This is a genomic window from Dasania marina DSM 21967 (assembly GCF_000373485.1).
Classification (GTDB): domain Bacteria; phylum Pseudomonadota; class Gammaproteobacteria; order Pseudomonadales; family Dasaniaceae; genus Dasania; species Dasania marina.
The window spans coordinates 967,687-1,008,263 of sequence record NZ_KB891575.1 but is presented as its reverse complement, the minus strand read 5'-3'; the positions used below and the strand labels follow the sequence as shown (position 1 = coordinate 1,008,263).

41 protein-coding genes and 1 other RNA gene (1 of these 42 running past the window's edge) are annotated in these 40,577 nt (G+C 48.6%); 16 read left to right on the top strand and 26 right to left on the bottom strand.

From position 1 onward, the window contains the following. Positions 1-466: 466 nt before the first annotated feature. The 9 genes from B067_RS0104685 to lgt all read right to left on the bottom strand — a co-directional run bounded on the left by B067_RS0104685 (position 467) and on the right by lgt (position 8,021). Positions 467-1,822: a tetratricopeptide repeat protein gene (locus B067_RS0104685; RefSeq protein WP_240472822.1), complete on the bottom strand. Its 1,356-nt coding sequence runs from the start codon at positions 1,820-1,822 to the stop codon at positions 467-469. A 14-nt stretch (positions 1,823-1,836) separates the two neighbouring features. Beyond that, the gene (locus B067_RS0104680) at positions 1,837-2,439 is read right to left on the bottom strand and encodes an energy transducer TonB (protein ID WP_019528902.1); all 603 of its coding nucleotides are present in this window, start codon (positions 2,437-2,439) and stop codon (positions 1,837-1,839) included. A 3-nt stretch (positions 2,440-2,442) separates the two neighbouring features. Next, complete coding sequence (locus tag B067_RS0104675; protein WP_019528901.1) at positions 2,443-2,850, bottom strand: ExbD/TolR family protein; 408 nt, start codon at positions 2,848-2,850, stop codon at positions 2,443-2,445. Positions 2,851-2,864: 14 nt separating this feature from the next. Beyond that, positions 2,865-3,392, bottom strand: a complete 528-nt coding sequence (locus B067_RS0104670) for a MotA/TolQ/ExbB proton channel family protein (protein WP_019528900.1) — start codon at positions 3,390-3,392, stop codon at positions 2,865-2,867. Beyond that, positions 3,393-4,778, bottom strand: coding sequence for a MotA/TolQ/ExbB proton channel family protein (locus B067_RS0104665; protein WP_019528899.1), 1,386 nt, complete (start codon positions 4,776-4,778; stop codon positions 3,393-3,395). Further along, complete coding sequence (locus B067_RS0104660; protein ID WP_026244411.1) at positions 4,778-5,563, bottom strand: DUF3450 domain-containing protein; 786 nt, start codon at positions 5,561-5,563, stop codon at positions 4,778-4,780. Before B067_RS0104660 ends, B067_RS0104665 begins: the two co-directional genes overlap by 1 nt. A gap of 245 nt (positions 5,564-5,808) precedes the next feature. Then, positions 5,809-6,351 carry a dihydrofolate reductase gene (locus B067_RS0104655; RefSeq protein WP_019528897.1) on the bottom strand — a complete coding sequence of 181 codons (543 nt, stop codon included), beginning with the start codon at positions 6,349-6,351 and terminating at the stop codon, positions 5,809-5,811. 3 nt (positions 6,352-6,354) lie between these two features. Further along, positions 6,355-7,188 (bottom strand): thymidylate synthase, encoded by an 834-nt coding sequence (gene thyA / locus B067_RS0104650; RefSeq protein WP_019528896.1) that lies wholly within the window; start codon positions 7,186-7,188, stop codon positions 6,355-6,357. A 14-nt stretch (positions 7,189-7,202) separates the two neighbouring features. After that, positions 7,203-8,021 carry a prolipoprotein diacylglyceryl transferase gene (gene lgt / locus B067_RS0104645; RefSeq protein WP_019528895.1) on the bottom strand — a complete coding sequence of 273 codons (819 nt, stop codon included), beginning with the start codon at positions 8,019-8,021 and terminating at the stop codon, positions 7,203-7,205. Between the two features lie 98 nt (positions 8,022-8,119). On the opposite strand from lgt, the gene B067_RS0104640 reads away from it, so the two are divergent. Continuing rightward, positions 8,120-8,926, top strand: a complete 807-nt coding sequence (locus B067_RS0104640; RefSeq protein WP_019528894.1) for an NRDE family protein — start codon at positions 8,120-8,122, stop codon at positions 8,924-8,926. On the opposite strand, the gene ptsP is transcribed toward B067_RS0104640, so the two are convergent. Continuing rightward, positions 8,913-11,210 carry a phosphoenolpyruvate--protein phosphotransferase gene (ptsP, locus tag B067_RS0104635; RefSeq protein ID WP_019528893.1) on the bottom strand — a complete coding sequence of 766 codons (2,298 nt, stop codon included), beginning with the start codon at positions 11,208-11,210 and terminating at the stop codon, positions 8,913-8,915. The genes B067_RS0104640 and ptsP overlap by 14 nt on opposite strands. Before the next feature lie 49 nt (positions 11,211-11,259). Beyond that, on the bottom strand, positions 11,260-11,745 hold the full coding sequence (locus tag B067_RS0104630; RefSeq protein WP_026244409.1) for an RNA pyrophosphohydrolase: 486 nt from the start codon (positions 11,743-11,745) through the stop codon (positions 11,260-11,262). A 176-nt stretch (positions 11,746-11,921) separates the two neighbouring features. Here B067_RS0104630 and B067_RS0104625 point away from each other — a divergent pair, with 176 nt between their 5' ends. Beyond that, positions 11,922-12,578, top strand: coding sequence for a histidinol-phosphatase (locus tag B067_RS0104625; RefSeq protein WP_019528891.1), 657 nt, complete (start codon positions 11,922-11,924; stop codon positions 12,576-12,578). 3 nt (positions 12,579-12,581) lie between these two features. Continuing rightward, the gene (locus B067_RS0104620; RefSeq protein WP_019528890.1) at positions 12,582-13,595 is read left to right on the top strand and encodes an imelysin family protein; all 1,014 of its coding nucleotides are present in this window, start codon (positions 12,582-12,584) and stop codon (positions 13,593-13,595) included. Here B067_RS0104620 and B067_RS0104615 read toward each other — a convergent pair. The 6 genes from B067_RS0104615 to B067_RS21155 all read right to left on the bottom strand — a co-directional run bounded on the left by B067_RS0104615 (position 13,570) and on the right by B067_RS21155 (position 20,059). After that, entirely contained in the window at positions 13,570-14,772 is a 1,203-nt protein-coding gene (locus B067_RS0104615; RefSeq protein WP_019528889.1) for a class I SAM-dependent rRNA methyltransferase, read from the bottom strand. The two genes, B067_RS0104620 and B067_RS0104615, sit on opposite strands and share 26 nt — an antisense overlap. Positions 14,773-14,956: 184 nt before the next feature. Then, a complete protein-coding gene (gcvH, locus tag B067_RS0104610) occupies positions 14,957-15,346 on the bottom strand; it encodes a glycine cleavage system protein GcvH (RefSeq protein WP_019528888.1) in 390 nt (129 codons plus the stop codon). Between the two features lie 117 nt (positions 15,347-15,463). Next, complete coding sequence (locus B067_RS0104605; protein ID WP_019528887.1) at positions 15,464-16,705, bottom strand: UbiH/UbiF/VisC/COQ6 family ubiquinone biosynthesis hydroxylase; 1,242 nt, start codon at positions 16,703-16,705, stop codon at positions 15,464-15,466. Then, entirely contained in the window at positions 16,698-17,993 is a 1,296-nt protein-coding gene (gene ubiH, locus B067_RS0104600) for a 2-octaprenyl-6-methoxyphenyl hydroxylase (protein WP_019528886.1), read from the bottom strand. Before ubiH ends, B067_RS0104605 begins: the two co-directional genes overlap by 8 nt. After that, positions 17,993-19,315 carry a Xaa-Pro aminopeptidase gene (gene pepP, locus B067_RS0104595; RefSeq protein ID WP_026244408.1) on the bottom strand — a complete coding sequence of 441 codons (1,323 nt, stop codon included), beginning with the start codon at positions 19,313-19,315 and terminating at the stop codon, positions 17,993-17,995. The genes ubiH and pepP overlap by 1 nt, the downstream gene beginning before the upstream one ends. 18 nt (positions 19,316-19,333) lie before the next feature. Then, positions 19,334-20,059: a UPF0149 family protein gene (locus tag B067_RS21155; protein ID WP_019528884.1), complete on the bottom strand. Its 726-nt coding sequence runs from the start codon at positions 20,057-20,059 to the stop codon at positions 19,334-19,336. 187 nt (positions 20,060-20,246) lie between these two features. On the opposite strand from B067_RS21155, the gene B067_RS0104580 reads away from it, so the two are divergent. The 4 genes from B067_RS0104580 (at position 20,247) to B067_RS0104570 (ending at position 21,678) form a co-directional block, all read left to right on the top strand. Next, a complete protein-coding gene (locus B067_RS0104580; protein WP_019528882.1) occupies positions 20,247-20,456 on the top strand; it encodes a TIGR02449 family protein in 210 nt (69 codons plus the stop codon). Between the two features lie 23 nt (positions 20,457-20,479). Continuing rightward, positions 20,480-20,794 carry a cell division protein ZapA gene (locus B067_RS0104575; protein ID WP_019528881.1) on the top strand — a complete coding sequence of 105 codons (315 nt, stop codon included), beginning with the start codon at positions 20,480-20,482 and terminating at the stop codon, positions 20,792-20,794. A 38-nt stretch (positions 20,795-20,832) separates the two neighbouring features. Further along, positions 20,833-21,012: non-coding RNA, 6S RNA (gene ssrS, locus B067_RS21600), on the top strand. 69 nt (positions 21,013-21,081) lie between these two features. Continuing rightward, positions 21,082-21,678 (top strand): 5-formyltetrahydrofolate cyclo-ligase, encoded by a 597-nt coding sequence (locus tag B067_RS0104570; RefSeq protein WP_019528880.1) that lies wholly within the window; start codon positions 21,082-21,084, stop codon positions 21,676-21,678. 512 nt (positions 21,679-22,190) lie between these two features. On the opposite strand, the gene ilvA is transcribed toward B067_RS0104570, so the two are convergent. Continuing rightward, positions 22,191-23,714, bottom strand: a complete 1,524-nt coding sequence (ilvA, locus tag B067_RS0104565) for a threonine ammonia-lyase, biosynthetic (protein WP_019528879.1) — start codon at positions 23,712-23,714, stop codon at positions 22,191-22,193. 210 nt (positions 23,715-23,924) lie between these two features. On the opposite strand from ilvA, the gene rpiA reads away from it, so the two are divergent. From rpiA to B067_RS0104530, 6 genes are all read left to right on the top strand, one after another. Continuing rightward, on the top strand, positions 23,925-24,602 hold the full coding sequence (gene rpiA, locus B067_RS0104560) for a ribose-5-phosphate isomerase RpiA (RefSeq protein ID WP_026244407.1): 678 nt from the start codon (positions 23,925-23,927) through the stop codon (positions 24,600-24,602). Between the two features lie 130 nt (positions 24,603-24,732). Further along, a complete protein-coding gene (locus B067_RS0104550) occupies positions 24,733-26,376 on the top strand; it encodes a methyl-accepting chemotaxis protein (RefSeq protein WP_083921356.1) in 1,644 nt (547 codons plus the stop codon). A gap of 175 nt (positions 26,377-26,551) precedes the next feature. Continuing rightward, a complete protein-coding gene (locus tag B067_RS0104545) occupies positions 26,552-27,016 on the top strand; it encodes a cupin domain-containing protein (protein WP_035801185.1) in 465 nt (154 codons plus the stop codon). 23 nt (positions 27,017-27,039) lie between these two features. Beyond that, a complete protein-coding gene (locus B067_RS0104540; RefSeq protein WP_019528874.1) occupies positions 27,040-28,932 on the top strand; it encodes an NAD(P)-binding protein in 1,893 nt (630 codons plus the stop codon). A 115-nt stretch (positions 28,933-29,047) separates the two neighbouring features. Next, positions 29,048-29,485 carry an OsmC family protein gene (locus B067_RS0104535; protein WP_019528873.1) on the top strand — a complete coding sequence of 146 codons (438 nt, stop codon included), beginning with the start codon at positions 29,048-29,050 and terminating at the stop codon, positions 29,483-29,485. A gap of 76 nt (positions 29,486-29,561) precedes the next feature. Then, entirely contained in the window at positions 29,562-30,347 is a 786-nt protein-coding gene (locus tag B067_RS0104530; protein ID WP_019528872.1) for an alpha/beta fold hydrolase, read from the top strand. 15 nt (positions 30,348-30,362) lie between these two features. Here B067_RS0104530 and dmeF read toward each other — a convergent pair whose 3' ends face one another. Together dmeF and B067_RS0104520 are read right to left on the bottom strand one after the other, a co-directional pair. Then, positions 30,363-31,274, bottom strand: a complete 912-nt coding sequence (dmeF, locus tag B067_RS0104525) for a CDF family Co(II)/Ni(II) efflux transporter DmeF (protein WP_019528871.1) — start codon at positions 31,272-31,274, stop codon at positions 30,363-30,365. A gap of 14 nt (positions 31,275-31,288) precedes the next feature. Beyond that, positions 31,289-32,500 carry a multidrug effflux MFS transporter gene (locus B067_RS0104520; RefSeq protein WP_205619934.1) on the bottom strand — a complete coding sequence of 404 codons (1,212 nt, stop codon included), beginning with the start codon at positions 32,498-32,500 and terminating at the stop codon, positions 31,289-31,291. Between the two features lie 214 nt (positions 32,501-32,714). On the opposite strand from B067_RS0104520, the gene B067_RS19650 reads away from it, so the two are divergent. Further along, positions 32,715-34,988 (top strand): EAL domain-containing protein, encoded by a 2,274-nt coding sequence (locus B067_RS19650; RefSeq protein ID WP_019528869.1) that lies wholly within the window; start codon positions 32,715-32,717, stop codon positions 34,986-34,988. A gap of 9 nt (positions 34,989-34,997) precedes the next feature. Here B067_RS19650 and B067_RS0104505 read toward each other — a convergent pair whose 3' ends face one another. Next, entirely contained in the window at positions 34,998-35,543 is a 546-nt protein-coding gene (locus B067_RS0104505; RefSeq protein WP_019528868.1) for an NADPH-dependent FMN reductase, read from the bottom strand. A 122-nt stretch (positions 35,544-35,665) separates the two neighbouring features. On the opposite strand from B067_RS0104505, the gene B067_RS0104500 reads away from it, so the two are divergent. Next, entirely contained in the window at positions 35,666-36,004 is a 339-nt protein-coding gene (locus B067_RS0104500; protein ID WP_019528867.1) for a hypothetical protein, read from the top strand. Positions 36,005-36,023: 19 nt separating this feature from the next. On the opposite strand, the gene B067_RS0104495 is transcribed toward B067_RS0104500, so the two are convergent. The 5 genes from B067_RS0104495 to B067_RS0104475 all read right to left on the bottom strand — a co-directional run bounded on the left by B067_RS0104495 (position 36,024) and on the right by B067_RS0104475 (position 40,345). Beyond that, positions 36,024-37,085, bottom strand: a complete 1,062-nt coding sequence (locus tag B067_RS0104495; protein ID WP_019528866.1) for a CNNM domain-containing protein — start codon at positions 37,083-37,085, stop codon at positions 36,024-36,026. Between the two features lie 83 nt (positions 37,086-37,168). Beyond that, entirely contained in the window at positions 37,169-37,522 is a 354-nt protein-coding gene (locus B067_RS0104490; protein ID WP_019528865.1) for a DOPA 4,5-dioxygenase family protein, read from the bottom strand. A gap of 63 nt (positions 37,523-37,585) precedes the next feature. Then, on the bottom strand, positions 37,586-37,966 hold the full coding sequence (locus B067_RS0104485) for a VOC family protein (protein ID WP_019528864.1): 381 nt from the start codon (positions 37,964-37,966) through the stop codon (positions 37,586-37,588). A gap of 36 nt (positions 37,967-38,002) precedes the next feature. Beyond that, complete coding sequence (locus B067_RS0104480; protein WP_019528863.1) at positions 38,003-39,388, bottom strand: FAD-binding oxidoreductase; 1,386 nt, start codon at positions 39,386-39,388, stop codon at positions 38,003-38,005. Beyond that, on the bottom strand, positions 39,389-40,345 hold the full coding sequence (locus B067_RS0104475; RefSeq protein ID WP_019528862.1) for an alpha/beta hydrolase: 957 nt from the start codon (positions 40,343-40,345) through the stop codon (positions 39,389-39,391). 149 nt (positions 40,346-40,494) lie between these two features. Between B067_RS0104475 and B067_RS0104470 the strand changes: the two genes are divergently transcribed. After that, positions 40,495-40,577, top strand: the 5' portion of a protein-coding gene (locus B067_RS0104470) for a GGDEF domain-containing protein (protein WP_019528861.1). 1,687 nt of this gene lie beyond the right edge of the window; the window shows 83 of its 1,770 coding nt (coding positions 1-83); its start codon is at positions 40,495-40,497; its stop codon lies off the right edge, out of view.

Here is a 40,577-nt window from a genome sequence, read left to right as displayed (position 1 = left end):
GAGAGTTTCTTCTCACTAATGAAGCAACAATGGATTTATCCGGCAGGATATGATGGTAATGAATCAAATGAAACGCTTGGTGCAGTCCTACATTAATGGTTTTTATAACACGTGGCGTGTACATGGCACCTTGAATCAGGTGCCAATGCTCTGTTATAAAGCTGCAGTCTAGGTGTCCGTTTTATGTGGGTCACATCAGTAAGCTGTAAGCTGTAAGCTGTAAGCTGTAAGCTGTAAGCTGTAAGCTGTAAGCTGTAAGCTGTAAGCTGTAACAGCCTAACGCCCTTAACAAAAAAACCAAGCTATATGCTTGGTTTTTTTGTCTTTAAACTTACCGCTTGCCGCTTATTTCTTGTAACTTGTAACTTGTAACTTGTAACTTGTAACTTGTAACTTGTAACTTGTAACTAAATTTTGGCGAAAAAAAAGGCAGCTTAATAGCTGCCTTTTCGTCTAAAAATATTTCTTAATCTTCTAACAAACTTTTCTGACGCTCGATTTCTTTATCCATGTAATCCAGCCATTGACCAGCAGTCTCTGTAGAGCGCTCATCTTTGCCAGCCTCACCGAAAGCCTTACGTGCAGAGTTGTAATCTTTCATGTTGAAGTAAGCCATACCTAAAGCTAGGTTAGCTTGGTCAGCACGCTTAACACTGCCCTTCTTCAACCCTGCTTTAATAGCATCAGCGGCACTTTGGAAGTCGTCATTATTTAAGTACAAGGTACCCAAACGAGTCCACAACTCACCTTTATCAGATTTTGCAGCAGCCTTAGCCATAACAGGTATTGCTTTATCTAGCTCCTGCGATGCCCGCCAAGCATTACCTAATAATTCTAAGTTTTTCGAGTTTGCTTCAATTTGCTTAGCTTTTATACCTTTATCCATGACCTTAGCGGCTTTGTAGGGTACTTCGCTAGCCAAGAAGATATAAGCCATACGCGTTAAGTCTTGCTCACTTTCAAACAAATTTTGCACATACGCAGTTTCGTAAGCAGCTAGCTGTTTACTTAACATTTCTTTCTCACCATACATGGCTGAAAGCTGTGCCCAATATTGCTTTTTAGGAAAATGAACTAGCATTTCTTTAAGAATACTTATGACTTTATCGTAGTCTTTTTTCTCTTGATACAAAAAGCGCTGCAAGCCATACCAGTTTTCCTTTGGTACCTTGCCTTTCTCTTTGTACATACGTATAGCTTTGTCGACGTTCTTAATAGAATCGTCAAACTCTTGCATCTGATACTGACCCTGTGCCAATAGCACATAGGCATTAGACCCTATAGTAGTAGGATCCGAAGCCTTAAACCAAGTCTTCAGCATCGCCACACCTTTGCTATATTCTTCTATAGCAAAGTACATTTGTGCAGCGCTGTATCTGGCCGCCAGCTTGGTACCTTCAGGGGCTTTTTCTAAGGTGACAATCTGCTTATAAGCCTTGATGGCATCAGTCAGTTTATCTTGGTTATAGAAAATAAAAGCTTCAAGATTCAACGTAGTTGATAGCTCAGCGTCATTTAGTGGCTTACTGCCACCTTTAACTTCAGCGATCAACTTGTGTGCACCAGCATAATCTTTAGCATCGATCAGCTCTTGCACTTCTTGTAACTTTTTATAAACCTTTTGGTTCATTGCTTGCGTACGCTTGGCTTTACGCTGGTCGCCACTCTTCTCTTCTTCGGCATAGGCAGAACCTATAGCCATATCATTAAAAAGAGGAGCAACAACGCTAGGCAGTACGGCTTGAATCGCGAGAACCGGCATGCTGATAGCAGCTGCACAGGTCCATCGCTTGATTGTTTTCATCGGTAAAACATTCATCATCAAATGACCCGTAATTATTGATCAAGCTCGTATATAAAGCGGTTTTGAACACCACCCACTTCAATGGGCTCGCCATCGAGTACACGTGGCTTGTACTTAAATTTCAACGCTGCTTTCACAGAGGTACGTTCAAAATAGCCTGATGGCTCACAATCGACAGCTTCTACGTCTCTTGTTGCGCCGGTAGAGGTCACGGTGTATTCAACAATACAGTAACCCGTTACACCACGGCTATTCGCTCTACGAGGATACATGGGTGCCACTTTAAAGATCGGTAAATATTCACCATCAGCGCCACCAAAACCTGAACCAATATCGATATCTAGTGAAGCTGCAGGTGTCATATTAACCGCATCAGGGCTAATATCCACATCGCTCACATCGGGCTGATCCATTTCTGGTGGTGGCTCTTCAGGGTCAGCCGGTTTTGGCGGCTTAACCTCGGCTAAATTCACGTCGATCTCTACATCTGGCATCGTAATGTCAGCAATGCGTTGGATTTTTGATTCATCCAACGTCTTATCTGCCATTTCGATTAACGTTGGCATAATGACAAATAGGATGCCTGTTACAACAAATCCTAATGCCGCGCCAATTAATAAACGTGCATAATTCATACTTTAGTCATCTTCTGTAGCTAGCGACACATCGAATACACCCGCAGCACGGGCGGCATCGATAACTGCGGTTACAGTTTCGGTTGTTGAAGCATTATCAGCTTGCACAACAACTGCCCCTTTCGGGTTCTCTGCATGCATACGTTCGATAATTGAACGGACCGAGCGCTTATCGACACGACGCTTGTCTATCCAAATTTCGTTAGTCGCACTTACCGCAACAAGAATATTTACATTCTCTTTCTTGGTCGACGTAGATGCTTCTGGACGATTTACTTCTATGCCAGCTTCTTTAATGAACGAAGCGGTCACGATGAAGAAAATCAGCATGATAAATACAACGTCCAGCATTGGCGTTAAATCAATTTCTGAAGCGTTATCTTCACCGCCTCTTCTATTATTTCTGCGCATGTTGAATCTCTTACTTAGTGATCAGTTGTCAGATGGTCTTCGAGTAACTCGCTTTCGCGCTCGGCAACACGGGTAACATAAGTATTGGCAAACACGCCTGATAGCGCGGCTACCATCCCAGCCATAGTTGGGATTGTCGCTTTTGATACACCACCTGCCATTGATTTAGCGTCGCCACCACCGGTAACAGCCATGATATTAAACACTTCTATCATACCTGTAACCGTACCTAGCAAACCTAACAATGGCGCCATGGCTACCAATGTAGAAATCATTGGTAAGCCTTGATTGATTCTTAATGCCACCTGTGAAATTAACTGGCGACGAATCTGGTGCGCATTCCAAGACTTGCGTTCGCTGCGTGCTTCCCATGTATTTACTACATGATCGACGTCGCGACGCATAGCCCCGTGGAAATACCAAAAACGTTCGAATACCAATGACCACATTACGAAGGTCAGTAGTGCGATGAGCCAAAGCACATCGCCTCCAGACTCCATGAACCGTCTGATTATATCCGGTGCGTCATAGAGGTAATTCATTTACGCTTTCCCCAGTTGAGCCTCAGTATGCTCAGCGATAAGACCTGTAGATTGCTCATCCAGTACATGGATGATCTTCTTGGCCTGACCATTGGTCACTGTGTGTAGTAGTACTGTTGGAATCGCAACTAATAGACCCAATACCGTTGTTACCAGCGCACCAGAGATACCACCAGCCATTGCTTTTGGATCACCAGCACCGAAGATAGTGATAGCCTGGAAGGTAATGATCATACCGGTTACGGTACCTAGTAGACCCATCAAAGGAGCAATCGCTGCAATGATTTTCAACAAGTTCAGACCAAACTCAATATTGGGTATTTCACGTAGAATTGCTTCAGAAAGCTTCAGCTCTAACGTCTCAGTATCCATAGTTGGGTTTTGCTCGTGAACCATAAGTACACGACCCAATGGGTTGTTGGTGTTAGCCTTATCAGATTTAAGCTGCGCATTAACGCGTGCATTAACACCCGTAAGGACGATTAGACGCCATACCGCTAATAAGATTGCGAACACACCAACAATACCGATAGCCATACCAATCTGCCCGCCTTGATCAAAACGCTCACCCAAGGTAGGAGTGTTGATCAATGCTGATAGGAAAGTACCGCCGGTAGGGCCTGTGGGGTCAACACCAAAAGGACTAAAACCATCAGTAGCAGCCGCTAAGTCAGCAGCCCAGCCCACTTTAGGACCAGAAGGCTGTCTGGCTAGTTCGTTTAAGCCGCCAGTCTCAGCAACATACTGCAAGTATTTGCCATCTTCAGTCACCATGTTGAAACTACCAACACGAAGAACCTTACGAACAGACTTGTCACCAGAAGGAGTAGACACTTCAGCATCAAAAGTAACAATGCGACCAGATTCAGTCATTTCACGCTGCAATTCAAACCACAAACGCTCGATTTCTTCAATGCTAGGTAGCTTTTCAGCACCACTCATCTTAGCAATCATTTCGTCTAGGAAAGCTTCACGGTTAGGAAACTGGGCACTCACTAATGAGCTACCGAAGTTACCGCGCAAGTCACCAGCAGTAGAGGTTAAGTGACCGAATAACTCAGTCAAGGTACCTAAACGCTCTTTCAATTGCCGCTGCTTATCAGCTACGCGCAATTCGTTTTTCTCAAACTCGCCTTCTAGCTGAGCGGAACGCTTCTCTTGAGCGGTACGCATAGCTTTAGCTTCGCTCAACAACTGGCCTTGCTTAGCTTTAGCGTTGCGGAAAGCCGCTTCGCGCTGCTTGTTTTCTTTAGCTTCATCGACCTGACCCTGCTTAACAAAGCCTAGCAACTGGTCTAGTGATTTAGCGTCTTGTGCTACAACAGTAGTAGCGGCTGCCATAGTCAACGCAGCAAATATTATTGACTTAAATAATTGAGTTTTCATTATTTAGCGGCCTCCGGAGCTGGAATCGGTAGTTTCAAGATATCGATAGAGGCTTCTTTACGTGCAACCTTTAAGCCTTTCAAGATAGCACTGCGATAGGCACTTTTCTCTAACTGTACAAATTGACCTGTTCTTTTATCCCAGGCACCTGAGATTTCAGTGTCAGTCGTTTGGTATAACAGGGCAACACGGCCTACACGGAAGAAGTTAACTTCGCGCTCTACACCATCAATTGATACGTTGCCTTTATAAGCATCGATCTTACGACCGTACTCATTTTCGATTTTGTAGGCTTCCAATACTTGGCGAAACTTCTCAGAAACAGCCAAATCAGAGCGATCTACATTCTTACGTAAGAATTTAATACGCTGAGCACGTTCTTCTTGGTGGAATGGAATGTCTAGTTTAACAAACTGCTCCAAACCATCAATCATACGGATAACCAAGGGGGTTACTTGACGCTGAATAACAGTTACTTGGCCTATAGATGCTTCGATATTTTCGATGCGATCCAATTGGTTAGTAATTTGCTTTTCCAAGCGTGAGTTATACACCCTAAGGCCATCTACTTGTTTCATGACTGTTTTATAGTCTTGTAACAAGCTGTCGGTCTCACCGGCTAAGTTATCTATCTTCTTCTGCGACTGTTGGGCGGCGACAGTTTTTGCCTCGCCAACTTTGATCACAGCATCAACGGAGTTTGCTTGCGTGCTAGTAGCACCAAGCAGCGTGCCAGCTGACATAGTCAGGGCAAACGCGATCGTTTTGAATCGATGCATATTCATGGGGATTGCATTTCCTTCAGGGATGTTTATTAAAACAGTTTGAGAAACTTCTAACCTATCAATTTAAGGTAGTCGTACTACTTTGCATTTCAAGAACAAGCGCGCATTTAATAGGATCTGAATTCAATAATCAACGTTCATTCCCTATTTTCAGCAGTAAATTCTGAAATTTACCACCAAAGGGTGGAGTGTTACCTTGCCGAGAGAAATATGGAAACACTTTTGCCACGTTTGGTAACACATAACTACTGGTTGTTTTTACCTCTATCCAGCACCACAAAGCTATAATCATAACTATTTGGCCCTATGGCCAATTTTTTTTCTCGTGACACTTCCCGCCACAAATCCCTCTCTATGGCCGGAAAAAAGGCATCGCCCTCTACCTCCGCATGCACCTCGGTAAGATAGAGCCTGTCTACTCTAGGCAATATGTCGGCATACAATTGCGCACCGCCAATCACCATCACTTCGTCCACACCATCCGCACGGGCAACCTCAGCAGCCAGCTTTATTGCAGCCTCTACCGTAGCAACAACCTCTATGCCTTCGGCGCTATAATCTGTGTTACGGGTAACAACAATATTGCTACGCCCCGGTAACGGCTTACCGATAGAGTCAAAGGTTTTTCTACCCATCACTATAGGCTTAGCCATAGTCACTTTTTTAAAGTACTTTAAATCTTCCGGTAAATACCAAGGCAACTGATTATCACGACCTATCACCCCATTTTCGGCAACCGCCACAATCATGGAAATTTTAATATCTAGAGCTTTCATTTTTTTAATCATTTCTTAAATTGAGATAGGTGCTTTAATTGCGGCATGGCTTTGATAATTAATAATTTCAAAATCGTCAAAGCTATAGTCAGAAATACTGGCCGGCTTGCGTTTTATTTTTAGCGTAGGCAAAGACAAAGGCTCGCGACTTAACTGCTCTTTTGCCTGCTCTATATGATTATTATATAAATGCACATCGCCACCCGTCCAAACAAAATCACCGACCTCTAAGTCACACTGCTGCGCCAACATATGTGTTAACAACGCATAGGAGGCAATATTAAACGGCAGGCCTAAAAAGGTATCGCAACTTCTTTGATACAGCTGGCAAGAAAGTTTGCCATTGGCCACGTAGAATTGGAAAAAGGCATGGCAGGTTGCCAAAGCCATACGCCCCTGCTTCACATTCTCTACCGGGCTTATCGATTCATCCGGTAAATCCGCCACGTTCCAACCCGAAACTATCATCCGTCGACTATTGGGATTATGTTTTAATTGTTCGATAACTGTGGCTATCTGATCGATATGGCCGCCATCAGGTGCTGGCCACGAACGCCACTGCTTACCATAAACAGGACCTAGTTCCCCGTTTTCATCGGCCCACTCATCCCAGATAGTCACACCATTATCCTGCAAATACTTAATATTGGTGTCACCATTCAAAAACCACAGTAACTCATGAATAATAGAGCGCAGGTGTACCTTCTTAGTTGTTACTAGAGGAAAACCTTCCGCCAAGTTAACGCGAAACTGATAACCAAATACCGATTTAACACCCGTACCGGTGCGGTCACCCTTTTGCTCGCCATTATCTATAATATGATTTAACAGAGTTAAATATTGTTTCATTCTTACTTATACCTTTACTTAAGCGGATTAGCGTTACTGTTGGCACCCACAGCCGAACACTTATAGGCCCACAACATCATAGCTGCGCCAACCACTATCATGGGCAGCGACAATTCTTGCCCGCGAGTCAACCAACCAAAGGCGTCAAAACCTATATGGCTATCAGGTTGACGGAAAAACTCCACCACAAATCGAAACGCGCCGTAACATAACAAAAATAATCCCGCCACCGACCACTCGGGCCTAGGTTTGCGAGAAAACAAAAATACAATAATAAACAGCAGCACACCCTCCAACATAAACTGATAAAGCTGCGAAGGATGGCGCGGTAAACGTTCAGGGTCAGTAGTAAATACCATCGCCCAGGGCACATCACTGGCCCGCCCCCATAACTCCTGACCAATGAAATTACCGATGCGACCTAAGCCCAAACCTATAGGTACTAAAGGCGCAACAAAATCACATAACGCCCCTAGGGAAACTTTTAAATAACGGGCATAGATTATTAAGGCGGTAAACACGCCCAGCAAACCACCGTGAAAAGACATACCGCCCTGCCACACTTTAATTAACCAAATAGGATCTGCTAAAAACTTATCAAAATTATAAAATAAGACATAACCAAAACGGCCACCCAGCACCACACCCAAAGCGCAGTAAAAAATTAAATCATCGACCTGTTTAGCCGCTATGGGGGAATAACGCCTTTGGCTGCGGCGTTGTGCCAACCACCAAGCCGCGGCAAAGCCCAGCAAATACATAAGGCCATACCAATGTATAGCAAGAGGCCCCAGCTGCAAGGCAACTGGATCAAAATTAGGGTGCTGTAACATGCTTATATCTGTACCTAGGCCATAGGCGCTGGCGCCAACAAAAAGAAACCATTATGCCCAAAGCCATCGCCGATTGATAATTTATGCGCCTATAATCAATGCCTTTATTCTATGTGCCTTATTTTATGTGCCTGATAAGCTTTGCCATACAACAACATGCCGACTGGCCACTAATCCTAATGGCTAATCGTGATGAATATCATCAGCGTCCCAGCGCCGCTGCACACTTTTGGCAAGATCAACCACAGCTATTTGCCGGTAGAGATTTACAAGCGGGGGGTACTTGGTTAGGAATTAGCCAACAAGGCCAGCTGGCTGCCGTTACTAATTACCGCGAAACAGCAACGCAAAACACAGCACCCAGCTATTCTAGAGGCGCACTTAGCAGCGACTTTTTATCCGAACCGCAGTCGGCAAGTGACTACCTGCAACAACTGGCCACACATGCAGATAATTTTGCCGGCTTTAACTTTATTTGCGGCAACCCTAGCCAGTTATACTATTTTAGTAATCGGCAAGGCACAGTACGCAGCCTCAAGCCCGGCATTTATGGCCTTAGCAATGGCCTGTTAGATAGCCCTTGGCCTAAGGTCGAAGCGGCCAAGGCCTCGCTGCAACAACGGCTAAACTCAGGGCGTATTGATTGCCCAGGCCTTATTGCCGATATGCAAAACCGGCAGACCGCCAGCCAGCAACAACTACCCCACACCGGCATTAGCAGCCAGCGCGAACAGTTATTATCCAGCTGTTTTATTGTCTCTGAGGATTACGGCACACGCTGCAGCACTGCTGTGCTGTTTCACCGCAGCGGCTGTATATTTTTTATGGAACAAAGCTATGACGCCCAAGGCCGGGCCCATTACAGCGTGCAACAACAGCTACGCACAGCGCCTATACCGCGCTAATTTGAACGTCGTCCAGTACCGGGTTGAGCATGCGGTGAGCCCCCACCTCGGTGAGCACTTGCTCTAGCAACTCGCGTATCTCACGGGAGTTATCCATTTGCATGGCTTGTTTTAACAAAGCCTGACACTGCTTATAACTCAAGCTGCGCACTACCGACTTAACCTTGGGCAGGTTGGTGGCACTCATGGATAACACATCGTAACCCATGGCAATAAGTAGCGGCGATGCCAGCGGATTGCCCGCCAATTCCCCGCAAATACTGACCTGCTGGCCTTCCGCATGAGCGTCATCTGCCACTTTCTGCAAGGCTTGCAATACCGCCGGATGGAAAGGATCAAAAATAGAGGCCACCCGGGAGTTGTTTCTATCTACCGCCAGCAAGTACTGGGTTAAGTCATTGGACCCCACCGATAAAAAGTTTACCCGCCTAGCCAGCTCACGGGCCTGATACACCGCTGCGGGCACTTCTATCATCACCCCTATTTCCGGCAGCTCCAACTCCACCCCCAGCTCTTCAATTAACTCATCATGAGCTCGGTACAACAGCTCTAAAGCCTCTTCCAGTTCCATCACACTGCTAATCATCGGCAGCATAATACGCAGGTTATTTAAGCCTTGATTGGCTTTCAGCATGGCCCGCACTTGCACCAGAAAGATCTCGGGGTGATCCAGCGTTACCCGTATGCCGCGCCAACCTAAAAAGGGGTTTTCTTCGACAATGGGGAAATAGGACAGTGATTTATCACCGCCTACATCTAAGGTGCGCATAGTGACTTTACGCGGCGCAAAGGCCTCTAGCTGTTCGCGGTAAATGGCGCGCTGCTCTTCTTCTGAGGGAAAACGCTCGCGTAATAAAAACGGCACCTCGGTGCGATATAGCCCCACCCCTTCGGCGCCTCTATCTAATGAGCGCATCACATCGGCCATCAGGCCGGTATTTACCCACAAGCCTATGCGGTGCTTATCGGTGGTTTCTCCGGGTAAATCCTTTAAAACCTCAAAGCCCTTAATCAGCTGGGATTCTTCTTCAATAATCGCTTTAAAGCGATTATGTAACTCTTCACTGGGGTTGTAATGCACATGACCGTTATAGCCATCCAGTATGATTTCTCGGCCTTCCAGCTTGGTAAAAGGCAGATCCTGCACCCCCATCACCGTCGGTATGCCTAGGGAGCGCGCGAAAATGGCGACATGGGAGTTGGCCGAGCCGCGCACCGACACCAAGCCCGCCAGCTTTTCGGAGGGCACTTCCGCCAACATAGAGGCAGTTAGCTCTTCACCTATTAAAATAGTTTGGTCTGGGTAAATCAGCTCTTCATCGTCGGTTAGTTGCAAGTAAGCAAGTACTCGCCTACCTAAATCCTTAACGTCAGTGGCGCGCTCTTTAAGATAGGGGTCATTCATGCTCTCAAAGGTGTCGACGTGAGCGCGTATCACCTGGCTGACAGCACCTTGCGCCCACTGCCCTTGCTCTATACGCTCGCGCACCTCTAAAGGCAGAGCATGGTCATCCAGCATACTGAGATAGACATCAAATAAAGCCTGCTCTTCACGGGCTAAACGGCTGGCCAACTTACTGCTCAGCTCTTCTATATCTTTACGTACCGCCGCCAAACACTGGCTAAAAAACTTAAGCTCTAGCTCAATATTACTAGAGCTGCGATCGGGCACCGCATACAAATCGGCAGTAGGCGTCACCACGACCCCGGTACCTATACTTACCCCCGCTGAGCCACTGACGCCCACAAATTTGCCACCAACCAACTTTTCATCTTCATCTTCTGATAGCAGGCTGATAGAGCCGGTCAATTGGGCATGAGCAATCACCCCCGCCAGCTGGGCCGAGATGGTGACTAAAAAAGCTTCTTCATCTTCATCAAAACGGCGTTGGGTTTTTTGCTGCACCACCAACACCCCCAATACGGTGCGCTGATGGATAATAGGCACCCCCAAAAAGCCCTTGTACTCTTCCTCGCCTATGCCGGGCAGGTAAATAAAGTGGGGGTCGGCGATAGCATCTTGTAGGTTGATGGGCTCTTCACGGCGCGCTACTTGGCCCACCAAGCCCTCATGGGAGCCTACTGAAATTTTGCCTATAAAATCACGGTTAAGGCCTTCGGTGGCCATAAAGAAATAGCGGTCTGTTTTCTGATCGCGTAGATACACGGAGCAAACTTCGGTACCCACAGCATCGCGCACCCGCGTAGCAATCGTATCCAGCACCTGCTGCAAACCGCGTATGCCATTTAACTCTTGGACTATCCTGCGCAGAGATTCGAGCATGCTTTACCTATGTATTAACTGCATATGTATTTAGCCGCGTATGCCGCGACTAATCCAAGATCAAGCGGCTATGCTTAACCGCTAACTCTTTCATTGCGCGCCTGTAAACCTCACGCTTAAAGGGAATAACCTGACCCAGTGGATACCAATAGCTTACCCAGCGCCAATGATCAAACTCCGGTCTGCAGCCATTATCAAAACTCACCGACTCATCATCAGCCAGCATTTTTAATAAAAACCATTTTTGTTTTTGGCCTATACACAGCGGTTTGCTGTCGCGGCGAATCGAACGCTCCGGTAAACGATAGCGCAACCAACCACGGGTGCAGGCCATCACCTCTACATCGCCGGCTCTCAACCCCACTTCCTCGCCCAACTCACGGTATAGCGCCTGCTCTACTGATTCACCCTGATTAATACCGCCTTGAGGGAACTGCCAAGCATCTTGGCCAACACGGCGTGCCCACAGCACTTCACCCTTGCCATTGGCCAACATAATACCCACATTGGCCCGAAAACCCTCTGCATCAATCACATCTACATCCTTATGGTTGCTTGCCACATTTGGACGGGCAAAAACCACTTTATCCGTTTATCATCGTCAGCATTGTTCCACAATTACAGCAATAATCACAATCGAGATGCAAAAAAGCCCGCAGCCCTTTATGCTAGGCGGCTTTTTGCAGCCCCTAGCCTTCGGATACCCACAGTATGACTCTCGCCATCTTTGACCTTGATAACACCCTGCTTAACGGCGACAGCGACCATGGCTGGGGCCAGTTTTTGGTGGAGCAAGGCATAGTCGACGGCCATAGCTATAAAGAGGGTAACGATTACTTTTACCAGCAGTATAAACAGGGCACATTAAACATTAATGAATACTTGGAATTTTCATTGGCGCCACTAAAAGCCCACCCCAAAGCGCAACTGGATTTATGGCACCAGCAATTTATGGCCGAAGTTATCGCCCCCATGCGGCTGGCCAAGGCCGATGCACTATTACAACAACACCGTGAACAAGGCCATGAGCTACTCATAATCACCGCCACCAATCTGTTTGTCACCGGCCCCATAGCCAAAAGCATGGGGGTAGAGCATATTCTGGCCAGCGAACCTGAGCTGGTAAACGGCGCATACACCGGCCGCGCCAACGGCACTCCCTGCTTTCAAGAGGGCAAGGTCAAGCGCTTACACGCCTGGATGACCGAGCATGGTCACGACCTCAGCGGCAGCTATTTTTATAGCGACTCGCTCAACGACCTACCGCTACTAAAACTGGTAGACAACCCCGTTGCAGTAGATGCCGACGACACCCTCAGCGCCTACGCCCAAGCGCAGGGCTGGCCCTGTATCAGCTTAAGGGGCTAAACAGTGAAGACTGCCATCACAGTAATCCTGTGCAGCCTGTTATTGGGCTGCCAGCCCGACAGCCCCGTCAATCACAGCCCTGCCAGCTTACCGGCCAGTAGCAAAACGGCCGTAACTACTATAGTAGCCACTACAGTAACCACTATAGATGTAGTGCAGCTGCACCACAGCCTGCGCCAGCAAGGTGAACTCTCGCTGCGCCAAACTATCGCCAGCGCCCAAGCCTTGCTAGCCCGCAGCCAGCAATTTCTCGCCAGCCCCGATGCGCCACACTGGCAGCAGCTGCAAAACCAGTGGCTGGCCAGCCACCAGCAGTGGCATCACAGCGCGGTGTATTTACAGCTGCTGCCAGCACAAACTGAACTAGAGGAATTAAACCATCGCTTACACGACGCCGAGATCAGCGATGGCTATCTGGATAGCGTAGTGGGTTACCCCCAAAGCGGCATAGTCAACGACAGCACCCTAGCCATCAGCTTGGACAGCCTTATCCAGCAGCACCGCCGCTACAGCGATGAAGAGGCGGCCTTGGGTTTATCTGTTTTAGAGTTTTTTATTTGGGGTCGCGAGCTCAGCCACTACCGTGAGCCCGCCGATGCACTGGCAACACTGGCCATACCTAGACGCCGCCAATACTTAGCCTTATTAGCCCAACAATGGCTAAGCGATGTAGAGAACGCCCATCAATACTGGCAGGAGCACAGCGCCCAACTACCCGATGCAGCGGCGATACGCTTGCAATGGCAACAACAGCTAGGGGCTTTAACCGATACTCAGCACAGCCCCTATAGCCATGATCAACTTTGGATAACGGGGGCGCTAAGCAGCATCAGCAAACACAGCGCCCCACACCCCGGCTACGCCGCTATAGGACAACTGTTACAGCAAGGCGAAGCTGTACCAGAACAGGAACAAGAGCAGGAGCAGGAGCAGGAGCAAGAAGCTAAGGTACTCAACCAGCAATTGGGCGCGTTAATGCTAAACCTCCGTCTTAAGACGTCGGCAGCAGGCGAGTAAATATCGCCTTTAAATAATCGGTTTCGGGGATCGCAGGATGCACCGGGTGATCATAGGTTTGGCCAAAATGCTGCAAAATTTGCAGCTGCCTATCGACATGGCGCGAAGACAATCGCAATATATCCACTAAAACATCGCGCCCCAAGTGCATAGAACAAGAAGCCGACACCAACACCCCATCTTTATTCAGCAAGCGCATAGCCAGTTCATTAACCCGCCTATAAGCCTGCTCGCCTTTTTTAACATCTTTGCGGCGCGGGATAAAAGCGGGTGGGTCCATAATTATTACATCAAAACGCTCGCCATCTAAGGCCAGCTGCTTCATGGCCTCAAAGGCATTGCCCTGTAAGGTTGCTACCTTATCGCTAACGCCGTTTAACTCGGCATTGCGGTGTACACACTCCAGCGCAAACTCCGAGCTGTCTACACACAGCACCGACTCGGCACCAAAGGCCGCCGCCTGCACGCCCCAGCCACCTATATAACTAAACACGTCCAACACGCGCTTGCCTTTAACAAAGTGCACCAAGTTAGCGCGGCTGGCGCGGTGATCGTAAAACCAACCAGTCTTTTGCCCCTCGTATACCGGCACCTCAAACTGCACGCCGTTTTCTTCTATTAAAACCCGCTCGGGCACCTCGCCATACACCACTTCCACATAGTCTTCCAAGTCTTCGGCACCACGTATACGCGAATCATTTTTCATTAGGATACCGCTGGGCTTAAGCACTTGGCATAACGCCTCAACAATCTGATCTTTTACCAACTCCATGCCGGCGGTAGCCAATTGCACCACCAATATATCGCCAAATCTATCCACCACCAAACCGGGCAGGCCGTCGCTATCGCCATACACTAAGCGGTAATAGGGTTTCTCATTCATAGCCTGACGCAGGCTTAAGGCGATATTGATGCGGTGCACTAATAAGGACTTATCTAAACCTTGGCGGGCATCGCGGCTAATTAAGCGACCACAAATTAAGTTGTGCGGATTGAGATAGGCCACGCCCATCACCTTGCCTTGGGCATTCTCTATTAACACCTGCTGGCCGGGGATAATGTCTTTAATGGGCGTGGCTTTGGTATCTATTTCATTGCTGTAAATCCAGACATGGCCACCCCGTAAACGGCGGTCTGCTTTATTGTTTAAGCGTATTAGGGGGTAGTCGGTGCTCATGGCTATATCCAGGGATAGGGGGCGGGTCAAAGGCTGGCATTATACCTGAGATTACCTGCGCTCACTGGCCAAACTAATCTAGGGCTGTAATGGCGGTTAATAGTAAAGATTGGTATCGGGAAGTAAGCCCTCTCTAGAAACAACAACGCCCGCATTAGCGGGCGCTGTTGTTTCTAGAGAGGGCTTACTCGTCTTCGCAAAGCTGCTGATAATCTTCAGCACTCAACAAATTTTCCAGCTCTGAAGCATCGCTAGGGCGCAGTTTAAACAACCAGCCACCTTCATAAGGTTCCGCATTAACGGCTTCAGGTTCGTCTTCCAAAGTCTCGTTTACGGCAATCACTTCACCGCCTATAGGCGCATAGATATCCGAGGCGGCTTTTACCGACTCCACCACGCTAATTTCATCTCCCGCGGCTACTTTAGCGCCCACCTCAGGTACTTCCACAAACACTACATCACCTAAAGCTTCTTGCGCGAAATCAGAGATGCCTACAGTCACGGTGCCATCTTCTTCTAAACGCGCCCACTCGTGGCTGCGAGCATATTTCAATTCGCTAGGGGTATTGCTCATAGGGTTTTCCTCTTATGGGTCGCCAAATAAATATAGGGAGAGTAATAGCTGTTGTTAATATTTGCCTGCATTTTAACGTTGCTCAGCGGAAACACAAGAGCCAACTGCGGATAACAATTAATGTAAACCCATGGCACTAAGCATAACCCGGCGCTTAATGGCGGGGCTGCGATTAAAGCCCTGCATGCCGGCATTGCGCAACCAGCGCAGGGCTATATTGTTGTGGCCGAACAACTGTTTAAAGCCATCCATTGCTGCCATCATCGCTAGGTTCTCGGCCTTACGGCGACGCTGGTAGCGCTGCAACAGACTGATATCACCTAAGCCTAGGCCACGCTGCCTGGCTCGTAATAGTTCTTCGGCCAGTACCCGCACATCACTAAAACCTAAGTTTATTCCCTGGCCCGCCAACGGGTGGATGCTGTGGGCGGCGTCCCCCAGCAAGGCCAAGCCCGGCTGCACATAATCTACCGCGTGGCGCTGGCGCAGGGCAAAGCTATAACGCTTGGAGACGCCCTGCACCGCACCTAATGTATGCTCAAAAGCGGTCGCTAATTGCTGGCTAAATTCATCATCGCCTAGAGCCATTAACTGCTGGGCATAGTCGGGCAAGGCCGACCAAACGATGGAGCAAAAATGGCCTTGATGATCACCTCCCAAAGGCAAAAAAGCCAAAGGCCCCTCGGGTAAAAAACGCTGCCAGGCAGTATGTTGATGGGGTAATTCAGTTTGCACTGTAGCGACTATGGCGTGGTGATGGTAATCCCACTCCCTAGTGGCAAAACCGGCTTGTTGACGTAGCAACGAGTTGGCGCCATCGGCCGCAACTATCAAAGGAGCAGTTAATTGCTGACCATCAGCCAAGTCTAAGCAGCGCGGTGATGGCGTTTTGTTTGCGTTATTTTCACTCAAGCCTGCCACTTTCGCAGGATTAAAAAAACACACATTGGCCAAGCTCTGTAGCCGGTTTAATAAAGCCGCTAGGGTGATGCGATTTTCAACAATATAACCTAGGCAAGCTTGGTTGACCTCGGCGGCGGCAAAGTCCACCACACCGGTACCGTCAGCATCCCATACCCGCATATGTTGGTAGGCGGCTGCGCGCTGGCTAACTATCTCGGGCCACAGCCCTATGTCCGCCAGCAACTGTTGCGAAGCTAAGGTTAATGCGCTGACCCTGGCATCAAAGCCCTGCACCGAATTGTCTAAACTGGGCGCCTCGCTGGATAGCGTTTGTGCTTCCACCATGGCTATGCGCAGCTGCGGGTCGCCCTGCGCTAAGACGCAGGCCAAGGCGGTTCCGGCCAAACCGGCACCAACAATAACCACATCAAAAACCTGTGCCTGGGTATTATCCATGCTCCACCTCAATAGCCTGATCACCAGTAAGCTGATCATTGTGAGTCAACAAACCCAAGGCCGCGCCATAATGTTGGCCGGCGGCATGGCGCACAAAGCTGTGCTTTAAACTGGGCAGCATATCAACAGCGCTTAACCCTATATTGCGCAACAGGCTTAAGGGCTTAGCGACATGGGCAAACATTGCGCCTACTTGATCGGAAAACAAGATGGTTTTTTGCTGATCAAATTGCTGTGCTTGTTGATAAGGTTTTAATATCGAGAGTTCACCTATGTTTTGGTGCTGCGCTTTTGCGCTTAACACTATCTCGCTTAAACGTGCACAGTCGCGCAGCGCTAAATTAAAACCCTGCCCGGCGACTGGGTGCAGGGCATGAGCAGCGTTACCCATCACCACCACATGGGAGCGCAATTGCTCTTCGCTGGTTATCAACTGTAAGGGATATTGCAGTCGCTCACCCACGGCGGTGAACTGGCCCAAGCGGTGACCAAAACGCTGTTGTAAACGGTTTAGAAAATCAGGCTGCTCACAGCTACATAAATGCTGTGCCTGCTCGGCAGTTTGGGTCCACACCAAGGCTGCGCGCTGCTGATCGGCTAAGGGCAATAAGGCCATAGGACCTTGCTCGGTGAAACGTTCATAGGCGATATGTTGGTGGGCTTTTTCAAAGCTAACGTTAGCGACTACCGCCGACTGTTGATAATTGTGGCTGCGGTGTTGTATGCCCAAGTGCTGACGCAGTTGTGAGCCGGCACCATCGGCTACCACTAAAAGCTGGGTGCGAATTTGGCGCTGGTTTTCATCTTCCTGCAGGGTAAGCAGCATGCCGCCCTGTTGCGGTTGCGCTTGCGTGATGGTCGCTGGGCAAGCCAATTCTACTGCACTGTTAGCTAAGGCGCTGAGTAACACCTCACCTAGGCCACTGTTCTCTAACACATAACCCAAGGCGGGCCAGTGCATTTCTTCAGCATGTAATAACGCCGAGGCAAACGCGCCGCGCTCAGAAACGTGTATATGTTCGATGGCGGTAGCGTGCTCGCTTAACCGCGACCACAAACCCAGCTGTTCATAGATCACCCGGCTGCCGTAAGACAGCGCCGTAGAGCGGCCATCAAAACTAGGGCTGGTGCTTTGTATAGTGGCTGAGGGCTGGGCAACACTTTCTACCACTAACACGTTTAGTGTCTGGCCGTCGGGGCTGACTAGCCGCTGCAATAGCAGCGCCAAGCTGCTGCCCACCATACCGCCGCCAGCGATAACTACATCGTAGTCACAAGCACCTGTCATTAACCCGCCTCGGCCATGAGTGCCTCTATGTCGGCGACGGTTTTAGGTACCGCTGCGGTAAGATTTTCGCAGCCACCCTTGGTGACAACGATATCGTCTTCTATACGTATGCCTATGCCGCGCCATTTTTTAGCCACCTGCATATTATTTGGGGCCACATAAATGCCGGGCTCTACCGTCATGGCCATGCCTTCTTCTAGCACTCGCCACTCGTCGGCCACTTTATAATCGCCTACATCATGCACATCCATACCCAACCAGTGGCCGGCACGGTGCATATAAAAATCTTTATAGGCGCCCTCTTCTATCAGCGTATCCAGCTCACCTTTAAGCAGGCCCAGCGCCAGCAGGCCCTTGGTAATCACCTGCACGGTAATATCATGAGACTGGTTCCAGTGATTACCCGGTTTAATGGTGGCTATAGCTTGCTCTTGCGCCTCTAGCACGATGTTATACAGTGCTTTTTGCTCTTTGCTAAATTTGCCATTGGCGGGAAAGGTGCGGGTGATATCGGCGGCGTAATGCTCTAACTCGCAACCGGCATCAATTAAAATTAAATCACCGTCTTTGATTTTGCAGTTGTTGTCTATGTAATGCAGCACACAGCCATTTTTACCGGCACCCACTATGGTGGAGTAAGCAGGAAAGCGGGCGCCGTTGCGGGAAAACTCATGCAGTATCTCTGACTCTAACTGATACTCCATTATGCCCGGCTTGCAGATTTGCATGGCGCGTTTATGGGCTTGCGCCGATAGTTCGCCAGCCTTACGCATAATGCGTATCTCGGCGGCGCTTTTGTATAAACGTAAATCGTGTAGCAGGTGATCCAAATCTAAAAACTCACCCGGCGGGTGTGCGCCAGAACGCACTTTTGATCGTATGATATTAACCCAGCCCATTACCTTTCTATCAAAGTCTTGGTTGCGACCCATGGAGTAATACACGCGCTCACGACCTTCCAGCAAGCCCGGCAAAATATCGTCTATATCACTAATGGGAAAAGCATCATCGGCACCATATTCAGCACAGACGCCCTCGGGGCCAGACCTATAACCATGCCACAACTCCATTTTGGGATCGCGTTCGCGGCAAAATACGATAGTCTCACCGTACTCGCGGCCAGGTATTAGCAACAACACCGCATCGGGCTCGGCAAAACCGGTTAAATAATAAAAATCACTGTCTTGGCGAAAAGGGTATTCACAGTCGCGATTGCGTATCACCTCTTTGGCAGCGGGCACTATCGCTATGCTATCGGGCTCCATTTGCGCCATTAAGTTTTTACGACGTCTAGCAAATTCCTGTTTTGATATTCTTGTCATCACTACCACTTCGTTGGTTTAATGCAGTTGTTTCTTGGTCGATTTTTTAGCAAATAACTGCGCAGTACTAGGCACTGCGGCGTCATCATCGCCAGCCTCAGCGCTGGCAACAGCTGACTCTTGCTTGGGCAAGCATTCAAAGTAAATATTCATAGCCGCTAAACGTACATACTCTATCACGTCAAAAAAATCCGCCTCACTTTGCTCGCTGCTGTCGTCCGCACTTAGGCTCACTTGGGCAATAGCCGCCATATCGCTAAGCGCCTCGGAAACATCACTAGAGTAGGCCTGCTGACCCGCAGCCTGTTTTTTTTGCTTGCCCGCCAGAGCAAAACCGGTCAAAAAACCCTGACACCAGAACCCTAAGCACTCCACCCGTTGGCTGAGCTCTATATCATCATCGGGCAGTAATAATTGGGCATTTAAACTACCTTCGGCAAAGTTGGCCTGGGTAGTGGCTAATAGCTCAGCCAACAGCTGATTATCCTCGTTACTACCGGGCTCCACACTATCAATCAATTGCCAAGCCTGCTGCAACCATTGTTGCTCGGTTAGCTCGGCACCCACCGCCAGCTGGCCCATAACATAACCCTGCAACTGGCTGGGGGGCAGCATAGACCCTAAACGCCAAAATACCGTGGCAAAATCATCAAAATGCGGTGTCGCTTGCTCAGACATAAAAAACTCAACGTGGTAATAAAAAAGACGCGGATAAAACACAGTTACGCACTGTAATGGCGGCATCTTAGCGCCTTGCTCCCACAAAATCGACACCCCTAGCGCAGGCTAGCTCGCTGGTGGCAAACGCAAACTTGCGCACATTTTTCAAAACCATCGGCAGGTTATTGAAATTATTGATATTTATTACATTGACCACACCGCTTTGCACAACTATATTAAGCGGTGACTAAACCTTTAATAGACTAGGCGAATGGACAATCACAATTTGAAAGCGCTAAGTAAGAAAATTGAAGGCTTGATTGAGTTTTGCGGCCAACTAGACAGCGAGAACCGCAAACTCAAAGCTGAGGCCATAGGCTGGCAGCAGGAGCGCGAACAGTTAATCGAAAAAACTGAAACGGCTCGCAACCGCGTTGAGGCCATGATCACCAAGCTTAAAGCCATAGAACAAGAATCTTAATACGACCAGCAAGAGTATTTTCCATGAGTAGCAACGGCACCGTGACTGTAAAAATCCTCGGCAAAGATTACCAAATCGCTTGCCCCGAGGGGCAGGAGCAAGCCTTACAGCAGTCTGCCGCGTACTTAGATCAAAAAATGGTAGGCATACGCAAGACCGGTAAAGTCTTGGGGGTAGAGCGCATAGCCGTGATGGCCGCTCTCAATATCAGCCATGAACTACTGGAAACCGGCCCGCAAACCGGCGCTAACGGCAAGGCCAACAACGATCAAATCAGCAAGCTGGGCAACAAAATTGATGAAGCCCTGCACCGCTTTCGCCAATTAGATATGGGTTAACGCTTCTTTCCCTAACTAATACCCTCTATAATTAGCCTCGCTCTCTCGTCTATTTGCCAGGTAGTTCAGACCCCTGAGCCGATGCTTATACACCCGGAGGTTTCTCGCCTTGTTGGCGTGCCTGTCCGCTTGACGGAAAGCCCGATACTAGGCAGAAACCACCACCCTGAACCGCTGGGTTCAAGGGACAGACCGCCAGCGGTAGACAGGGAGAGCCCTTTCACCCCACCCCTCATAGCAGTAACATCCCAGCACAAACAATAACAACCTAAGGCCGGTTTACCCCTGTGAGCAGCCCAGAACAACTAGAACAGCACAAACGACAATTACGACAGCACTTGCGTAGCCTGCGTAATGACCTCAGCGAGCCGCAGCAGCAGCTAGCCAGCCAGCAGCTAGCCCAGCTGATCAGCGATAGTGGCGACTACCAACGCGCCCAACATATCGCCCTATACCTAGCCAACGATGGCGAAATAGACCCACAGTACCTATTGGCAAAGGCCGTTGCCGCCGGTAAGCACTGCTATTTGCCCGTGCTACAACCGGGTAACAGCCTGCGCTTTAGTCGCTACCGCCCCGGCGATAAACTCACCCTCAATCGCTACGCGATACCCGAGCCCCTCCACCCCGAGTTTCACCCCGCCGAGCAATTAGACTTAGTGTTAATGCCCTTGGTGGGCTTTGACCACGACGGCGGCCGTCTCGGTATGGGGGGGGGATTTTACGACAGAACCTTTGCCTGGCTACAACAGCCGGCCAGCAACAAACGCCCTAAACTACTGGGTTTGGCGCATCATTGTCAGGAAGTGGAAAAACTAGAATTGGCGAGTTGGGATATCCCTTTATCGGCGGTGGCCACCGATAAAGGGATATTTATTATTTAGCGCGGCACTACTTACGCTAAAAACATCTGCAAGGTACCCGTTAACACGGTACCTACGCTAAATACGATCATCAAAATCGTGAGTGAATCAACTTTACATAACATTACTATCTCCTAACCCTGTCTCGGGCCTTAATATCAATTAGCCGCTCCTTGCACATTAAGGAATAAATTCCAGCAGCGCAAAGCCAATCCCCGTTCCTGTGACCGACTCATAGGCCAAGCTGTTAAGTACATCACAGGCCAGCGCGCAATTAGACATATTGCCAATAACGATTAACAAGATACGACTATCGAGAAGACATGCTACGTAGGGCAATCGATAAAACTTTGGGCATCGTTTTTATTTTTTATACGCCCCCAGCTAACATAAAGCGAACAACTCGCAAAGCAGATGCGGCTGGGACAAAAATATTGGCAGAGGAATGCCTAATACGCCAGTTTTTATAGGGCTTTTTGTAACTATTTCACAAAAAAAGGCACAAAAGCCCCTTTTTTGAGACCAATAGCCCCTTATTGAGCGCTGAGAAATTGCTGATAAACGCAGTTATCACTCTCGTCGGCATAGCGATAGCCCAGCTTATCGAAGAAGGGCTGCAACTGCTTGCGCTGATCCTTGGGCACCTGCATACCCACTAATACCCGACCATAGGCCGAGCCGTGATTACGGTAGTGAAACATGGAGATATTCCAGCGGCTGCCCAAGCAGGCCAAGAATTTATCCAAGGCACCGGGGCGCTCGGGAAACTCAAAGCGATACAGCACTTCCTCACCCGCAGCAAAGGGCGCATGGCCGCCTACCATATGGCGCACATGCAGCTTTGCCATTTCATTATCGGTTAAGTCGGTGACCTGGTAGCCCTTCTCGGCCAAGCCGTCTACCAACGCCTGCCTGTCCTTAGACTGACCCGAGGTTTGTACCCCCACGAAAATGCTGGCCTCTTTTTGCGAGGCGTAGCGGTAGTTAAACTCGGTAATATTGCGTTTGCCCAGATCGCTGCAAAAACGCTTAAAGCTACCGGGACGCTCAGGGATAACCACGCTCAGTATGGCCTCGCGCTTCTCGCCAATTTCGGTGCGCTCAGAGATATAACGCAGACGGTCGAAGTTGGTATTGGCACCGCTGTCTATAGCCAACAAGGTTTTGCCCTCGCAACCGGTACGCTCTATGTATTTTTTCAAGCCGGCCAAGGCCAGAGCACCGGCGGGCTCGGCAATAGAGCGGGTGTCATCAAAAATATCTTTAATCGCTGCACAGATTTCGTCGGTGCTGGCGGTGATCACCTCATCCACCGTTTTGCGTATGATTCTAAAAGGCTCTTTACCGATTTGCGCCACGGCGACGCCATCGGCAAAAATACCTACCTGCGGCAGAATGGCACGGCGACCTTTTTCCAGGGCCAGTTTCAGGCAAGCGGCATCTTCTGGCTCCACCCCTATCACTTTTATATCGGGGCGCAGGTATTTGATGTAGGCCGAAACGCCGGCCAATAAACCGCCGCCGCCCACCGGCACAAATACCGCGTCCAAGGGGCCGTTATGCTGGCGCAAAATTTCCATGCCTATGGTGCCCTGGCCAGCTATCACCTCGGGGTCGTCATAGGGGTGTACAAACACCAGGCCTTTTTGCTCCATCAGTTGATAGGCGTATTTAGAAGCCTCATCAAAGGTATCGCCGTGCAACACCACCTTGGCACCGCGGCTGCGCACCGCATCTACCTTAATGAGCGGCGTGGTTTTGGGCATGACGATGGTGGCCTTTACCCCCATTTTTAACGCGGCCATAGATAGGCCTTGAGCGTGATTGCCCGCCGAGGCTGCTACTACGCCCTTGCTAAGCTCCTCCTCGGTGAGGTGCATCATTTTGTTATAGGCGCCGCGTATCTTAAAGGAGAATACCGGCTGCAAGTCTTCACGCTTAAGCAAAATCTCATTATTAAAACGCTTGGATAGACTGGGGGCTTTATCAATAGGCGTCTCTATCGCCACATCGTAAACGCGGGCTTCGAGTATTTTTTTGATATAGCGCTGCGGCATGGCAAGCAAACTCCCAGAAATAAATGGTGATCATGATAATTGGCTGCCATAGTAATCGCTTGCACAAAATAATTCAGCACAAAGCGCTGATTAGCCTTGGCCGCCCAGAAATAAACCGCTTAAAGCCGAGATATCTTTTCCATTCGCGCCGCAGCTCTCTATAATTGAGACTTTATCATCATTAGCTCAGAGCCCCCTATGACCCAAACTATGACCCAAGACGAGTTAAAACAAGCGGTAGCCAAGGCCGCATTGGATTATATAAAGCCCCATATCGATAAACACTCCGTCATAGGCATAGGCACGGGCTCAACCGCCAACTACTTTATTGATTATTTAGCCGAGATTAAGGCCGACGTGAACGCCACCGTGGCCAGTTCAGACGCCTCTGCCCAACGTTTACAGCAGCACGGCATACCGGTATTGGATTTAAACAGTGTCGATGAAATTAGCTTTTACATCGACGGCGCCGATGAGAGTAATCACCAACTACAGCTAATTAAAGGCGGTGGTGCCGCCCTCACCCGCGAAAAAATTGTCGCTGCCTGCGCCAAAGAATTTGTCTGTATAGCCGACGAAAGCAAATTAGTCGATACCTTAGGCGGCTTCCCCTTACCGGTAGAAGTTATTCCCATGGCGCGCAGCCATGTCGCCCGCGAGCTGGTTAAATTAGGCGGCGACCCGGTCTACCGGCAAGGGGTCACCACCGACAACGGTAATATCATCCTCGATGTGTATAACTTTGCCATTGCCGATGCCCTACACATAGAAAGCGCCATCAACCAAATAACCGGCGTGGTGACTAACGGTTTATTTGCCCTAAGGCCTGCAGACATATTGTTTTTGGCCACGCAAAATGGCGTAAAGCAGCTACACCGTTTAGACTAAGCCCACGTACTTGATCAGAAAACTACTATAAGTAATTAAACATTAAAGGCTTTTGATCATTGGCCGACATATTCCTTCACGGAATAGCTTAATAATTTACGCATGCTTTACAAGTAAACGGGTATTAATCATGAATAGACTTAGTGTGGGCCAACGTCTTGCCGCTTTGGTAGGTGTACCACTCATCATCATTATTCTATTGGTCATCTCTTCACTCTCCTCTTTCTCGACCATAAATAATAGTGTGGGCCGCATCTACGACGATAGGGTAGTACCCCTAACCCAGCTTAAATCCATTATGGATGGCTATACCGATATTATTAACGCCATCAACAAAGCGGATAACGGACTCAAAAACCCCGACGAAGCGCTAAAAGAGCTGCGCCGCGGCCAGGCCATGATTAAGACCAACTGGGCCAGCTACACCCGCAGCCGCCTCAATGAGGCCGAGAGCAAACTGGTTGAGTCCACTAACTCCAAATTTGGTGCCGCAGACACCACCATAGAAGCGGCGGCTGAAGTCTTAGCCCGCATGGGCACCACCCTAGCCTTTGATGAATACGGCGACACCCTGATCACGGACTACAACGGCGATCTGTTTGAATACACCGACCCCATAGCCACCGAAATTGCCGCCTTAATCGAGCTGCAATTAAACATCGCCAAACAAGAGCGCCAAAACGCTCAAAGCATATATGATGACTCCTTTAACTTACTCGTTACCTTAGGCCTGATTGCCTTGGTGCTAATGACCGCTTCAGGTATCACCGTAGGCCGCTCTATTTCGAAACCTCTTAATGAACTAAGAGCGCTGATACAACAGGTAGACTCCGACCAAGACCTCACTGTCAAAATATCCATAGATCAGAAAGACGAAATCGGTGAAGTCGCCAGCGCCTTCCAGCGCATGGTCAACCGCTTTAGCGCTATCTTGGCCGACGTGCGTGACACCAGTTTCCAAATTCAGGAATTTGCCAACTCACTGTCTAACAACACCGAAATCACCCGTGAAGGGGTAAAAGTACAAACCCGCGAAACCGATCAAGTCGCCACTGCCACCACCCAAATGACCCACGCCATAGAAGAAGTGAGCCGCAACGCCTCACTAGCCGCCAACGCCGCCAACGATGCTAACCGCGAAACCATAGACGGTACTGCGGTATTAGAAGAAGCTACCAGCTCGCTTAACAGCTTAGCCAACCGCATCAACGCCTCTAGCGAGGTGATTAACCGGGTAGAAACCGACAGCTCCGCCATAGGCACGGTGTTAGATGTTATCCGCGGCATCGCCGAGCAGACTAACTTGTTGGCACTTAACGCCGCCATAGAGGCCGCTAGAGCCGGCGAACAAGGTCGTGGCTTTGCGGTAGTCGCTGACGAAGTGAGGTCGTTGGCACAGCGCACCGCCGAGTCCACCCAAGAAATTCAGAAAATGATAGAGCGGCTACAAAGCGGTGCCCAAGAAGCGGTTAAGTCCATGTCGGAAGGCACCGAAGAAATGAGTCGCACGCTGGAGCGCGCCGCAAAAGCAGGGCAATCACTAACCGCCATAGCTAAAGCGGTAGAACTGATTAACGAAATGAACACCCAAATCGCCGCCGCCACCGATGAGCAAAAAACGGTATCACAAGAGATATCCCACAATGTGGTCAATATTTCTGATGTTGCAAAAAGCTCAGAGCACTCGGTTGCAGAGATAGACCAAGCCAGCTCACAATTAAAAGACGTGTCTAACCGCTTAGCCAGCTTGGTCAACGAGTTTAAAACGCAATAAAACATAAACATATTAATCAAAAGGAAGGCATTGCCTTCCTTTTTTTATGTCTGGCATTTGCTGACATAGCATGACAAAAGTCTTTGCCCCCAGACATTAGTGCGATTGACAATAATAGGGATAAACACAAAGATAAGTTGTAACTAAAGACACTTATCGATTAAGGAAAATAATAATGCCAACTCTTAAACACGCCGTTCTTATTGCAAGCAGCATGGCTATTACCAGCCTATTCACCCTACACGCCAGTGCCGCCGAGGCTAAACTGTCTAAACCCGCCGTCATGAGCAAACAAGACATCGCAGGGGATATTTTTAAACGCCCGGATATGATTATTGAAAAACGCGATAACGGCACCCAAGTGCTAGATGTAGTCTCACTGCTGAGCAGCGACAAAAAATTTGTTAGCGGTATGTATAAGGCCCCGGCCGGTCGCTTTGAAGTTACCGAGCCCTATGGCGTAGACGAATACATGTATTTTCTAGAAGGCGGCGTAACGCTCACCTCTAGCGACGGCACAGTGACAGAAATTAAAGCCGGCGATGCCGTCACCCTAGCGAAAGAGTGGACAGGCATTTGGGATACCCAAGGTTATACCAAAATCTATGTTATCTATTCACCCGATAAGCCCATGGATTAAACACGGATTAAGAGAACCTGACCATGTCAAAAAAACCCACCATTACTCGCCGTGACTTTCTTAATGGCGCGGCCCTAAGCTTAGGCGCCAGCGCTGCAGCCTCGCCCTTAAGCGCCCTTGCTGCCAGCAGCAAGCAAGCGGCAAGCAGCCCTTATTATCCGCCCAAGCTCACCGGCCTGCGCGGCACTCATAAAGGCGCTTTTGAAGTCGCGCATTCAGTAGCTTGGCAGGGCAAGCAATGGCCCATACCCAGCCAGCAAACCGATAGCGACTACGATCTGGTTGTGGTGGGTGGGGGATTATCAGGCTTGAGTGCCGCGTTGTTATTTCAACAGCAAGCCGGTGCCAATAGCCGCATACTGATACTAGAAAATCACGACGACTTTGGCGGCCATGCCAAACGCAATGAGTTTACTGTCGACGGCAAGCAATTAATTAGCTATGGCGGTAGCCAGTCCATAGATACGCCTAGCGGGTTTTCGAAAGCGTCTTCGCAGTTATTAAAAGATTTAGCCATAGATACCCAACGCTTTAATCAGTATTACGACAGCGGTTTCAAAAAGAAGTGGGGCTTAAAATATGGTCTATATTTTAGCGAGCAACACTACGGTAAAAATTTCTTGGCTGATAATCCGTTTAGCTGGCATGGTGAAAAGCTAGTTTCATTAACTGAGACTATTAGCAGCTACCCCATATCAGCAACCGCTAAACAAAGCCTGTTACGTTATTTGGATGGCAGCCAAAAGATCAAGCTACCCGAGTGGAGCTATACAGAAAAAATTGAGCACTTGCGCAAGCTCAGCTATTACGATTTTCTTAGCCAATACGCACAGTTAAGCCACGAGGCCATCAATATATTTAATGGCAGCATGAAAGGCTTATGGGGGCTAGGCTGGGATGCGCTATCGACACTGGAAGCGATACGCACGGGTATGCCTGGCACTGATAAACTAGGGGTAAAATATGAGGATATTAATACCCATAAAGGCGAAGACGAGCCTTATATTTATCACTTCCCCGATGGCAACGCCGGCGTAGCTCGCGCCTTAGTGCGTAAGTTAATTCCCGCCAGTATGGCCGGCAACACTATGGAAGACTTGGTGCTCAATAAAATGGATTACAGCACCTTAGATAACAGCAACTCGCCAGTGCGCATACGTTTAAACAGCACCGCCGTTAACGTACAGCACAGCAAAAATCAGCAGCAGGTTAACATCACCTATGTGCGTGAAGGCAAAACGTATAAAGTGCAAGCCAAGCACTGCATTATGGCTTGCTACAATAATATTATTCCCCATATCTGCCCCGAAGTACCTGCTGCGCAAAAAGAAGCTATCGCCTACGCCACTAAAGTGCCACTGGTATATGCTAATGTGGCCATTAGAAACTGGCGCGCCTTTGCCAAGGCAGGCAAGAGCGGTTTTTATGTGCCCAACAACAAGTTGTTTCATAACATGGAGTTAGATTTTCCGGTTAGCATGGGCGGCTATCAGTACACCCAAAATCCTGACCAACCCATCGTATTGCATTGCAGCATGGTGCCCACCCAACCCTATCAGGGTTTAAGTGGTAGAGAGCAGCACCGCTTAGGTAGACAACAACTGTATCAACTGCCGTTTGCAGATTTTGAAAAGGATTTATTCAGCATATTAGACGGTGCATTATCACCCCACGGCTTTGACCCCGTTAAGGATATCGCCGCTATTACTGTCAATCGCTGGCCCCATGGGTACGCTTATGAATACAACGAGTTATTTGATCCCGCCGGTTGGAACAGAGATAACGGCCCGCATATAGCAGGCCGCGCACAAATGGGGCGCATTTCTATCGCCAATTCTGACGCTTCCGCCTATGCCTATGTCAACGGTGCGTTCGACGCCGCTCATAGGGCAGTCGCCGAGCAGCTCAATAGTTAGTGGCAACAAAACAAAAGAGAGGCTTAGGGATAAAACCTCTCTTTGAGCTATATCAATAACTATTCACAGCAAACAACTACACTGCATAGACACGCCTTTATTAATGAGATGGACTATGCAAGCTTTACCGCATCACTACACCGTTACTGCCAGCGCTGAAGAGCAGAACAATTTACAGCTTACTGGCGACAATTTACCCGCACTGAGTTGCGCCCCGCCCAAAAACTTTGGTGGCCCTGGTGACCAGTGGTCGCCTGAAGATTTATTAATGGCCTCGGTAGCCAGTTGTTTTATTTTATCCTTTCGTGCCATCGCTAACGCTTCAAAGCTATCGTGGCAACAGATCAACTGCCAATCGGAAGGCATACTCGATAAAGTTGAACGCGGCATGCAGTTCATTCAGGTCAACACCCAGGTAAAACTCACTATTAGTAACGAGCAAGATAAAGACAAAGCAGAAAAACTATTACATAAGGCCGAACAAAGCTGCTTAGTACTAAACTCTATGACCTCACAATCACAACTGCAGTGCGAGATCACTGTCGTCAGCTAAACGCAAAGCAGGCTGTTATAGTGATTCCTCAGCGGCTATAGTTATTGCTACCGCCTATAAACTAAGTAACCGCACTATGAATATACAGCCTTATTTTGAGCAACAAGGCTCAGGCCCGCCCATCGTTTTTATACATGGCTCGTTCGCTAGCCATGCCGCCTGGAAAAAATTTGTAGAGCAACTCAGCCCACAATATCACTGCATTAGTATTAAACTGCCCGGCCACGGTGATGCACCGGCTATAGCTGACCACTCGCCGGCCACCATACGCACAGAAACCACACTCATTAGCCAAATTATAAACACGCTTACCGATCAACCTGTGCAGCTAGTGGGCCACTCCTATGGCGGCGTAGTGGCGCTGGCCTTAGCACTAGAAAACACCATCAATATAAGCAAGCTCAGCTTGTTTGAACCGGTTGCCGGCTGGCTATTACAACAAGCCGCACACACGCAGCCTGAGATAACAGCACTCAATAAATTTTTAACAGGGTATAGGCAGGCGGTTGCCGAACAACAAATCCATGCTTGTGGTCAGGTCATCGATTTTTGGGGTGGCCAAAACAGCTATGCCGCCCTGCCAGATTTTATAAAAGATACCATGACCCCCATGACGTCTGAGAATATACGGCATTGGGATATATGTATGAACCTAGCTTACACGCTACAAGATTTACAACAGCTAACGATGACAACCCAGCTCATTTACGGCGATCGATCTAACCCTATACTGCACACCCTCGCGCAACTTATCGCCGAAGCCATACCCAATAGCCAACTACAATGTATACCCGGTGCTAGCCACTTTTTAGTCAACAGCCACAGCGCTGCTTGCATTACGGCACTACAGCAAACGGTTTAATGGATTAATAACAATTTAGTGATGACGGCAGCGATGCACTTCTACCGTCACATGCACTAAGCCCAAAGTTTGCGGTAGCCGTGATTTATATTCATCTGGCGTCACCGGTTTATCCGCCACTACCGTAATCAAGGCCGAATAAATCTCTGGCCCTATAGACCACACATGCAAATCGCTAACTCGCGTGTCCTCATCACTTTCCAGCGCCGTTCGTATTTCTTCACGTAACAGTTTGGGGGCCTGTTTATCCAGCAACACCGCGCTGGTAGTCCGCAACAGGCCATAGGACCAACGGGCGATAAGTATTGCGCCTACCACCCCCATCAGCGGGTCCATCCACACATAGCCATAATACTTAGCGGCTATCAATGCCACTATCGCCAGCACCGAGGTAAGTGCATCGGCCAATACATGCAAGTAGGCCGAGGTCAGATTATGATCGTGGCCGTTATGGTGGTGATCACCATGACTGTGCACCCCCAGCACATAGGCACACAGCGCATTAACCAGCAAACCCAACACCGCAACCGCTATGGCTTGGTTGAATACGATAGCCACCGGGTTAAGCAAACGCTCAACACTTTCCACCGCCATCATTAAGGAAAAAATCACCAGCAGCACGGCACCAGTAAAACCGCCCAGCGCATTCACCTTGCCGGTGCCAAAGCTAAAACCAGGGTTAAGAGCATGGCGGCGCGCATAAATATAGGCAAAAGCAGTAATGGCCAATGCCACGGTATGGGAAGCCATGTGCAGGCCATCGGCCAGCAAGGCCATAGAGCCATAAAGCACCCCTGCGCTAATCTCTACTACCATCATTACCGCGGTAATGGCGATGACGATTAGCGTTTTCGATTCACCAGGCCGGCGCTTATCTTGATTAAAAGTATGCTCGTGCTGCCAGTCTTGTAAATTATTATCGTGCATAAAATAAATACCTTTTACGATACTCGCCGTGCTTCGGTCCAGCGCATCAGCAATAGGGCAATAGCCGCACAGCTGCCAAAACCCATAACCAAAGGCTGCACGCTACCTTGGTAAGCACCGCCTATAAACACCGCCAAAGGCACAGAGATTAAGGTCGATAACGACCCTACTACCGCAGCCCCTACCCCAGCGATATGGCCCAGCGGCTCCATCGCCAAAGCGTTAATATTGCCAAACAATAATCCTGTACAAAATAAGCTAATAAGAAAGTACAGCACCAATAACCACAGCGGTGGATGACCCATAAACTGCCAAACGACTATACAAAATAATAGCGACACCCCAGTCAACAGCCACAGCGAACGGGCACAGATATACTGCATGCCAAAACGCATCACCAGCCGGCCGTTGGTAAAAGATGCACCGCCTACGGCCAACGCTAATAACGCAAATAACGCGGGAAACCATGCGCCTAACTTATACTGCTGCTGAAAAAGTTGCTGCGTGCTGGCCAAGTACGCCAAAAAAGCGCCAAACACAAACCCTGCCATCAGGGTATAACCCAAAGCCACCGGGTTACGTAACACCTCCATAATGGCACGCTTTATATGCAGTAAGGAAAAGGGCACACGCTGCGCAGGCAACAAGGTTTCTGGCTGGCGCCAGTAAAACCACAGCAACACCAACAAACCCTGCAGCAGTATGGCAACAAAAATCGCCTGCCAACCGGCCCACAACAAAATAGCCTGGCCTACAGCAGGCGCAACCATAGGCGCTAAAATAAACACCGTCATAATAAACGACATCACCCGCGCCATGGCCTGGCCTTGATACATATCCCTAATCAACGCGATGGATACCGTACGCGGCGCCCCCAGGCCTATGCCTTGTAAAATGCGACCCAATAACATCGTAGAAAAATCGGTGGCGACTATAGATAGCAAACTACCCAGCACAAACACCGCCATACCTATAGCCACCGCAGGCTTACGCCCTAGACTGTCGGATAAGGGGCCAAAAAATAATTGCCCCAGCGCCATACCTAAAAACAACAGGGAAATAATCAATTGATTATCGTTGGCATCACTCACCTGCAAGTCGCGGCCGATTTCGGGCAGTGCCGGCAACATACAATCGATGGAAAGCGCAACCAGCGAGGTCATTATTGCCATTAAGGCAACAAACTCAGCTTGGGGCAAAGCAGGTTTTGGCGTTACGTTATTCAATTGGGACAACTCATTTATAAAATAATCAAGCGATAGTATCAGATATCGATAATAGCCACGTTACATAACCCTAGTTTTTCTTCGCCTTTAATCGAATAGAAAAAGCTGATAACTTGCTGGCTCATGATTAACACTAGGGCTTTTGTTTTTACCGCACTATGCGCATACCTTGTATAACATAAACCCACTGATAAGCCCTCTGCAGAGAATAATTATGCTACACCCCCCTGAAACTAGTGCCGCCTCGCAGACCTACCTAGGCCTGCTAGAAAAAATTGCTGTAGCCGCTAATGAAGCCAACTCCACCACAGAATCTTTACAAAAAGCGCTGATGTTTATTTGTCAGGCAACGGGCTGGTCTTTAGGCCATGTATTTATCAGTGGCCCCGACAACATTCTGCGCTCCGCCAATATCTGGCATATTATTGCGCAACACCAACAAGCTAATTTACTTCGCTTTCGCGAAGACAGTGAGGCACGACCCTTTGCCAAGGGCGAGGGTATACCCGGCCGCGTCTTTGCCAACGGCCAACCTGAGTGGATGATTAATGCGCAGCAGGACCCTGCTTATATACGTCAAGACAGTATCGCCAAAACCAGCCTCAAATCCTGCTTTGCCTTCCCCGTATTAACCGGTGATAAAGTCGTCGCGGTATTAGAGTTTTATTCCTCGCGGGCGCATCAGCCCGACCACGCACTGCTGGATGTTATGAGCCATGTAGGCCTGCAACTGGGCCGCGTGTTTGAACGCGAGCTAGCACAACAACAGCTGGCCGACAGCGAGCAACGTCACCGCCATATACTCAATAGCACCGCCGATGCCTTTATTGCCATGGATAGCCTAGGCTCGGTGACCGCGTGGAACCATGCTGCACAACGCATCTTTGGCTGGAACTCAGAGCAAGCGCTGGGGCGCACAGTAGCCGAACTCATCGTCCCCCCCGCCTTTAGGGAGGCCCACCAACAGGGTATGCAGCGCTTCTTAATCAGTGGCCAGGCCAGCGTACTGGGGCAAACTCTAGAGCTGCCAGCCATGCACTGCAAAGGCCATGAATTTCCCATAGAGATCACCCTTTGGTCTATACAGGAGAATGAGGAATGGAGCTTTTTTGCCTTTGCCCGCGATATTAGCGCACGTAAACGCCAGCAAGACGAACTCAAGCACCAGGCATTACACGATGCCCTTACCGGCCTGCCCAACCGCCTTTTATTATTAGATAGGTTGGAGCAACACCTAGGGCAACGCAAAGAGCAGCGCTCGGGCTTGGCGGCCTTGTTTGTCGACCTAGATCACTTTAAACGCATTAACGACAGCTTTGGCCATGAAGCAGGTGATAGCGCTTTAATTGAAGTCGCCAAGCGCCTACAGCAAGCCGTACGCCCCAATGACACCGTTGCCAGACTGGCCGGCGACGAATTTGTGATCGCCTGCCCCGATATCAACAGCCACCGTGACGCCGCGATTATTGCCCAGCGCATACTGGACACACTAGCGCCCCCCATGCAATTGCTAGGTGATAGCATCTTTTTAAACGCCAGTGTAGGCATAGCCTTGGCTGACCAATACAGCAGCGCCGAAAATCTTATCAGTGCCGCCGACATCGCCATGTATGAAGCCAAAGGCAGTGGCCGTGGCGCCTATCAATTATTTGATGAGCGCATGCAAATACAAGTCAGCACGCAACTGCGGGTGGAAAACGAGATACGCCACGCCCTAGAACACGACAAACAACAATTCTGCCTACACTTCCAACCCATAATAGAAAGCCACAGTGGCGACATTATCTTTCTCGAGGCCTTAGTGCGCTGGCAACACCCCCAGCGCGGCTTACTCTCACCCATAGAGTTTATCCCCATCGCGGAAGAAACCGGCTTAATCGTGCCTTTAGGTGAGTGGATACTGGAACTAGCCTGCCAAGAAGCCAACAGTTGGCAACAGCGCTGCCAATTAAATAGACCCTTGGGCATCTCGGTAAATTTATCGGGCCGGCAATTAGCGCAGGCCGATTTGGCGCAGACTATCCATGACATTATGGCCCGGGCACAGCTCAACCCGGCCCGTTTTAAACTGGGCTTTGAAGTCACCGAAACCGAAATTATGCGTGACCCCGCAACGGCCTCCGCAACCTTGCAAACCCTCCGCGAATTGGGCGCCCATATTTCCATAGATGATTTTGGTACCGGCTATTCTTCACTAGCCTATCTTAAACAATTTCCGGTCAACACCATCAAAATCGATCGCTCTTTTATTATCAATATTGCGCAGGACCCTGCCGACCAAGCCATAGTCAGCTCAGTGGTGCACCTAGCCCACGCCCTCAACTTTGCAGTGGTTGCCGAAGGCGTAGAAAACCCTGAACAGGCGCAAATGCTGCGCGAGATGAAAGTGGATTATATTCAAGGTTATTTATTTGCTAAACCGCAGCCCTCGGAGCAACTACTAAAGCTAATCAATCAGCAAAAAGGCCGTTTATACGAAGCGAAATAAACCAGTTCCTTAGTGCTGTGAGGCCCAAGCAATATAGCTAGCCACATAACGGCTAAGCCGCTCTTGTGCCTTGCTATCACAAAGCACACCGCTACTATCAAAAGCCTGTTGCGCCAGCGGCAATAAATAATCGGGCGATAGCAGTACTGGCGTTAAGGTGCCTGCCAATACATCACGTAAATGCACCTGCGCCCTAGCGCCACCCAGCGGGCTCATAGACGCACTCACAATACCGCTGGGCTTGCCCGCTAACACCGATTGATAGGCCGGGCGCGAGGCCCAGTCTATAGCGTTTTTTAACACCCCGGGGATACTATAATTATATTCTGGAGTGGCAAAAAAAATGCCGTCTGCCTGCGTAATCGCGGCTAACAAACGGCTTACCGCTGCTGGTTTAACATCCCCATCCAAATCACTGTTGTATAAAGGCAGCTCTGAAAGGTCAAAAATCTCGAACACAGCCCCCTGATTTTTAGCGACCTCAGCCGCTGCCTTTAACAGCAGGCTGTTGAATGAAGCCTGTCGCAGGCTGCCGCTAATACCGATGATATTCATACGCTCTCCGTTATATTTTTTATCACGTTAGCTGCAGCTATGCTGCTAACATTCTAGTCTAGATGAAAAAACGGCATTCGCAGCTATAGTTGACAATAACGCCCTACACAGAGTCGCGCACTATGGCAATTAACCTACCCTTACCCGCCGAGAAAAAACTTACTGTTTTAAGCCGTATAGAGCCAGGCTGCCTAGGCCCGGAAGGCATAGATCATGTGGACGCCTTTTGTGAATTCGCCCAACAGGCACTGGCCTCACTGGATTCCGACTTTGTGCATTGGCAGCTTAGCCCTAGGATGGATAAAAATATGCCTGAGATGCAATATCAACTCAGCCATAAGAACATTAGCCATGAGCAGGCCGAAAGATACTTGCGTTTATTTAATGGAAGCCTAGATGAATTTGAAAGTCACTTACACGAAGAGCTAGCGGGGTTAATCGATCAATTCTTAGGCCATTAATCCAGCCACACCGTCACCCTCAATTATCCTCCACGCTATCATCCGAATTCTTCTGATATTCGCGACGCCGCCATTGCTTGAGAGCTTCTTTTTGCATATCAACGGCCTGATCTTTTTCGTCAATAATTTCCAAGCCCAGCATAGTCTCCAGCACATCCTCTAAACTGATAATACCTTCAACACCCCCATACTCATTAACCACCATCATCAGGTGCACCCGCAACGTAAGCATTTCGTTTAACACATGGCTAAGCGACATAGTCGGCAACAATGCGGGAAGGTCGCGTTTATAATTGGCTAACAGGCTATCGCCATTACCCCTAGCCTGGGCCAGAAATAAATCACTGCGAAATACATAGCCAGTTATTTCTTCACGACTATCAGCAAAAACCGGGATGCGGCTAAAAACCGCTTTATCGTGCTTATGAAAAAAGGCTTCTACGGTGAGTTGCTGCGGCAGGGAAAAAACAACAGTTCTAGGGGTCATGGCATCTTTAACCTGGGTACTCCTTAGTTTCATTAAATTTTTTACAAACTTGGATTCTTGCTTGGCTAACTGACCATCCTGCGAGCTAATCTCCGCCATTGCTGCAAACTCTTTGCGGCTAAAACCATTTAGACTGGGTTCGTTGGGAATATTGGCAGTAATTTTTACCGACAACTTCACTAGGGGATATAGCAAGAGGATTAAATATTTTAACGAGTGAGCCGTAATAGGCGCTAACTGCCGCCAGTAAGTTGCCCCTAGTGTTTTTGGTATAATTTCCGAAAAAATCAATATCAACAAAGTCAAAACCACTGATGCCAAACCTATATAGGCACTACCAAATACTTCTGTCGCTTGCGCGCCCGCACCCACTGCGCCTACGGTATGAGCGATAGTATTGAGTGATAAAATAGCCGCCAACGGTTTGCCTATGTCGTCCTTTAACTCCTTGAGTAAGTCACCAGCCGCTTGTTGGCCGTGGCTTCTCATAATAGCGATATGCGCGCGATTGACGCTAAGCAGCACCGCCTCAAAAATAGAGCAGACAAAGGAAAAAAATATAGCGATAAGTATGTAAGTGGTGAGTAGCAGCATAAAAAACCTAACTCAGTGACAGCCTAAAAAACAATCTAGCGTTAAGCTAAACCCATTATAACTAGACGCGAAGTACTAGAATGCTAACCACCAAACATAGCGAGGTTAAGTTCAACACTATCCCCCAGCCAATAAGCATAAAGGGTGTGGTCGTTTAAATCATTGCCGGTTAAAGCATGTACTAATACGCTAAGGCCATTGCGCCGCTCATCCAACCAAGGAATCAAGGCATCAAAATCTCTAGTGCCAAAAATAATCTGACAGCTCCACCTAGGGTGTGGCCCCACCAGCTTTTCATGCACGCGCCCTATCTGTAAGCCAAAGCGCTCGCCGCCCTCAGCGCAAAGCGCCGCAGCATAGGTCACGCTATGCTCATCAAAATAGACATGGGCATGGTAGGCTTTATGCTTATTAACCGGTCGCTGTACTGCATTCATTGATTACTACCTGCATCTATAGATGGCGAAAAAAACTATCAATTTAAAATAAAAAAGCACGCATTATGCTAATGAGTGCAGGCCAAGCATATTGCCCTCCGTATCCATGACTAAGCTAATAAATCCATACTCACCAATGGCCATCTTAGGCCTTTGTATATTGCCACCAGCAGCTATCACCCGCGACTCTTCAATGGCACAGTCATCACAGGAGAAATAGACCAAGGTGCTATTGCCGCCGGCGACAACGCCATCCATTTTCACCAGTGCGCCGGTAGCACCATACTCTTCCATATCCGATGGAAATGACTGCATGCTTATGGATGTATCAGTAGGGTCGCCTAGCGTCTCTAGCTCTACGGCTAGCACCGCCTCATAAAAAGCCTTGGCCCTAGCCATATCATTGACATAAATTTCAAACCAACAGAGCGGATTTTTAGCCATGCTTATCTCCTTATCGCTTGCGACCATTCATGCTGTTTAAAAAATCTTACCCGGATTCATTAAGCCTTTAGGGTCTAGCTGTTGCTTAATCCCTTTCATTAACGCAATTTCTAATTCACTACGGCTATAGTGTAAATAGTCTTTTTTCAGCAAGCCTATGCCATGCTCTGCAGAGACGCTGCCGTTATAGGTCGCTAGGCGCTCAAAGATGGCAACGCTAATTGCTTTACAGCTGTGATCAAATTCGGCCTTGGTTAACTCATCGGGCTTGAGTATATTTAAATGCACATTACCATCGCCTATATGGCCATACCATATCACTTGGTATTGCGGCGCTAGTTCGCTGAGTATTTTTTCCACCTCTAATAAAAACTCGCCCTGCTGCGAGGGAGGCACGGACAAGTCATGTTTCAAGGGCTGCCACTGGGCCAATACCGAGCTTATTTCTTCGCGCAAACGCCACAGGTTTTGATATTGAGCTTGGTTTTGGCTGATCACACCGTCTAGCGCTATGCCCTGCTCTAGGCACTGCTCAAACAAGCTCATGGCCCGCTCTATGACCATATCATCCTTGGCTTCAAATTCTATTAGTGTGTAATAAGCACCGACTTCACTACAGGGCCGTTGCAGCCCTAGCTGCGCCGTCACCTTTTGTAAGGCCTGCTCTGAAAAAAACTCAAAGGCGGTTAATTCCATACCCACTTGAAAATGCGCTAACACTTGCAACAGCGCGGTTAAATGTGGCACCGCCAATAACAACACGGTTAAATGTTCAGGCGGGCGGGTAAGGCGCATAGTGGCCTCGGCCACAAATCCCAAAGTGCCTTCGGCGCCTATAAACAATTGCTGTATATCGTAGCCGGTATTATTTTTAAGCAGGCTTTTATTCATGTCTAATATATCACCGGCACCGGTAACCACTTTTAAGCCCGCTACCCACTGCCGCGTCATACCGTATTTTAAAACTTTTATACCACCGGCATTGGTGCTGATATTACCGCCTATTAAACTGGAACCACTGGAAGCAAAATCTACTGGATAGTACAAGCCCTGCTGCTCGGCAAAGGCCTGTAAATCGGCAGTAATCACCCCCGCCTCACACACCACTGTACGATCGATGGCATTGAACTGCTTAATGGCATTCATATCGCGCAGTGACACCACTACCTCGCCCTGTATCGCTACGGCCCCACCCGATAACCCGGTGCGACCAGCGGAGGGCACTAAGGCTACGCCCTCACGATTAACTAACTGAACTATGGCTTGTAGTTGCTCTATGTTTTGCGGAAAGATAATGGCGCTGGCATTAGCGCTAAACTGGGTGCTATCTTTACCCCAGTAGCTGAGCTCTGCAGCATCGCGGGTAATTTTTTTATCGCCTACTATTTGCAGCAGTTGCAGGTATATATCATTTGTTAACATTTAACTGTGTTCGCTTAAGTATTGATTAATTAAAATAAAAACTTGCTGACGCATGACTTCGGTCTCATTAACCAATTGATGTCCAGCGCCTTCTATATACCCTATTTTGGCACAAGGTAATTTTTTATTAATTGCCGGTATATTAATACGCCAATCGACCGTACCGTCATCCAGCCCCTGAACAATTAACACCTTGTGCTTTGTCGCCTTAAAATATTTAAACTCTTCCACCCATTCTATCAAGGCCCCCACCCAACCTAAATGGGTGTGCTTACTTTGCAGTGGATCTTGGTATTTTAAAAAATAAATAAAGTTTTTATCGTGGCTATTATTAGCAAAGCGACGCGGCAATCGTTTGATAAAGTTTTTAACTATTCGGTATAGCAAACGACTACTGCGCCATTGATATATTTTCAATAAAGGCGCCAACATTACCGCAGCCCTATTTTGTTGCGGATGCTCTAATAAGTATTGCATGACTATCGCTGCGCCAGTGCTTTGCCCTATTAGCGCGGCGATGGGAATATTGATTTTTTCGAAGTAGGCAATAATTGCTTTAAGCACTAATTGGTATTCACCAAAGCGCACTATGCAGCTGCGCTCGCCGCTGGACAAGCCATGACCGGGTAAATCAAAAGCCACCACGTTATAACCCTGCGCCAAACTATTCGCTATGGCGTGCTTATACAGGCCCACATGATCATAATAACCATGCACAATTAATACAGTCTTGCTTGCTGGCTTACCGGCCAAGGAAAAGTAATGGCTAGCGATACGATAGGCGCCGCAATCTATAGCACCAAAAAAATGCTGCAAGCCGCTAAACTGACTTTCAAAGTCTATGCCGTAATAGCGAAAGTAGTCTGTAATAATTTGTGGGTATTGCGACGATTGCAAACTATCAAAATTAGTAACCGCCGACCGTAGCTCATCGATATTTAACGTATTTTCGCTCAAGGGTTTAATACCTCTGCGCCTGTAGATGGCGATTCATGAAACTGCAACTTTTCTGTCATATCTCTGTTTTACACTTTAGCGGCATGATTAAAACGCGAAACTTTATATTCAGCCCCTGATACCCAGGACTTTTACATTCGGACTTATGTATGTCGCCCATAGCTTATACTGACGAACTGTTACAGATTATTAAGCACAATTTATTAACCGCCGTGTTTCAACCCATAGTCAA

Bases quoted from the DNA above. Each gene is read 5' to 3' on its own strand.
- B067_RS0104685 (WP_240472822.1), bottom strand. From the start codon at position 1,822: ATGATGAATGTTTTACCGATGAAAACAATCAAGCGATGGACCTGTGCA.
- B067_RS0104680 (WP_019528902.1), bottom strand. From the start codon at position 2,439: ATGAATTATGCACGTTTATTAATTGGCGCGGCATTAGGATTTGTTGTA.
- B067_RS0104675 (WP_019528901.1), bottom strand. From the start codon at position 2,850: ATGCGCAGAAATAATAGAAGAGGCGGTGAAGATAACGCTTCAGAAATT.
- B067_RS0104670 (WP_019528900.1), bottom strand. From the start codon at position 3,392: ATGAATTACCTCTATGACGCACCGGATATAATCAGACGGTTCATGGAG.
- B067_RS0104665 (WP_019528899.1), bottom strand. From the start codon at position 4,778: ATGAAAACTCAATTATTTAAGTCAATAATATTTGCTGCGTTGACTATG.
- B067_RS0104660 (WP_026244411.1), bottom strand. From the start codon at position 5,563: ATGAATATGCATCGATTCAAAACGATCGCGTTTGCCCTGACTATGTCA.
- B067_RS0104655 (WP_019528897.1), bottom strand. From the start codon at position 6,351: ATGATTAAAAAAATGAAAGCTCTAGATATTAAAATTTCCATGATTGTG.
- thyA (WP_019528896.1), bottom strand. From the start codon at position 7,188: ATGAAACAATATTTAACTCTGTTAAATCATATTATAGATAATGGCGAG.
- lgt (WP_019528895.1), bottom strand. From the start codon at position 8,021: ATGTTACAGCACCCTAATTTTGATCCAGTTGCCTTGCAGCTGGGGCCT.
- B067_RS0104640 (WP_019528894.1), top strand. From the start codon at position 8,120: ATGCCTTTATTCTATGTGCCTTATTTTATGTGCCTGATAAGCTTTGCC.
- ptsP (WP_019528893.1), bottom strand. From the start codon at position 11,210: ATGCTCGAATCTCTGCGCAGGATAGTCCAAGAGTTAAATGGCATACGC.
- B067_RS0104625 (WP_019528891.1), top strand. From the start codon at position 11,922: ATGACTCTCGCCATCTTTGACCTTGATAACACCCTGCTTAACGGCGAC.
- B067_RS0104615 (WP_019528889.1), bottom strand. From the start codon at position 14,772: ATGAGCACCGACTACCCCCTAATACGCTTAAACAATAAAGCAGACCGC.
- gcvH (WP_019528888.1), bottom strand. From the start codon at position 15,346: ATGAGCAATACCCCTAGCGAATTGAAATATGCTCGCAGCCACGAGTGG.
- B067_RS0104605 (WP_019528887.1), bottom strand. From the start codon at position 16,705: ATGGATAATACCCAGGCACAGGTTTTTGATGTGGTTATTGTTGGTGCC.
- ubiH (WP_019528886.1), bottom strand. From the start codon at position 17,993: ATGACAGGTGCTTGTGACTACGATGTAGTTATCGCTGGCGGCGGTATG.
- pepP (WP_026244408.1), bottom strand. From the start codon at position 19,315: ATGACAAGAATATCAAAACAGGAATTTGCTAGACGTCGTAAAAACTTA.
- B067_RS21155 (WP_019528884.1), bottom strand. From the start codon at position 20,059: ATGCCGCCATTACAGTGCGTAACTGTGTTTTATCCGCGTCTTTTTTAT.
- B067_RS0104580 (WP_019528882.1), top strand. From the start codon at position 20,247: ATGGACAATCACAATTTGAAAGCGCTAAGTAAGAAAATTGAAGGCTTG.
- B067_RS0104575 (WP_019528881.1), top strand. From the start codon at position 20,480: ATGAGTAGCAACGGCACCGTGACTGTAAAAATCCTCGGCAAAGATTAC.
- ilvA (WP_019528879.1), bottom strand. From the start codon at position 23,714: ATGCCGCAGCGCTATATCAAAAAAATACTCGAAGCCCGCGTTTACGAT.
- rpiA (WP_026244407.1), top strand. From the start codon at position 23,925: ATGACCCAAGACGAGTTAAAACAAGCGGTAGCCAAGGCCGCATTGGAT.
- B067_RS0104550 (WP_083921356.1), top strand. From the start codon at position 24,733: ATGAATAGACTTAGTGTGGGCCAACGTCTTGCCGCTTTGGTAGGTGTA.
- B067_RS0104545 (WP_035801185.1), top strand. From the start codon at position 26,552: ATGCCAACTCTTAAACACGCCGTTCTTATTGCAAGCAGCATGGCTATT.
- B067_RS0104540 (WP_019528874.1), top strand. From the start codon at position 27,040: ATGTCAAAAAAACCCACCATTACTCGCCGTGACTTTCTTAATGGCGCG.
- B067_RS0104535 (WP_019528873.1), top strand. From the start codon at position 29,048: ATGCAAGCTTTACCGCATCACTACACCGTTACTGCCAGCGCTGAAGAG.
- B067_RS0104530 (WP_019528872.1), top strand. From the start codon at position 29,562: ATGAATATACAGCCTTATTTTGAGCAACAAGGCTCAGGCCCGCCCATC.
- dmeF (WP_019528871.1), bottom strand. From the start codon at position 31,274: ATGCACGATAATAATTTACAAGACTGGCAGCACGAGCATACTTTTAAT.
- B067_RS19650 (WP_019528869.1), top strand. From the start codon at position 32,715: ATGCTACACCCCCCTGAAACTAGTGCCGCCTCGCAGACCTACCTAGGC.
- B067_RS0104505 (WP_019528868.1), bottom strand. From the start codon at position 35,543: ATGAATATCATCGGTATTAGCGGCAGCCTGCGACAGGCTTCATTCAAC.
- B067_RS0104500 (WP_019528867.1), top strand. From the start codon at position 35,666: ATGGCAATTAACCTACCCTTACCCGCCGAGAAAAAACTTACTGTTTTA.
- B067_RS0104495 (WP_019528866.1), bottom strand. From the start codon at position 37,085: ATGCTGCTACTCACCACTTACATACTTATCGCTATATTTTTTTCCTTT.
- B067_RS0104490 (WP_019528865.1), bottom strand. From the start codon at position 37,522: ATGAATGCAGTACAGCGACCGGTTAATAAGCATAAAGCCTACCATGCC.
- B067_RS0104485 (WP_019528864.1), bottom strand. From the start codon at position 37,966: ATGGCTAAAAATCCGCTCTGTTGGTTTGAAATTTATGTCAATGATATG.
- B067_RS0104480 (WP_019528863.1), bottom strand. From the start codon at position 39,388: ATGTTAACAAATGATATATACCTGCAACTGCTGCAAATAGTAGGCGAT.